General features: G+C 35.8%; 48 protein-coding genes, 3 pseudogenes, 1 riboswitch and 1 other annotated feature. Of the genes and pseudogenes, 34 read left to right on the top strand and 17 right to left on the bottom strand.

Annotation, left to right across the window (positions count from 1 at the left end; all coding sequences use genetic code 11):
* Window positions 1-190 precede the first annotated feature (190 nt).
* Together AMS59_RS21245 and AMS59_RS21240 are read right to left on the bottom strand one after the other, a co-directional pair.
* Window positions 191-472 carry an acylphosphatase gene (locus AMS59_RS21245; RefSeq protein ID WP_053485705.1) on the bottom strand — a complete coding sequence of 94 codons (282 nt, stop codon included), beginning with the start codon at window positions 470-472 and terminating at the stop codon, window positions 191-193.
* 46 nt (window positions 473-518) lie between these two features.
* Window positions 519-2246, bottom strand: coding sequence for a globin-coupled sensor protein (locus AMS59_RS21240; RefSeq protein ID WP_053485704.1), 1728 nt, complete (start codon window positions 2244-2246; stop codon window positions 519-521).
* A 126-nt stretch (window positions 2247-2372) separates the two neighbouring features.
* Between AMS59_RS21240 and AMS59_RS21235 the strand changes: the two genes are divergently transcribed.
* Together AMS59_RS21235 and AMS59_RS21230 are read left to right on the top strand one after the other, a co-directional pair.
* Window positions 2373-2654, top strand: a complete 282-nt coding sequence (locus AMS59_RS21235; protein ID WP_053485703.1) for a DUF1033 family protein — start codon at window positions 2373-2375, stop codon at window positions 2652-2654.
* 223 nt (window positions 2655-2877) lie between these two features.
* Entirely contained in the window at window positions 2878-3078 is a 201-nt protein-coding gene (locus AMS59_RS21230) for a cold-shock protein (protein WP_004230088.1), read from the top strand.
* Window positions 3079-3375: 297 nt separating this feature from the next.
* On the opposite strand, the gene AMS59_RS21225 is transcribed toward AMS59_RS21230, so the two are convergent.
* Together AMS59_RS21225 and AMS59_RS21220 are read right to left on the bottom strand one after the other, a co-directional pair.
* Window positions 3376-4185, bottom strand: a complete 810-nt coding sequence (locus AMS59_RS21225) for a S1C family serine protease (RefSeq protein ID WP_053485702.1) — start codon at window positions 4183-4185, stop codon at window positions 3376-3378.
* 336 nt (window positions 4186-4521) lie between these two features.
* The gene (locus tag AMS59_RS21220; RefSeq protein ID WP_053485701.1) at window positions 4522-5517 is read right to left on the bottom strand and encodes a S66 peptidase family protein; all 996 of its coding nucleotides are present in this window, start codon (window positions 5515-5517) and stop codon (window positions 4522-4524) included.
* 223 nt (window positions 5518-5740) lie between these two features.
* On the opposite strand from AMS59_RS21220, the gene AMS59_RS21215 reads away from it, so the two are divergent.
* The 4 genes from AMS59_RS21215 to AMS59_RS21200 all read left to right on the top strand — a co-directional run bounded on the left by AMS59_RS21215 (window position 5741) and on the right by AMS59_RS21200 (window position 8450).
* A complete protein-coding gene (locus tag AMS59_RS21215) occupies window positions 5741-6199 on the top strand; it encodes a DinB family protein (protein ID WP_053485700.1) in 459 nt (152 codons plus the stop codon).
* 90 nt (window positions 6200-6289) lie between these two features.
* A complete protein-coding gene (locus AMS59_RS21210) occupies window positions 6290-6496 on the top strand; it encodes a hypothetical protein (RefSeq protein ID WP_053485699.1) in 207 nt (68 codons plus the stop codon).
* Between the two features lie 117 nt (window positions 6497-6613).
* The gene (locus AMS59_RS26510; protein ID WP_234007873.1) at window positions 6614-6865 is read left to right on the top strand and encodes a hypothetical protein; all 252 of its coding nucleotides are present in this window, start codon (window positions 6614-6616) and stop codon (window positions 6863-6865) included.
* 451 nt (window positions 6866-7316) lie between these two features.
* A complete protein-coding gene (locus tag AMS59_RS21200) occupies window positions 7317-8450 on the top strand; it encodes a hypothetical protein (protein ID WP_053485698.1) in 1134 nt (377 codons plus the stop codon).
* Between the two features lie 238 nt (window positions 8451-8688).
* On the opposite strand, the gene AMS59_RS21195 is transcribed toward AMS59_RS21200, so the two are convergent.
* The 4 genes and pseudogenes from AMS59_RS21195 to AMS59_RS21180 form a co-directional block, all read right to left on the bottom strand.
* Window positions 8689-10293: an ABC-F family ATP-binding cassette domain-containing protein gene (locus tag AMS59_RS21195; protein ID WP_053485697.1), complete on the bottom strand. Its 1605-nt coding sequence runs from the start codon at window positions 10291-10293 to the stop codon at window positions 8689-8691.
* A 74-nt stretch (window positions 10294-10367) separates the two neighbouring features.
* The gene (locus tag AMS59_RS21190; protein ID WP_053485696.1) at window positions 10368-10991 is read right to left on the bottom strand and encodes a permease prefix domain 1-containing protein; all 624 of its coding nucleotides are present in this window, start codon (window positions 10989-10991) and stop codon (window positions 10368-10370) included.
* Window positions 10978-11373 carry a helix-turn-helix transcriptional regulator gene (locus AMS59_RS21185; protein ID WP_053485695.1) on the bottom strand — a complete coding sequence of 132 codons (396 nt, stop codon included), beginning with the start codon at window positions 11371-11373 and terminating at the stop codon, window positions 10978-10980. Before AMS59_RS21185 ends, AMS59_RS21190 begins: the two co-directional genes overlap by 14 nt.
* A pseudogene (locus tag AMS59_RS21180) lies at window positions 11354-11905 on the bottom strand (sigma-70 family RNA polymerase sigma factor). The gene AMS59_RS21185 and the pseudogene AMS59_RS21180 overlap by 20 nt, the downstream one beginning before the upstream one ends.
* 129 nt (window positions 11906-12034) lie before the next feature.
* Here AMS59_RS21180 and AMS59_RS21175 point away from each other — a divergent pair.
* From AMS59_RS21175 to recQ, 6 genes are all read left to right on the top strand, one after another.
* Complete coding sequence (locus tag AMS59_RS21175; protein WP_053485694.1) at window positions 12035-13135, top strand: hypothetical protein; 1101 nt, start codon at window positions 12035-12037, stop codon at window positions 13133-13135.
* A 79-nt stretch (window positions 13136-13214) separates the two neighbouring features.
* Window positions 13215-13434, top strand: a binding site (T-box leader).
* Window positions 13435-13485: 51 nt separating this feature from the next.
* A complete protein-coding gene (gene argS, locus AMS59_RS21170) occupies window positions 13486-15159 on the top strand; it encodes an arginine--tRNA ligase (protein WP_053485693.1) in 1674 nt (557 codons plus the stop codon).
* Window positions 15160-15319: 160 nt separating this feature from the next.
* On the top strand, window positions 15320-16492 hold the full coding sequence (locus tag AMS59_RS21165) for a CynX/NimT family MFS transporter (protein ID WP_053485692.1): 1173 nt from the start codon (window positions 15320-15322) through the stop codon (window positions 16490-16492).
* A gap of 598 nt (window positions 16493-17090) precedes the next feature.
* Window positions 17091-17666, top strand: a complete 576-nt coding sequence (locus AMS59_RS21160; RefSeq protein WP_053485691.1) for a YdcF family protein — start codon at window positions 17091-17093, stop codon at window positions 17664-17666.
* A gap of 645 nt (window positions 17667-18311) precedes the next feature.
* Window positions 18312-19439 (top strand): hypothetical protein, encoded by a 1128-nt coding sequence (locus AMS59_RS21155; RefSeq protein ID WP_234007872.1) that lies wholly within the window; start codon window positions 18312-18314, stop codon window positions 19437-19439.
* A gap of 8 nt (window positions 19440-19447) precedes the next feature.
* Complete coding sequence (gene recQ, locus AMS59_RS21150; RefSeq protein WP_053485690.1) at window positions 19448-21223, top strand: DNA helicase RecQ; 1776 nt, start codon at window positions 19448-19450, stop codon at window positions 21221-21223.
* Between the two features lie 388 nt (window positions 21224-21611).
* On the opposite strand, the pseudogene AMS59_RS21145 reads toward recQ, so the two are convergent.
* From AMS59_RS21145 to msrA, 3 genes and pseudogenes are all read right to left on the bottom strand, one after another.
* Window positions 21612-21874: pseudogene (locus AMS59_RS21145) on the bottom strand (transposase); the annotation flags it as partial.
* 284 nt (window positions 21875-22158) lie between these two features.
* Window positions 22159-22308: pseudogene (locus tag AMS59_RS21140) on the bottom strand (glyoxalase); the annotation flags it as partial.
* A gap of 707 nt (window positions 22309-23015) precedes the next feature.
* The gene (gene msrA / locus AMS59_RS21135) at window positions 23016-23537 is read right to left on the bottom strand and encodes a peptide-methionine (S)-S-oxide reductase MsrA (RefSeq protein WP_082337622.1); all 522 of its coding nucleotides are present in this window, start codon (window positions 23535-23537) and stop codon (window positions 23016-23018) included.
* A gap of 176 nt (window positions 23538-23713) precedes the next feature.
* Between msrA and AMS59_RS21130 the strand changes: the two genes are divergently transcribed.
* Together AMS59_RS21130 and AMS59_RS21125 are read left to right on the top strand one after the other, a co-directional pair.
* The gene (locus tag AMS59_RS21130; protein WP_053485689.1) at window positions 23714-24664 is read left to right on the top strand and encodes an LCP family protein; all 951 of its coding nucleotides are present in this window, start codon (window positions 23714-23716) and stop codon (window positions 24662-24664) included.
* Between the two features lie 64 nt (window positions 24665-24728).
* Window positions 24729-25928 carry an AI-2E family transporter gene (locus AMS59_RS21125; RefSeq protein WP_053485688.1) on the top strand — a complete coding sequence of 400 codons (1200 nt, stop codon included), beginning with the start codon at window positions 24729-24731 and terminating at the stop codon, window positions 25926-25928.
* A gap of 272 nt (window positions 25929-26200) precedes the next feature.
* On the opposite strand, the gene AMS59_RS21120 is transcribed toward AMS59_RS21125, so the two are convergent.
* Window positions 26201-26452, bottom strand: a complete 252-nt coding sequence (locus AMS59_RS21120; RefSeq protein WP_053485687.1) for a hypothetical protein — start codon at window positions 26450-26452, stop codon at window positions 26201-26203.
* Between the two features lie 166 nt (window positions 26453-26618).
* Between AMS59_RS21120 and AMS59_RS26755 the strand changes: the two genes are divergently transcribed.
* From AMS59_RS26755 to AMS59_RS21115, 3 genes are all read left to right on the top strand, one after another.
* Window positions 26619-26753: a hypothetical protein gene (locus AMS59_RS26755; protein ID WP_255350024.1), complete on the top strand. Its 135-nt coding sequence runs from the start codon at window positions 26619-26621 to the stop codon at window positions 26751-26753.
* A gap of 22 nt (window positions 26754-26775) precedes the next feature.
* The gene (locus AMS59_RS25585; RefSeq protein WP_156304733.1) at window positions 26776-27000 is read left to right on the top strand and encodes a hypothetical protein; all 225 of its coding nucleotides are present in this window, start codon (window positions 26776-26778) and stop codon (window positions 26998-27000) included.
* Between the two features lie 210 nt (window positions 27001-27210).
* Window positions 27211-27630 carry an NUDIX hydrolase gene (locus AMS59_RS21115; protein WP_053485686.1) on the top strand — a complete coding sequence of 140 codons (420 nt, stop codon included), beginning with the start codon at window positions 27211-27213 and terminating at the stop codon, window positions 27628-27630.
* Window positions 27631-27662: 32 nt separating this feature from the next.
* On the opposite strand, the gene AMS59_RS21110 is transcribed toward AMS59_RS21115, so the two are convergent.
* The gene (locus tag AMS59_RS21110; protein WP_053485685.1) at window positions 27663-28838 is read right to left on the bottom strand and encodes an aminotransferase class I/II-fold pyridoxal phosphate-dependent enzyme; all 1176 of its coding nucleotides are present in this window, start codon (window positions 28836-28838) and stop codon (window positions 27663-27665) included.
* A 221-nt stretch (window positions 28839-29059) separates the two neighbouring features.
* Between AMS59_RS21110 and AMS59_RS21105 the strand changes: the two genes are divergently transcribed.
* Window positions 29060-29875, top strand: coding sequence for a hypothetical protein (locus AMS59_RS21105; RefSeq protein WP_053485684.1), 816 nt, complete (start codon window positions 29060-29062; stop codon window positions 29873-29875).
* 49 nt (window positions 29876-29924) lie between these two features.
* Here the strand turns inward: AMS59_RS21105 and AMS59_RS21100 are convergent, their stop codons facing one another.
* Window positions 29925-30719, bottom strand: coding sequence for an enoyl-CoA hydratase/isomerase family protein (locus tag AMS59_RS21100; RefSeq protein WP_053485683.1), 795 nt, complete (start codon window positions 30717-30719; stop codon window positions 29925-29927).
* A gap of 368 nt (window positions 30720-31087) precedes the next feature.
* Here AMS59_RS21100 and AMS59_RS21095 point away from each other — a divergent pair, with 368 nt between their 5' ends.
* The 8 genes from AMS59_RS21095 (at window position 31088) to queC (ending at window position 40930) form a co-directional block, all read left to right on the top strand.
* Window positions 31088-31963, top strand: a complete 876-nt coding sequence (locus AMS59_RS21095) for a site-specific integrase (protein WP_053485682.1) — start codon at window positions 31088-31090, stop codon at window positions 31961-31963.
* Between the two features lie 70 nt (window positions 31964-32033).
* Window positions 32034-32738, top strand: coding sequence for an alpha/beta fold hydrolase (locus AMS59_RS21090; RefSeq protein ID WP_053485681.1), 705 nt, complete (start codon window positions 32034-32036; stop codon window positions 32736-32738).
* A 901-nt stretch (window positions 32739-33639) separates the two neighbouring features.
* Window positions 33640-34815, top strand: coding sequence for a methionine adenosyltransferase (metK, locus tag AMS59_RS21085; protein WP_053485680.1), 1176 nt, complete (start codon window positions 33640-33642; stop codon window positions 34813-34815).
* Window positions 34816-34835: 20 nt separating this feature from the next.
* On the top strand, window positions 34836-36311 hold the full coding sequence (locus AMS59_RS21080) for an aminotransferase class I/II-fold pyridoxal phosphate-dependent enzyme (RefSeq protein WP_234007871.1): 1476 nt from the start codon (window positions 34836-34838) through the stop codon (window positions 36309-36311).
* Window positions 36308-36742, top strand: coding sequence for an adenosylmethionine decarboxylase (speD, locus tag AMS59_RS21075; protein WP_082337620.1), 435 nt, complete (start codon window positions 36308-36310; stop codon window positions 36740-36742). Before AMS59_RS21080 ends, speD begins: the two co-directional genes overlap by 4 nt.
* Window positions 36742-37596, top strand: coding sequence for a polyamine aminopropyltransferase (speE, locus tag AMS59_RS21070; RefSeq protein ID WP_053485678.1), 855 nt, complete (start codon window positions 36742-36744; stop codon window positions 37594-37596). Before speD ends, speE begins: the two co-directional genes overlap by 1 nt.
* A gap of 297 nt (window positions 37597-37893) precedes the next feature.
* Window positions 37894-39768 (top strand): leucine-rich repeat domain-containing protein, encoded by a 1875-nt coding sequence (locus AMS59_RS21065; RefSeq protein WP_053485677.1) that lies wholly within the window; start codon window positions 37894-37896, stop codon window positions 39766-39768.
* A gap of 194 nt (window positions 39769-39962) precedes the next feature.
* Window positions 39963-40009: riboswitch (PreQ1 riboswitch) on the top strand.
* A gap of 267 nt (window positions 40010-40276) precedes the next feature.
* On the top strand, window positions 40277-40930 hold the full coding sequence (gene queC / locus AMS59_RS21060) for a 7-cyano-7-deazaguanine synthase QueC (RefSeq protein ID WP_053485676.1): 654 nt from the start codon (window positions 40277-40279) through the stop codon (window positions 40928-40930).
* Between the two features lie 114 nt (window positions 40931-41044).
* Here the strand turns inward: queC and AMS59_RS21055 are convergent, their stop codons facing one another.
* From AMS59_RS21055 to AMS59_RS21045, 3 genes are all read right to left on the bottom strand, one after another.
* A complete protein-coding gene (locus AMS59_RS21055; protein ID WP_053485675.1) occupies window positions 41045-41899 on the bottom strand; it encodes a transglutaminase family protein in 855 nt (284 codons plus the stop codon).
* A 61-nt stretch (window positions 41900-41960) separates the two neighbouring features.
* Window positions 41961-42926 (bottom strand): alpha-E domain-containing protein, encoded by a 966-nt coding sequence (locus AMS59_RS21050; RefSeq protein ID WP_082337637.1) that lies wholly within the window; start codon window positions 42924-42926, stop codon window positions 41961-41963.
* The gene (locus tag AMS59_RS21045) at window positions 42880-44370 is read right to left on the bottom strand and encodes a circularly permuted type 2 ATP-grasp protein (RefSeq protein WP_053485673.1); all 1491 of its coding nucleotides are present in this window, start codon (window positions 44368-44370) and stop codon (window positions 42880-42882) included. Before AMS59_RS21045 ends, AMS59_RS21050 begins: the two co-directional genes overlap by 47 nt.
* Window positions 44371-44448: 78 nt before the next feature.
* Here AMS59_RS21045 and AMS59_RS21040 point away from each other — a divergent pair, with 78 nt between their 5' ends.
* The 8 genes from AMS59_RS21040 (at window position 44449) to AMS59_RS21005 (ending at window position 51690) form a co-directional block, all read left to right on the top strand.
* Window positions 44449-44862, top strand: a complete 414-nt coding sequence (locus AMS59_RS21040) for a hypothetical protein (protein WP_053485672.1) — start codon at window positions 44449-44451, stop codon at window positions 44860-44862.
* Between the two features lie 362 nt (window positions 44863-45224).
* Window positions 45225-46187 (top strand): tyrosine recombinase XerC, encoded by a 963-nt coding sequence (locus AMS59_RS21035; RefSeq protein ID WP_053485671.1) that lies wholly within the window; start codon window positions 45225-45227, stop codon window positions 46185-46187.
* Window positions 46188-46290: 103 nt separating this feature from the next.
* The gene (locus AMS59_RS21030; protein WP_053485670.1) at window positions 46291-46791 is read left to right on the top strand and encodes a DinB family protein; all 501 of its coding nucleotides are present in this window, start codon (window positions 46291-46293) and stop codon (window positions 46789-46791) included.
* Between the two features lie 53 nt (window positions 46792-46844).
* Entirely contained in the window at window positions 46845-47438 is a 594-nt protein-coding gene (locus AMS59_RS21025) for a histidine phosphatase family protein (protein ID WP_369814344.1), read from the top strand.
* A gap of 36 nt (window positions 47439-47474) precedes the next feature.
* On the top strand, window positions 47475-47879 hold the full coding sequence (locus AMS59_RS21020; protein ID WP_053485669.1) for an NUDIX hydrolase: 405 nt from the start codon (window positions 47475-47477) through the stop codon (window positions 47877-47879).
* A gap of 636 nt (window positions 47880-48515) precedes the next feature.
* A complete protein-coding gene (locus AMS59_RS21015) occupies window positions 48516-49340 on the top strand; it encodes a DUF4037 domain-containing protein (RefSeq protein WP_053485668.1) in 825 nt (274 codons plus the stop codon).
* A 402-nt stretch (window positions 49341-49742) separates the two neighbouring features.
* A complete protein-coding gene (locus AMS59_RS21010) occupies window positions 49743-50300 on the top strand; it encodes an RNA polymerase sigma factor (protein WP_053485667.1) in 558 nt (185 codons plus the stop codon).
* A complete protein-coding gene (locus AMS59_RS21005) occupies window positions 50266-51690 on the top strand; it encodes an anti-sigma factor (RefSeq protein WP_053485666.1) in 1425 nt (474 codons plus the stop codon). The genes AMS59_RS21010 and AMS59_RS21005 overlap by 35 nt, the downstream gene beginning before the upstream one ends.
* Window positions 51691-51814: the final 124 nt, after the last annotated feature.

Genomic DNA, 51814 nt, shown 5'->3' with positions numbered 1-51814 from the left:
AGACCGTTTTTTCCTTCGTTTACGTTTAGAAACAGGTCGTTGATTTTGTCACCCACGACTTTTGGTGATGAGCCAAATGAATAAAAAGTAATGAATTATTTTCTATTAAACTAACAATACTTTTGGGGAATTTACCCCAATCCTACTCAATACACCTTGATATTTCAGCACTAAAAAAAGAGGAGCCAGACTAAACAATGTCTGACTCCATGCGTGCATAACCTTTTAAATCATCAAAAAGCTCTAATGTAAATGAATTGGAATCTGCTTGAGGGCTAACACCCTTTTGAACAAATACTAAAAATTCATCTATCGCTTTTTTTGAACCTTCTACTTCAACCTCAATTTGATCTTGATCATTTAGTTTACAGAATCCTTTTAATCCTAGCTCAATCGCTTTTTGTTTAATGAAAAAACGGTAGCCAGTTCCATAAACATCTCCGAAAAATTTAATTAGCGCTCGCTTGTTCAAGCTAACACCTCCTAGTTGTTAAAGAGCGGAGAGCCCTCCATTATGCTTAGTGCATTACACGTTCTTTTTCTAAATATGTAATTAGATTATTGATATAGTAGAGAACCTGCTTCGAAGCTTGATCTACTTCTTTTAAATGAACTTCAGCCTGTTGAACATTCCCAACCTTAAAAGCCTCAGCTGCAATCTTCGCCGATTCATGAACACGTAAATGATAGGCGTCTAATTCACGATACTCCTGCAAGTGTCCGAAACGTTCTACAGTGCGAGCAGCTGTATACCATTTACCGAGACGACAATCTGTATGCGAAGAAACATCACTTGGCTCGACATTTTCAAGTCCAAGGAACATATTATAAATGCGCCATTTCCATAAAATATGATCGGCTTTTGATAATTGTAAAAGTGCTATAGATGATAGCTGAACATTATTATTGGAAATAATATCATTGCGGAAACGATTAATTTCTTTCCCTAATGAGTGTATATCACTAGAGGTGTTATGGCTATATTCACGAATATCATCTTGAAGGTTAGAAATTTCAATCATTCTTGCTGATACTTCATCGATAGCTGCTGCCTGTTCCTGTGAGATTGCAGCTGTATTTGTAACATCCAGATTAATACCTTCAATGGCACTTACTATCGCATTTAACAATGGTAACGATTCTTTAGCTTCCACTGTTGCTTCTTTAATAATCTCTGTCGTTTCAGTAATTGAGTTTGACACATCATTTGAATAGCTCTTTAAATGCTGTACATTTGTGGATACTTCACTAAGCGCTGAGACCGTTCCTTCAGCAAGCTTTCGAACTTCCTGTGCAACTACGGCGAAGCCTTTACCATGTTCACCTGCACGTGCAGCCTCAATAGATGCGTTCAACGCAAGTAAATTCGTTTGATCGGCAATTTGGTTTATTAACGTTACAACATTTTCGATATCATTTACCCGTTTTTGTAATTCTGCAAAGGACTCAACAATCGATGTAAATGTCTCTCCTGTTTTAAAGATTTCAGAAAGGGCATGCTCAATTGCATTTCTTCCTTGTACAGCGTGATCAACAGATTCAGTTGTTTTTTCAGAGATACGGGAAGACATTCGAGCAACCTCATTAATAGAAGCGGCAATTTCTTCAGTTGCTGCGGTAGAGGATTGGATTTCTTCGTTTTGTTTATCTAAGCTAAATACTAAATCTTTCATGTACATGATTTTTGCGTTGACATCCATTAGAGAGGAAATTTCAGCGACTACATTTTCAATAGTACGTTCTGTTAATACTTCGATGAGTAATTCCTGGTCAACATTAACTGCAGATTGGAAAGATTTCATATATTCAAATGCTTTTTTAGGTTTTAAACCAAAATTATGTAAAATATATGTAGTAATATAAAATGCAAATTGATTGAAGACGACGATTAACTTACCTGGCTCATATTGATTCTTTCTGAATAAATTGAAAAATTTAACGGTTTCATCCACATATTCATCATCACGAGTAGCTAAGAAAAATTGAGTTAAGTATCGATTAATATTTTCTTCACTAATTGTTAGCTGAGAGGAGAGAGAGATTTCACTTAAATAGCTATTAAATATAGCGTTCATTGAAGGCGTGATATCTTTTAATTTATTGTAGAGAGTTTTTAAATTCTCTTCATCTTGAGCATTAAAATGGTTAAATGCTAGTGTTTTATTAAAACGGCCAGTTGCATTTAAATTTGTACCACGCTTTAATAATTCTTCGAGTTCGGCCTTAGGTCGAATGCTTGAAAACATAAAAAATACCTCCCAAAAATAATGAATAATAAGGCAATAATAGCATATTCCGGAGTGTTTTAATAGACATTTCAAATGTCTTTGCTAAAATGAAAATATCTTATTACAGCAGGGAATGTGGCAAATATGTATACAATCATTTACATGAAAGCTGATTATGAGCCTTGGTGGAAGTTTGAAGGCTGGGAGGCTTTTATTCAAACAAATGAAACATTTGAAACGGAGGAGCAATTTGAGGCAGCATTACAAAGAAAACTGCAGCACTTCCGAATAACATATGACAATGAGGTAACGAAAGAAGGGAGATTTTGGGCTTTCTGGTCAGAGGATGAAAGTGTTTTTTGTGAAGCCTGTGATGATGATGTACAAATATATCACGGTATTATCGTTTTGAAATCCGAGAAATAGAAAAAATATTTAGAAATTAACAAAAAAAACATTTTCTTTATTTGACAAAATTATGAATGACGGTTATACTTAGTTTAACAATTTAATTGCTTCACCGGAAACATGAATTCACATATTACAAAAAGTGATCGCGTTAGTTCGGTACTCTTTGTAATATGTGAATTTTTTCATTCGCTGAAGAAATTACATATTGTTCACTTTTATTTTTTGGAGGTTTTCTTAAATGAAACAAGGTACAGTAAAATGGTTTAACTCAGAAAAAGGTTTTGGATTCATCGAAGTTGAAGGTGAAAACGACGTATTCGTACACTTCTCAGCTATCCAAGGCGAAGGTTTCAAAACACTTGACGAAGGTCAAAAAGTGGAATTCGAAGTTGTAGATGGCAACCGCGGACCACAAGCTGCTAACGTAACTAAACTTTAATTCTCAGTAATTAAAATTACTTCCGTTAAATTAAGGCATCCTATTGATATAGGATGTCTTTTTTTGCTTTCTTCGAACATTTGAGAGTTACAAAATATGAACGCTAGTGAACTAGTTATACGAAAGTGTTTACATACTGCCGTTAATCTCAATGCTCTTCGAAAAAACTTAGAAAAGTGAAAGAGGAGAAGGCGGGCAGTTTTCTCATTTTGTTCTCTATAAATAAATAATTTTATTATGTAAACAAAATAAATTGCTTGTCTCGTTAATTTAGAGAACAAGCAACCTTTCGGGGAATTATTTACTTAGTATACGCTGTAGTACTTGAACAGGTATAAACAAACCGACACGACCATAAGGATCTTTTTTCGCCGTTGCAAAGACGATTCCGATAACTTCACCAGCAGCATTAATGACAGGACTGCCACTATTTCCCCGATAAACAGGAGCTTTCATCATCATAACAGGTTCCTGCCAATCCTCAATGTATGTTGATTCCAGTAAAGTGCCTTCATTTGCAATGCCCGTAAAAGCTAGGGGATTACCAATGAAATAGACATGCTCATTTTTGCTATAGGTAGGATTCTCAGCAAGTGAGAGGGAAGGTAATTTGTCACCCGTTACTTGTAATAAAGCTAAATCTACGTCTGGGAAACTTTGCAGTAACTTCGCACCCATTAAACCTTCCTCAGGGAAAATGACGACTAATGATTGAGCATTTTCAACTACGTGTGCATTGGTTACGATAAGTCCATCCGAAGAAATCGAAAAACCAGTGCCTTTACTAGAACCTGTAGAGATCTCTACAACAGCTTTTTTATAGGTTCTTATATCTTCTTGCACGGATAGCCGAGCAGACACCTTCAAAAATTCAAGAGCTGGAATGGAGTATATTTGAAAGATAAGTGCAAATGTATTCAAAAACAACACAAATGCCATACTCCAGACAATCCATTTGACAATCGGTTTTTGTTTTTTAGGCTTTTTTCCTTGCTGACGTTCTTCTTGTTCTAGTGCTAACGCCTTTTGCTGTTCAGCGAGGACAAGCTCAATCAATTCTTCTTCTGTCAATTCCTCATCTGTTGTTGGCCTATGTATATCATTCATAAAACCCCTCCTTACCTAAAAATGAAAAGCGCCCAAGCAGGACGCCTGTGAAGTAATTCATATTCAATTTTTTTGTAGGGTAGAGGTAATGACAAACGATTCTTATTAGTTGTCACCATTGTGTCTGCTACACAAAATATATCGTTGCCGTCATTATACCCTCTGAGCGTGAATGTTAAATATCATCATAATAGACAGATGCTCCAGTAGTGATAGAAGTCGAATCGATTGAATTGTTCAAGCATTAAGCAATTTCCTACTTTATATTAGGGCTCATTCACAGATTCCATCAGTATTTTCCTTCATTATACGCGAAGTCTATAGGTTATACGAATGTTATGAAAACCAGTTTTCTAGAAAGGTAATCTCTTTACTAGTTGCATTGACGCGTACACGTAAACCGATCGGCATGGCATGAAGGGGGTGAGTGTGACAACAATCAACATCCGCGATAATAGGTATAGTACGTCCATCTAGCTGCTCTAGCAATACATCATATGGCTGTCTCCCGGTTCCCAAATCATCATACTGTTCATGTTTACCTAAAATAATTGCTGAAACTTTGTCGAAAATGCCATGTAGTTTTAGCATGGCAAAATTTTTCTCAACAACAGCAATTGTTTTAGAAGTATCCTCAAGAAGTAAAATATCACCCTCATGAATGTGAGGGAAGTAAGGTGTTCCAATGAAACCGTACATCGTATTTATATTTCCACCAATTAAACGACCTTCAGCAATGCCAGGTTGAACGGTAATCCATGCATTGTGATGCTGAGTTTTCTCCTTCGTCTTTTCTAACCAGTTTAGACGATCATCAGTCCAAATAGGTGGGATTGGCATGTTATAGGGAAATGATAATGACTGTAAAAACAAATCTTTAAAATATTGCTCTGTATAATGGACAAAAGGTGGGAATTCACCAAATGTAGAAGCAACAGAAGGTCCATAAAAGACAGGAATACTAGTCTTTGCATACATTGCGAGAAGTATAGCGGTAACATCAGACAAACCTATAAGTATTTTGGGATTCTGCTTAAACGCTTCGTAGTCTAGATAGGGAAGCATACTATTGGCGTTAGTACCACCCATAGTTGGTAAAATCATTTTGATGAGGGGATCACGAAGTAGGGCATTAAGCTCTTCTGCTCGTTCTTTCGGTGTACCGGAGCGATAAAAATCTGCTTTTCCAGTTAAAGAGCCTTCTTGTATAGTAAAGCCGAGTGCTTGTAGACGCTCCTTACCTCGTTCATAGCGTGCTTTTGCAATAGTTGTAGCTGGTTTGGAGGGCGAATAAATGCCAATGGTATCGCCTTTTTTTAATGGGGAAAACATAAAATACCTCTTTCAATTTAAGATAAAAGCTATTATACATGATTTTACAATTTAAAGAGTCGTATACTTGTTTTGACGAAAGAGATGTAAGAAGTAACTGAAATGAATAGTTATAATAGAATACAAAATAATTATATTATGTAAACTTGATGTTAGAAACTTGTAAGAAAGTTTAGAATTTAATATGATTGAAATGAATTTACGAAAAATGGGGGGCATTTATATGTATCGACAAGTAGATGATTTTTTTAATGAGTGGTCAGCATCAGCACAAGGTACTCTTCAAGTATTAAAAGCTATAACAGATGACAAGCTAGAGCAAAGCATCGTGGAAGGTCATAGCTCACTAGGTTGGTTAGGTTGGCATTTAGTTGGAGCTGCTGGTTATTTCAGTTATTTAGCAGGTTTAAAAGTGCCAATGATTCGACAAGAATCTACAGCTGCTGAAATTGTAGCTGCTTACGAAAATGTAGCAAGTAGTGTGAAAGAGGAAGCGGCAAAGCTATCAAATGAAGACTTGCTGGAGGAAGTAAAAGGCTTCACTGGACCAATAGCTAGAGGTGCAATATTACGTGTAATGGTCGACCATCAAACACATCATCGTGGACAAATGACGGTGCTCCTACGTCAAGCAGGTTTACCAGTACCAGGTGTATTGGGGCCAACAAAAGAAATGCAATAATTTTAGTGCAACAGATAAACTGTTATCTGTTTACACCAATCTTACTTGGATAATATAGTTCCTCATCATTTAAGGAGTACATATTTAGCAATGAATAGAATTGCTATAAAAGGTGGCTCCTTTATTGGGATAGTAGCTATATACCTTGCAAGTATTCTTCCAAATCATTGTGTAAGTTTATTTGTTTGGTTGCCTGGTATTGTTGCGCTATGGATATTCTATTTGATTTTGCTGGCAATCTCTGAAAGAAAAAGGTTAAACACCATATTTTTAGATGAGCACAAAGATGAAGTATGAACTACACTGGTGGAAGAACGTGAGATATACTCCAACAACATTTTCAAACAACGTTCAATTAATTACTGGGTGGCCGATTTACGTATATCTACTATTTGTAAAAATAGGAGGGGTATTATGGTAACGGTTGAAAAAATTAAACCAGTAATGACTTATAAACTTAGACATAAAATCTTACGTCCTAACATGACAGTTGAAGACTGTGTATATACTACGGATCATAAAGAAGGTGCATTTCATATTGGTGCGTTTTACCAGGGGGAATTGATTAGTATAGCAACTTTTTGTATCGAGAAAAATCCTAATTTTAGCATTGAAAATCAATATCGTTTACGAGGAATAGGACGCTTCAAGAATTTCGAATGTTAGGAGCCGGAAGACAGATTATTGACTATACAATAAATGTATTAACAGAACAAAATATCGATTTTTTATGGTGCAAAGCAAGAACTTCAGTACAACAGTAAATTAGGTTTTAACATTAATGGCGAAGTATATGATTATCCCCCAATCGGTCCACATATTATAATGTATAAAAAACTAACATAAGCTGAAATTTGGTGTTAATTAGGAATTATAGATTATCTATTTTTATGGAGATGAAAAGTCAGTTTACACAATCTTTTCGGGCGTAAACTGACTTTTTTTATTGATTCTGATTGAAATTAGATTCTTCTTAATTAGGGGAAATAAGTTGTATAGATTAAAAAAATAACTGAAAATAACTGAGTACCATATCAAAATAAAATGTAGTATTTTGATGGTTATTGGCATGTGATAATGCAATTCTAAAATAACTTCGCAAAGGATGAAGTACATAATGTATAGATTTATTTGTATTTGCAGGAAAACAGTGGGTGTCAATATTATCATTTTTTTATCGTTGATATTAGTTTTGTTTGGATGTCAAAAGAAAGAAGACGACAGCACGCTTATTAATAAAAACGAAGAGAACAGTACACCTATTAACAAAAATGAAGAGAATAGTACACCTATTAATGATAATGAAGAACTCATTGTTTCTGTATTTGATAAGGAAGGCAAAAGTAGCGTAGTGGAGATAAATGCTGAAAAAAATGTAGTAAACGAATTAGTTAATAATGAAGAGGTTTGGTTACATGCATCACTTTCAGACAATAAACAATATCTTGCCTATACAAGTGCAAAAGGTGAAGGACCTTGGGAGATTTATTTATTAGACAGAAACGATAAAAAAACTTATCAAGTTACAAATGATACTTTAGGACAACTTATTCCTAGATTTGGTGATAACATCACCATCTACAGTGAAATACTAGGGGCAACATTCCCTGTTTCCAAGATTTCGAAAATAGATGTGAAAAAGAAGAATTCTATTGTATTTGATACAAAACAACCTGACCGTGCTGTAGAAATGTATGATACTTCTAAAGACAAAATTATTGGTGCATTTGTCTCTGAGGAAGAGAATACAGCAAGAAGGAAGGCTGCAAATGATGCTGGTGTACCTTTAGGGCAAATTGTCTATTCAATATATGAAATGAATTTAGATGGCTCTGACATGAATTTGGTAGCGAATATAAAAGCCGTCAATATCGATTCGATGGCATATGGACCTAATGGGAATACTGTTATTCTTGGAGGGGCAAATATAAATGAAGATGAAGGAAGCGGCATTTATCAGTTATCTCTTACAGACAAAACATTAACTACCATATTAACAGATCAAATGATTAATAAAAGTAAGAATCCCTTATTATCAGAGATTGGTCAAAGAAGGCTAGCGGTATTGTCAAAAAATGAGCGATTTATTTATTTTTCGGGTATACCTAAAAATGCAGAAGATGTTAGTTTTGACGGTATAATTTCTAAAATACAGTGTATCTATAAGTATGACTTGGATAATAAAGAAATAACAAAAGTATATGAGTATAAAAAACCAGCTTTTATTACGGATTTGACGGTTACGTATTAGAGCATTTTTGTTGATACAAGGTGATGAAGGTATGAAGAAATTAGTGAATTATTTTCTCATCATCTTTACTGGATTTTTTTGTTATCAATAAAATAATTGGATGGAATCCTAATATTGAAAGATCCTCGGTTTACTATTTTAAACAAACTCATTTCAAGTATTTGGTTAATAATAAATAAAGTATACAAAAAAATACTCTCCCAAACGTAATGGGAGAGTATTTTTATATAGGAATGGATTAGTTTAAGCCTTGGCTATCTTTCCACTCTAGGAATTCATCATAAGTTAATAGTTTATCTAAAATTGTGCCGTCTTCACGGATTTCGATGACACGGTTCGCAATTGTTTGGATGAACTGATGGTCATGAGATGTGAAGAGCATCGCACCTTTGAAGCGCATAAGTCCTTCGTTTAGTGCTTGAATAGATTCAAGGTCAAGGTGGTTCGTTGGTTCATCTAGTAAAACAACGTTTGCAGTTGCAAGCATCATTTTAGATAGCATACAACGAACTTTTTCGCCCCCTGATAAAACTGAAGGAGATTTTTTCACTTCTTCACCAGAGAATAGCATACGACCTAAGAAGCCACGTAAGAAGCTTTCTGTTTCATCATCAGGAGAATATTGGCGTAACCATTCCACTAATGATTTCTCTGAACCTTCGAAGTATTTATCGTGATCATTTTCAAAGTAGCTTTGAGATGTTGTTACGCCCCATTTGAATGTACCAGCATCTGCTTTTCTTTCGTCCATTAAAATATCAAGAAGAGCTGTTTTTGCCATTGGATTACCAAGTAAAATAATTTTATCTTCTTTGTTCATTGAAAAGCGAATATCTTTAAATAGTGTTTCGCCTTCATTGCTTGCTGTAAGGCCTTCCACTGTTAACACATCATTACCGATTTCGCGTCCAGTTTGGAAGTTGATGAATGGATATTTTCGGCTAGAAGGTTTAATGTCGTCAAGCTCGATTTTATCCAACATTTTCTTACGAGAAGTCGCTTGGCTTGATTTTGAAGCGTTCGCAGAGAAACGAGCAACGAATGCTTGTAGCTCTTTAATCTTTTCTTCTTTTTTCTTGTTTTGGTCTGCCATCATTTTTTGTGCTAATTGGCTAGACTCATACCAGAAGTCATAGTTACCAACATATAATTGGATTTTAGAGAAATCAAGGTCAGCAATATGTGTACATACTTTGTTTAAGAAGTGACGGTCATGGGATACAACAATAACTGTATTTTCAAAGTTAATTAAGAATTCTTCTAACCATTGGATTGCTTTTAAGTCAAGGTGGTTGGTAGGCTCATCTAGTAATAGAACGTCTGGTTTACCAAACAGAGCTTGTGCTAATAATACTTTGACTTTGTCAGAACCTTCAAGGTCAGCCATTAGCATATAGTGAAGCTCGTCGCCAATCCCTAACCCGTTTAATAATGTTGCTGCTTCTGAGTCAGCTTCCCAACCATTTAGGTCAGCGAATTCACCCTCTAATTCAGCAGCACGCATGCCATCCTCATCAGAAAAGTCTTCTTTTGCATAGATAGCGTCTTTTTCAGCTTTTACTTCCCAAAGACGTTTGTTACCCATAACAACTGTATCTAATACATTGAATTCATCGTATTCAAAGTGGTTTTGTTTAAGGACTGATAAACGTTCGTCCTTACCCATTGATACGTGACCTTCTTGTGCTTCAATTTCACCAGAAAGAATTTTTAAAAATGTTGATTTACCAGCACCATTTGCCCCGATTAAACCGTAGCAATTCCCCGGTGTGAATTTTATATTTACGTCTTCAAATAGTTTACGATCGCCATAGCGAAGACCTACATTACTTACTTGAATCATGCAAGTTCCTCCTTTTTTCACAATGGCACTAGTATATCATGAAATATGTACCATAGTCTATAAACATTATTAAATCAACGTTTAGGGTTCAGGGTTGTCAGATGTTTGAGTGGAATAGGAGAGTGGGGATTCACACAATGCGGAATACGTTTCAATAACAAAGTACTTAAACAACTTAAAGGTAGGTACAGGTAAGTGAATAAAATTGTTTTATCCAAAAAGATCACTCCATTGATTGTTTCATTACCATTTAAAATTATAAGAAATAAAATACATGCAACTACATACATATGGGTGGAATAGCGCTCTAGCTTGCGAAAATCTAGTCGCATTAAGAAGATTGTCACAGCAATGCCACCAATAACAATAACAACATTACGCATGATAAAATCGCGTAACGAGAGCTCAGCTGGCAGAAGAGGTAAGAAGCTACACATTGCTGCCAGCATAAATGGAATAACGAGCAGCCAATCTATTTTCGGCAGATGAATCTGATTGAGTGAGACGCCGAGATTTGTAGCATTGCCCATTTCACGTACAGCCTGTTGTTCCGCATCTGCATCGCTATGGCCCTTTTCCTGCCAAGCCAGCTTCGACTTCACTAAGTGATAGGTCAACTCCTTTTCAACAGCATCATGTGCCTCCTTATTCCGAATATGTCCCTTTACATGTTGAGTAAATTCTTTAATCGTTCGCATAGCGTACCTCCTTCAGTAAATGCTCAAAAGTAGGGAGTTTGTCCGTTTCTTTGTTAAGCTTTGTTAGCAGCTTAACGCCCTTATTTGAAAGAACATAACGCTTCTCGTTCTCATGCCACTCACTTACGATGAGTTGTTGCTGTTCGAGGCGATGCAGCGTAGCATAGATGATTCCTTCATTTGAATGAACTATATCTTTGTTTTTTGTATAAAGAAGTTGCGTAATCTCATAACCTGAGCGCATCGTTTGTAGCATCGGTAACAGCACGTGATCCGAAAGTTCCTCATGAATGCATTTGCGCACTGCTTCCTTATGCGTCTCTGTAAACTGCATCTTTTTAAATTGATTTTTCATAGCATGTTTAAAACGTGTTTCCGTCAAATGGATTCCCTCCTAACGCTTTTTGTAATAAAGAACGTGCCTTACGAAGTCTTGTTTTCACCGTATTGTTGTTCAATGATAAAAGGCTGGCGATCTCCTGGATCGAATAGTCCTCAAAATAATAAAAATAAATAACTTCACGATACTTCACGGGGAGTGCCATTACTAAGTCAAACAACGCCTCATCCTCACTATTTTTCACAACTTGCTCAAGCAAATCACCCGTTTCCAATGCTTCCGCTAACATATTTGTTTCAGTAACATCGACGTTTTTCTTGTACCAGCTCTTTATATAATCCTTTGAATGATTAATAGCAATACGCCATAACCAAGTTTTTAAGCTGGCATGCCCCTGATATGTTGAGAGAGCCTTATAGCACTAGATAAAAATCTCTTGCGTCAAATCTTCAGCAAGAGCAGTATCATGTACATATGTATAAACAAGCTGCAAAATCGCTTGACCATAATCGGTCATTAGCTCCTCAATCACCTGATCTCGTGATAAGCCGCTTGCTGTTATTGTTTCCTCCATATCGTCCCTCCTCGTGTTCATTTATTAGACGATTGCCAAATAATACTGGTTTTACTTTTATTATATAAAAATCGTGCTATATGAGTTGTGAGTACTCGTAAGCTAAATAATCTATAGGAAGAGTTCTAGATGGTAAGCGTGAGGGGTACTTTAAATAGTAGAGTGAAATGGCAAAACTTTATAGTAGAAAGGGAAGGGGTCTTGAAGAAATTTACATTTATTTTGATAATTATCGTAATTATTTGCATTGTTTTTAGTAAAAAAATATTTTCAATTGATGATCATAACGCCTCTGAATCTAAGCTTTATATCAATGTGTTTGATCCTAAAAGTTTGAAGTTTACATTCTATCATTTTGACCAGATTCAAAATAAAAGTAAATTACTATTTAGTAAAGAAACAGCGGATTATACTGCTTTCGCTTTTTCTGAACGAACTAATAAATTGTATTTTGCTGATGGTATATCAGATCATACAATACAATTATTTGAAAATGACCTAAACACGAATCAAATAAATCAGTTAACCACTATATTTAATAACGTTGATTTGATCCAAATAGACAAAGAGAAAAAAATCATCTTTATGAGAGTATTATTAAGAGATGCATTTAGAAATTTTCATATAGCTACGTATAATCTTGAAACACAGAAAATAAAAATATGGGAAGAAGAAAACAACGATAGAAGTGTTTTAGATTTTAATTATAACCCGAATAATAATCAATTAATTGTAGTCTCTTTCTCCGAGAACGAACATCAGAAGAAACTCACAGAGGCTAATAAAAATCAAACGAAATTACAACCGACCAAACACAGTCTAGATATTTATGATATTGAAGGACAAAAAAAGAAGCATATAGCCGATGTAGAGAGATTTATTAGTGGCGCATCATTGGCACCTGATGCTAGCTCTGTAATAATCAGCTATGATGAAGCCGTAGACAGTCCTATTTCGCATGTTGTAGAAATAGATAACCAGTCAAAAAAGGTAAAGCCTTTACTAAATAGTACTGGTATTTATTCAAATATTCGCTCCGTTAAATTCGATGAAAAAAAAGAAGGGTTTTATTTCTTATCTAGTTTTATTGATGAAAAAAAGGGTTATAGTATTTTGAAAATACCTAAAGAGAGCGTACTCTCATACTTTGACATCAAGAAAAATAAGGTGCGAAATGTATGGAGGGCTGAAAAAAGTGTTATTGTTAATTATTCAGCAGAACATTTTTAATGTAAATTTACTTCTTAATAATTCTGAAAAGACTGTTGACTTAAAATGGTATCTCATGTAGAATATTTTGAAATTACAGTTAAATTCAACGAAAAAGAGAGTAGTTTATGGAGTTACTGGAAAGCGAATTAGGGATGGTGTGAGCCTAATGCAGCAGCCATAAATGAAACGCACTTTGGAGAAGGTTCTCGAATTAGTAGTAGAGAATATCGGGGAGTCACCTCGTTAACAATGGAAAGTGGTCATATTATATGGCAACTAGAGTGGTACCACGGGATAACTATGCTCTCGTCTCTATTTTTAGAGACGGGAGCTTTTTTTATTTTCACATATATGAGAGGAGAATGAGCATGGATATACAAATCGCGAAAAGCATTGCTGTAGCATTAAATAACGAGTTGACAGTCAGTGACATTCAAAATTTACTAGAAAAACCGAGAAATTCGGACTTAGGGGATGTGGCATTTCCGTGCTTTACACTCGCAAAAAAATTAAGAATATCCCCTCACACAATCGCTGTCGATATCCAAAACAAATTAAACTGTGACTTCATACAAGAAGTTCAAGTAGTAGGTGGGTATGTCAATATATTTTACCATCAGCCAACGATTACACATCAAGTGCTCAGCCAAATAGTAAAAGAGAAAAATTTATACGGGACTCATCAGGCATCGAAAGGGAATGTAGTGTTGGATTTTTCTTCACCTAATATAGCGAAGCCTTTTTCCATGGGTCATTTACGTTCTACAGTAATCGGCAATGCTTTGGCCAACATTGCCGAGAAAAACGGCTATCAAGCAATTCGCATTAATCATTTAGGTGACTGGGGCACACAGTTTGGTAAGTTAATCGTTGCCTATCGAAAATGGGGAGATCAAAAAACGATTGAAGCTGCTCCAATAGAGGAACTGTTAAAAATTTATGTGAAATTCCATGAAGAAGCGGAGCAGGATGAAACACTCAATGAACAGGCACGTACCGCTTTTAAAGCATTAGAAGATGGAGATGAAGAGGCGTTAGCTTTATGGCAATGGTTTAGAGATGCATCACTCGAAGAATTCAAGACCATTTATCAACTGCTCGGGATAAACTTTGATTCATTTGCTGGGGAAGCGTTCTACAATGACAAAATGGCTGCTGTTGTTCAAGAGTTGGAAGAAAAAGAGCTGCTTGTGCAATCTGAAGGTGCTAATGTAGTTGAAATAGCCAATATGCCACCATGCTTAATTACGAAAACAGACGGTGCTACGCTTTATGCTACACGTGATTTAGCAGCTGCTTTTTATCGTAAGCAACAATACGACCCTAAAAAAATATTTTATGTTGTAGGGCATGAACAGTCTCTTCATTTTACACAACTATTTAACGTTATTGAGAAGATGGGGTACGATTGGGCAAAAGACTTACAGCATGTGCCTTTTGGAATGATTCTAAAAGAGGGTAAAAAAATGTCGACGCGTAAAGGAAAGATCGTTTTATTAGCAGATGTGCTAACGGAAGCAATTGCTACGGCAAAGCGAAATATCGAGGAAAAAAATCCAAATCTAGTGGATAAAGAGAACGTCGCACATCAGGTTGGGGTAGGAGCGGTTATTTTTAATGATTTGAAAACTGATCGTCTACATGATATTGAGTTTTCCATTGAGCATATGATGCATTTCGAGGGTGAAACAGGGCCATATATTCAATATACGTATGCACGTATTTCATCTCTTTTGGAAAGAGCAAATGAACATAGTGACGAAGTATCGCTTGAAACATTAGGAGAGGAAGCATGGCCGGTCGTTTTATTACTGGAACAGTTTCCGAAAGTAATTGACAACGCTTTTGAGCAAACAGATCCATCGCAAATTGCTAAATATGCCTTACAATTAGCGCGTCTATTTAACAAATATTATGCGCATAATAAAGTATTGGTCGATGACAGTCAAAGAACATCACGTTTAGCGTTTTGTTATTGTGTGGCCATTGTGTTAAAAGAATCGCTAACATTATTGGGCATTGCAGCGCCTAAAAATATGTAAGAGCACATTTATCTACGCCTCTTCATTATTAATTGCCATTAAATTGACCGATACTAGAAAAAATGGTAAAAGGAAATAGTGAGAATTCAGAGGTCTGACAATAATGTTAGATTTCAGTTAATTTTTAACTGTATTAATAGAGAGAAGGTTTTTAGAAAGTATGGAGAAAAAGCAATGGCGTGTTTCCATGGTACTTGTGGTTGTTAGTATTTTCTTCGTTGCGCTCAATATGCGCCCAGCAGTCACAGGAATAGGGCCACTATTTAATGTACTTTTGGAATCACTCCAAATATCAAATACAAAAATGAGCTTTTTAACGTCTATTCCGGTGTTTTGTATGGGACTCTTTGCACCATTCGCAGTACCTTTACAAAGGAAACTCGGAACAAAAACAGCTATTACGCTCTTAATAATAATCCTGGCATTAGCAAATGGGCTACGCTTTTTAAAAGAAAGTTATGTATTACTTGTAGTCACAAGCTTTGCTGCAGGATTTGCCATTGCACTTATTGGACCCATATTAAATGCCTATATAAAGAAAAAATTCCCGACCCGTTTTACTACCGTAGTAGGTCTTTACTCATTTGGAATAGGAACAGGGGCAACATTGAGTGCGGCACTAACATTACCATTTTATAATCATTTTCATGAGAGCTGGACGATGGCGCTTGGAAGTTGGGCAATACTTGCTATCATTGCTCTTTGTATATGGATACTAGCTATACGAAATCAAGAGCTACCAGAGACAGGTGTATTGACAGAACATGCAGCACGAAATCCTTGGAAAAATGCCCGTGCTTGGACCATTTTAATTTACTTTGGCATACAAACATCTTTGTTCTTCTCAATAATGTCCTGGCTAGTACCGATAGTTCAGGCTAAGGGCTTTACCCTTGTCGCTGCAAGCTCTATGCTAACATTTTTGTCTATTGTACAAATGATTGGAAATATTTCTGTTCCTATACTAATGGAAAAATGGCCGAATCGAATCGGTTGGCTCTTTTCTTTAGGGGTTATAGGCTTGATTGGCTTTGTGTTGCTATGGTTAGGCTCAGGATCTTTGTTATGGATTGCAGTATTCATAATTGGTATCGTATTAAGTGGCTTATTTCCAATTGGTTTATTGTTACCATTGGATGAGGCAAGAAATGATGAAGAGGCAAATAGCTGGTCATCTATGGTGCTTTCAGGTGGTTTTGTAATAAGCTCTATTATCCCTATACTTATCGGTTATTGCTATGATGTGACAGGTAACCATACATTTACCTATATGATTTTTATACTATTAATGATTGGCATTATAGCTACTACAATAAAGCTAAAGAAAAAGTAATGATGAGACATGCGCGATTTTATGTGCATGTCTTTTTTTTAGCTACGAATATAAGACACGAGAAAAGTCGATTTTACCTTAAGCAATTTCTTCAGTATATTGCTTGATAAATATACTACCTAAAATAGTGCCCCAAGATTTCTGTTAGGTTAGGACTAATTGTGCTAAAATTCTATTGTTCTGAAAAAAATGAGGGAAGATAATATTTGAAGAACATTTATCTAATCACAAGCCCAAAAATCTAATTATAAGGAGAAAAAATAGGAAAATTATTTTATGGTATGTCGTTCTATCACTGTTTACATTAGTAGGATGCAGCGAAAATGCTGGAGATTCAAAAAAATGAAAACCTCGTTGAAGAAAAGAGAGATATTCAGAATACTAAGAGGTCAATGGTCAATCTAGCAATAATGACATTGAAAATCAGTTGTTTCAAGTTGGAGAGCCTGTAAAACTCTGTTCGATTTGTTTAGCAACAATCTTTAAAAAAAAGCCATTTTTTAAATACTCTACATTTCATATTGAAATTTGTTACCGATAATTTATATAATGTCAATCATTACAGTTATAATGGTAATGTCTTATTAAGGAGGTTACTATGAAGAAGATATTCAAACTAATCATTACATTGCTCGCGGCAGTACTTGTTTTTTTCCTTGGCCTACACTTACTTATCGTGTCTCAAGGCAAAGATACCGCAAAAGAAAATGCAGATTACCTCATTGTATTAGGTACACGTTTAGATGGAGATAAACCTTCTAGTCTGCTGTACGAGCGCATAACGACCGCAGCTGCATACTTAAAAGAAAATCCAAATACAATTGCAATCGCTTCTGGTGGCCAGGGACAGGATGAAATTGTGTCTGAAGCTTCTGTAATTAAAAAATCATTAATGCAATTAGGTATTGATGAACAACGAATCATCACCGAATCCAATTCTACCCGTACCCTCGAAAACTTTCAGTATTCATTGGATTACATAGACAAAGATTCCACAGTTGTAGTTGTGACAAACCGATTCCATTTATATCGAGCCGAATCCATTGCTAAAGATTTAGGACTTAACGTTACCGGTTTACCAGCTGCAACACCATCCGAATTTCGTATTAAGTACTACTTCAGAGAATATTTAGCTATCGTGAAGTATTATTTAGAAAAAATACATATCATCTAAGATCACAGAGGAGTTACAACAAGAGAAGGACACTGACAATCACACAAACACAAACCATTCAAAATTTTTTCTACCAAAAACCTTATTTATTTCGGACACTCTTTAAGAGAGTACCTATACAAAAACAGGCGGTCTAGCCGAAATAGTCGTTTTTGTAAACAAATACAGTCAAATCGTAAACGTCGTCAACTATTGCTATACGGAAGACATGCCATTAACCGTCTTAATTTACAAAATATCAAGATAAAAAAACAGAGTTCATTTACAATCTTCTTGTAAATAAACTCTGTTTGATTTGTTTAGCAACAATCTTTGAGAAAATAGCCTTTTTTTAATAACATTTTAACCGCGAATAATAAGTCAATTTTCATAGCAAAGCTAAAAAAGAGACGTTTTTTATAGGTATAACGGATCGAATAAAAGGTGAGAGCACTATTTTTATAACACCCATCAATTAATAATATTATTATGTAAACTTGAAACGTATAAAAACCTTGTTTATGATAGAAAGGAAATAGATGTTTAACCTCTTTCAGCAAATTGTGTAGCGAAGGCAAAGCGTCAGCTTCAGAAGTCTTTACTCTAAGGTGACGAGATTCGCTGAAAGAAGTTAAAGCCTCCGGACACAATTATTCCGAGGCATAATTGATAGAAAGTTTTGGTGAACGTATGCGGAAAAAGATGCTCATTCTTGGAGCGACAGCTTTATTATTAACAGGCTGTGGAAATGAAACATTGGCAGAGGTGTTTCATACTAAAAAGACCGATGTGACAACGGAGAAGGCTGTGACGAAGCAGCAAGAAAAAATTGTACCGGAAGTAAAAGTAATTGGTGAGAACGGAATCGGTGCAGGGATCATTGTTAAAAAAGAGGACGCTAAGCTCTATATTGTGACAAATGGTGCGCTCGTATCTTCAAAGCCAACTGCGCTCGTGCAATTTAATAATGATAAACTTAAGGAAGCCGATGTGCACTATATATCTACAGCTTATAATATGGCCATTTTAGAAGTACCATATAACGCATCGGTAAAGGTGCCGAACGTCTATAACGGTGAATTAAATCAGTTAGCTGTTTATGTTGATAGCTTACCGCACATCATTAAAAAATATAGTGACAGAGTAGCAGCTTATTACATAGATGCAGATCAAAATACACTTATCGGGAGCCCCGTTCTAGAAGCTGAGAATGGTGAACTTGTGGGCATCTATTTTAAACGAAAGCAAAATGGTGTATCACAGCCATTTATATTGCCTTTTAAAGATATTGCACAGTTATTAGATGAATGGATCGAGGGTACTATGAAGACAAGTGATCGACTAGCACAATCGAAAAACTTATCCCATTATATAGAACAGGGCGATAAAGAAGCAGTCCAGCAAGCTATCGATCAATACGGAAAGAACATTTTTGCTTATAATGTCGATGAGATAAAGCTGTTTTTAGATACGTTTTATAAACATTTAAAAGCGGCTGTTGACATTCATGACGCTAGTATCATGAAGCCTTTTGTAGGTACAGACGATTTACAAAGCACACTGGATAATATGGTAGCGAATTATGCATCCAAACAAGCGAAAATACGTTTTTACAATACGACAATTAAAAACATCAGCATGGAAGGACAAAATATTGTAGTTCATGCTATAACAGAATATGTACTAACAAATTCTGCTGGTCAAGAGGCACTAGCGAACTCTATGATGGTATATGAAATAAATAAAAATAAACAGGGCGAGTATAAACTTATTCGTCTAACAACTGAGGAGTGAAAAGTTGGATGGAGCAAGCAAGACAAATGCTACAACATCATTTTGGCTATGATTCATTTCGCAATGGACAGGCACCAATTATTGAACAAACATTACGAGGTCAATCAAGTCTTTGTGTGATGCCAACTGGTGGAGGTAAATCCATTTGCTATCAAATTCCAGCACTCATGCTAGATGGCCTCACAGTCGTCATATCTCCTTTAATTTCTCTTATGCAAGATCAGGTAGAAGCATTACGAGCCGCAAATATTCCGGCCGCATATATTAATAGTACCTTGACCGTGCAAGAAGTGAATGAAACGATGCAGCTTGCGAGTGCAGGTTATTTAAAGCTTCTTTATATAGCTCCTGAGCGATTAGAGAGTGCAACATTTTTACAGGTACTATCAAATTTATCTGTACCGTTACTTGCTGTAGATGAAGCACACTGTATTTCTCAGTGGGGGCATGATTTTAGACCAAGTTACCGAGCAATCCAAAAATTATTTACATTGTGGCCACAAAAGCCAACAGTCTTAGCACTGACTGCTACAGCTACACCAGCTGTTTGTGATGATATTAGACAATTATTAGGAATTGACGAGCACTCAACGGTGATTACTGGCTTTTCGCGCGATAATTTAGCTTTCTCGGTGTTAATTGGTGAGAACAAAGAGCGTTATATTAAAAATTATTTAGTGAAAAACAAAAATGAAGCGGGTATTATTTATGCAGCGACACGAAAGGCTGTAGACGCTATCTATGAGCTTTTAAGTCGCTCGGGCGAAGCTGTAGCAAAATATCATGCGGGATTGTCTGAGGACATACGTATGTCGGAGCAGGAGCGCTTTTTAAAAGACGAGGCGCGCATTATGGTTGCTACCAATGCATTTGGAATGGGTATTGATAAGAGTAATGTACGCTTTGTCATCCATTATCAAATGCCGCGCAATATGGAAAGTTATTATCAGGAAGCGGGACGTGCAGGGCGTGACGGCTTGCCAAGTGCTTGTATCTTGCTGTATGCATCAGGTGATGTTCAAACACAGCGCTTTTTAATTGAACAAACACAGGATGAAACACGAATTGCACAGGAATTAGCGAAGCTGCAAACGATGGTTGATTATTGTCATACGGAAGGCTGTTTACAAAATGCCATCTTAACGTATTTTGACGACGAAGCAGGGACGCCTTGTAGCCGTTGTAGTAATTGTAATGATGGACGGGAAGTTAAAGATGTGACAGTAGATGCACAAAAGGTGTTAGCCTGTGTCGTAAGGATGGGGCAAAAATTTGGCAAGACAATGGTAGCCCAAGTGTTAATTGGCTCCAAAAACCAAAAGGTCTCAGAATTTGGCTTTGCAAGGCTGTCTACCTATGGCATTTTAAAAGGACAATATTCCTCAAAGGATGTCTCAAACTTTATTGAGTTTTTAATTGCTGAAGGCTTACTCGCTGTTAAACATGGTACGTTTCCGACTATATATGTACCCGAGGAAGGTAAAGAAGTTCTAATGGGGAATCGACAGGTCATGCGAAAAGAAGCTGTGACTGTGCGTAAGCTTGTAGATAATGATCCGCTATTTGAGCATTTACGATTATTGCGTAAAGAGATTGCAGATGAGGAAAAGGTACCACCATTTGTGGTGTTCTCTGATAAAACATTACGTGATTTATGTGACAAAAAACCGACGGAGCTAGAAGACTTACGACATGTTAGTGGGATTGGTGAAGTAAAATTCGAAAAATACGGCAAGCGTTTCTTCGATGCTCTTCAGTCTTTTTTGAAAACAACAACAAACTAAAGGAAAAGGGAAGTGCTTAATTCAAATGAATTAGGCACTTCCTTTTTATTCGCAAAGTATTACAATCCACTATTTATCTCAAAGTTCGATCAGTCTGCCTCCAGGATCTTTAATCCAAATAAACTTCCCAAATTCACGAGGGCACTGAAAAAGTCCATATCTTCTCACATTGCGAGGTATTCAACGATTAAATCGTTGAATACCTCGCTTTTTTCATTTTAACTCTACTGTTGTTTTCCGAAGCATTCCGCTCGCTTTCCGCGGGCGAGCGCCGAGCCTCCTCCTACGCTTCACTTCGTGCGGGGTCTCGTCTGTCTCGCTTTCCCGCAGGAGTCGAGCGATGCTTCTCCAATCAACGCAATGTATCATACTATTATTTTAGTCATGCTTCAATGTCCGGATCTTCTGACGCCATATCCAAGAAATATTTGAATGACATATCATACTTTGAACGCTCTACAAGGTCGACGTCTGATACATCAAAAATCGCTTTTAATAATAAGTACTTAAACATGCGAATTGGAGGAATGGCATTGCGTCCATTAAATCAACAAGTTCATTGATTTGGCGAAGCATATTATCTTTTGGTACAACAATATCGTAAATCGCCATATATGGACTTAAATTAAGGGTTTCTTGATTTGAAATCATCGGGGGCACCACCTGCACATTAATTCTTTATTATAAAGGAAAAGTTCGCTTACAAAATTTCGTCGGCTTCGTCTTCAAGACGTAAGCTTATTAGACATGCTCATTGGGAAAACGGTTGCATCGACTGCGGGTGTATTTGGCATGGGAATTCAAGGTGCTACAACGATATTCGCTGTCAATTTGAAACGGATATTAAAGTTACTAAACGAAAATGAATAAGGACTAGAGACAGAAATAAGGAATATAGACAGAAATAAGGCACTTCCTGTTCAAAACTGAACATTTCAGTGCCCTCCAAATTCACTAATCTCTTTTTCTTTTTCAAGAGGTACACCAATATGTTCAAGATGCTTAATCGTCTCGTTTATGTCATGTACTTGAAAATTTAACATCAATGGTTGTTCTGTTGGTAAATAACTGTCATCTTCGGTGAAGCTCATATAAGAACTAAAGAGGTGGTTTTTATCAAACTTTTTTACAAAGCTACAGAAACAAAACAAAACAAATAACCCGGGAATAATATCCCGGGCTTGATCCTCACTTACTTATAGTGCTCCATGACACACTGCCTCGCTTCCGCATTGATCTTAAATTTTTAAGACAACTGTGCTTTAGCTTCATTCAGCTTTGATGGTCCTTCTGAGTTACCGGTCAGCCCCACTCATCGGGTTAACCCTCCTTGTCATTGGATTTGAAGTGAAATCTTTAATAGTATAGACCGTTTATTATTTTTAATACACGTTAAAGATTAAAAACGAAAGAAGTGATTTTTTTTATTAAATTTTATGCAAACGATTAATCTTTTTTCAAAGCAACAGTATCAAAACAAAAAAATAACCCGGGAATAATATCCCGGGCTTGATCCTCACTTACTTATAGTGCTCCATGACACACTGCCTCGCTTCCGCATTGATCTTAAATTTTAAGACAACTGTGCTTTAGCTTCATTCAGCTTTGATGGTCCTTCTGAGTTACCGGTCAGCCCCACTCATCGGGTTAACCCTCCTTGTCATTGGATTTGAAGTGAAATCTTTAATAGTATAGACCGTACATTATTTTTTATACACGTTATTAAAAGAAGTGAAAAAATCCATTTCGAAAACGCTTAAAAATAGGTGAGTCGTCAATCAAAATGGAGTTGTTATTTCTCCCAATGCTTATCGATGAACTGATCTCGACCAGAAAGCGCTCTGTCCTGCTGATAATGCTCCGACTCTTTTTTATAATAGTCTTGATGATAATCTTCTGCAGGGTAGAAGTGCTTGGCATCGCGAATTGTGGTTACAATAGGTTTAACAAAGCGACCACTTTTTGCCAGCTTTTCCTTGGATGCTTCTGCAATACGCTTTTGCTCTTCTGAATAAGTAAAGATTGCCGTCGAGTAAGATTCACCACGGTCATGGAATTGCCCATAAGCATCCGTTGGGTCGATTTGCATCCAGTAGATATCTAGGAGTTGCTCATAACTAAAAATGCTAGGGTCGAATTCAATTTCGACTACTTCTAAATGGCCAGAAGTTCCTTTTTTGACATCCTCATAAGTAGGGTTGTCTATATGGCCACCCATGTAACCCGAAGTGACCTTATGTATTCCGTCCCATTCAACAAATGGCTTTACCATACACCAAAAACAACCGCCAGCAAACGTAGCTTTCTCGATCATGTTTATCATCCTTTCTTGCGTGAAAATATTATAGCATTATTTTGTTCATTACTGGCAAATAGGGTGTAAAATAACCTATAAATAGTTGTTGTTAGGATTGGGAAAATAAGATAAAATGAACCTTTCTTTATATGGAATCGTTACATTAACTATAAAAAATAGAGGAGTTAACAGTTATGGAAGAGCAAGATTATTCAAGACGCTCACAACGTCCAAAAAAACGTCGCTTGCGTAAAGGGAGAACATTGTTCACATTGTTATTACTTTGTGTCATTGTGATTGTAGGTTATTCCGTTATGCAATATCGAAGTGGGCTAAAATTGGCAAGTGATACAAAAGTAGCCCAAGAGGATTTCACCGGTGATCCAGTAAAAGGTGATGTTGAAAACTATTTATTATTAGGAATCGATACTCGTGGTGAAGAAAAATCACGTACAGATACAATGATGGTATTATCTTGGAATAAGAAAACAAATGATGTCAAGCTCGTGTCTTTAATGCGAGATATTTATGCGGATATTCCAGGTTATAGATCTTATAAACTTAATACGGCTTACTATTTAGACGGTGTTCAATTATTAAAGGATACGATTGGTAATATGTTTGGCCTGCCGATTAATCATTATGCAATTATCGATTTCAAAAATTTTGAATCACTTGTAGATATAATTGCGCCAAATGGCGTTGAAATGGATATAGATAAGGATATGTCCGAAAAAATTGGCGTTTCATTAAAACAAGGCGTGCATAACTTAAACGGTAAAGAATTACTTGGCTTTGCCCGTTTCCGTCACGATGAAAAAGGGGATTTTGGTCGAGTAGAACGTCAGCAAAAAGTTATCGAAGCCTTAAAGAATGAAATTTTATCGCCTCAAAATATGTTGAACTTACCAAAATTCGTAGGTGCAGCACAAGGTTATATAACAACGGACTATTCATCAGCAGGGGAGATTCAACAAGTGCTGAAAATGGTGTCGAAGGGTAAAGTCAAAATAGAAAAAGCAACTATTCCAATTGAAGGTAGTTATAGTTTCAAAAACATTAGTGGTGTCGGGGATTCAATTATTATTAATGTAGAGAAAAATAAAGAATTTTTACGTAATTTTTTAGGCATTTCCCTAGAGTGATTTTTCGCAAAATCCAACATTATCCTGTACTATGTGAGTATAGGATTTGTATTGGGGTGAGTAGATGGAAAAAGAAAGACCAAGAGAGCGTTCGAATTTCTTTTCGACGAAGTTTATTCGCTTTTTAGGTGGTAAAAACTTATTTTTTACACTGATTATTTTATTATTGCTAGCATGCGTTATTTTTATGTTCCAAAAAGTTTCCTTTATATTTACCCCGCTGAAAGTTTTATTTGAGGTAGTTATTCTACCAGGGGTACTTGCCAGTATTGGGTATTATTTATTACGTCCAATAGTAGGGCTATTCGAAAGATGGCGTATCCCAAGAGTTTGGGGTATCTTTCTTCTATATATCATTCTGATTGGCATAATAACGTTATTAGTAGTACTTGTCTATCCGTTTTTGCGAGACCAGTTTACTAATTTAGTTCAGGAATTCCCAGGGTACTTTATGGCGTTCACGCAAAATATTGCTGATTATTTTAATAATTCACGTATCAACGAGTACCTAGATAAAATTAATTTAAACTATGATTCAATGGTGACGAATTTTACTACGGATACGATAGAGACGGTAAAAAATACAGCTGCTAATATAGCGCAAGGCGTGGCATCTGGTATTACTGGCTTCGTTTCAACGTTAACAGGAATTGTTTTATCATTAGTTACGGTGCCATTTATTTTATTTTATTTACTTAAAGATGGCGAAAAACTTCCGAGCTTTATTTTAAAAATGTGCCCGCCACGTATGCGCAAAGAAGTACACGAAATTTTCCATGACATGGACAAGCAAATTAGTTCCTATATTCAAGGACAAATTTTAGTATCAATGTGCATAGGTGCAATGGTGACAATCGGCTTTTTAATTATCGGTATGAAATATGCCTTATTGCTTGGATTCCTTGCTATGATTACGAGTGTGGTTCCATACTTAGGGCCAGTGATCGCCATTACGCCAGCGGTCATTATCGCTCTTGTTACATCGCCATTCATGCTTTTTAAGCTAGCCATTGTTTGGACGGTTGTACAACTAATTGAAGGGAAATTCATTTCTCCTCAAATTATGGGTAAATCACTGAGTATCCATCCAATTACAATTATTTTCGTCTTATTAACGGCTGGTTCTTTATTTGGCGTACCAGGTGTCATTTTAGGGATTCCAGGCTATGCCATCGTTAAAGTGCTTGTAACACATTTATTCAAGCTATTTAAACAGCGTTATAATCGTTACGAGGATGAGATCCATCAAAAATATGATGTGTAAGAAGAGACAGCTACTGCGAACGTGCAGTAGCTGTTTTTTATATGAATCTTTCAAACAGAGAATGAGCTAGATTTCAGCATCGGTATTTTAGGTGGGGCAGAACAGTACAAAATGCTTGAAGTATGGAGCAGTTACAGCGACAAAAGGTTCAAATAAAACTAGATTGTCCAAACTAAATTAAAATATGAACATGATCAAAAGAGGTTGTTCAATGGTCGCATAAGAACTGACCATTGGACAACCTCTTTGTTATTTGTAATATTGTATATTTTTTAGTTGTCTTCTCTAGTTATTGTTTTGAATGTATGGATTACGTTTCCTCGATTATCGTATAGTATAGCTGTACCATCAGTTGCATTGTATTTTTCCATCCATTCATTAACCATACGTTCTAGATATGCTTCTAATTCTTGCGATGTTATCTTATTACTTGATACTTCTGTGTTAGTTTCTTTCGCTAAAATTGAGTTAGGCATTAAAAGAACGCAGCTACCAAGTAGAATTGCAGTCAATAATTTTTTCATTTATAGATAACCCTCCATAATGGATTTTTTCACTAAAAAGTATATAGGTACAAGTTATGTTATAGAAAAGGGATTTATTACGTCTCCATCCAAATTAAATCTGTTGCAAAATAGGAGCGTGAAGGTATTTACGGATATTTGTAGAAAATTGAACGGGAGGTGTTTTATGAAAAAGGTGTTATTAAATTGGTATACTAATTTTCCTTGGTTGGAGCATATTCGTTTTTCACAACAAACGCCATCTTCCTCCACTTCCTATAGAAAATATAAGCAAAAAAGCAGTAATAGAAAAAATAAATGATTCTGAGAAACAACTTGTTAAATTGTCGAACGAAAACGGTCATCAATGGTATGTAATAAATGAACGAAATACATCCGTGGCTGATAAAATGATCAAGGAAATGGTTGATCAAAAAGGTTGGATTTTTAAACAAAAGGATAGTAATGGATTCTTCTTTGAAAGACATGGAGAAAATTTGATTGTAGCGACACAAAAGTGGACTGGGGATTATGTGTTTGTGAAAATTCCAGCCAACTTTAATGAATAAGAACGTACGTATTAAAGGAGGATTTTATGGGATATATAAAAGATTTGCGTAAAGTAGTTGGAACCAGACCATTAACTTCTTTCAGCGGGTGTCCAGACATCCGCTAAAAGAAGTTAAAGCCTCCGGCGGATGTCACGGAATCGGAAAGGAGTGCTTTGTGCAAGCACAAAGCCGATTCCAGACGCAATTATGCCATGGCATAATTGATTTATGTGTGGTGCTTGTGTATTGGTCATTAATAATCGTCGACAGGTTTTAATGCAGCTTCGGAAAGATAACGGGTGTTGGGGGTTAATTGGAGGATCAATGGAGCTAGGTGAAACATTAGAGCAAGTTGCCCATCGAGAATTATTTGAGGAAACAGGGCTTTCGGCTAAAAACCTAAAATTAATCAATACGTATTCTGGACAAGATTTTTATTATCAATATCCGCATGGTGATGAAGTTTATAACGTTGTTACAGCATTTGAATGCAAAGAATATAGTGGCCGCCTCATTCATGATGAGGAGGAGGCGACAATGTTACAATTTTTCCCTTTAGGTGATTTACCCAAAAATATTAGTCCACCTGATAGACCGATACTTGAGGATTACATAGGTAGCAATAGCAAAAACCCTTCCAACCATTAAAGTTAGAAGGGCTTTTCATGTTGTTTATATGATTATCTTTGTGGTGTCACTTGCACTTGTGCTAAACGATCAACAGCTTCTTGCAACAATTCTTTCGGTTGTACTAATGCTAAACGTAAATAGCCTTGTCCAGCCGAGCCAAATACTGTACCTGGGACTGTCACGATACCAGCTTGTTCAATTAGTTTGAAGGCTAGCTCAGTGCAGTCAATATCGTACGGATATTTTGCCCAGACGAACATGCCACCGTCAGAAGGAGCTGCATCCCATCCTAAGGCACGTAAACCGTTCATTAATGTTTTATGGCGTTCTGAGAAGGTTGCACGTAGGCTTGCTGTAATTTCTTCTGCGTTATCAAGTGCTACGACCGCTGCATCTTGAATTGGCTCGAAAATACCGAAATCTAAATTTGATTTTAACTGTTTTAAGATTGAAATCATCTCAGCATTCCCCGCGATATAAGCGATACGTGTACCAGCAAGGCTAAAGCTTTTCGATAATGAGTTAATTTCCATCCCAACTTCTTTTGCGCCAGGAGTGGCTAGGAAGCTAATTGGGCCATCACCAGTAAAGTAGAACTCAGAGTATGCCGCATCATGTAGTACGATTATATTGTATTTTTTCGCAAAGGCAATGACTTTTTCAAAATAGGCGATTGAAGGCATTGCAGGCACAGGATTACCTGGTAAGTTTAAAATTAGTAGTTTTGCTTTTTGCGCGATCTCTTCAGGAACAGCATCTAAGTCTGGTAAATAATCGTTGTCAGCTGTTTGAGGCATATAGTAAGGTGTTGCGCCAGCTAGATGAATCCCTGCATCGTAGGCAACGTAAGCTGGGTTAGTGGATAATACGATATCTCCTGGGTCACAAAAGGCGATTGGTAAATGTACTAAGCCCTCTTGAGAGCCAATTGTTTGAATGATTTCAGAAGCGGGATCTAAATCAACATTGCTACGACGTTTATAATAGCGACTAACAGCTTCGTAAAAACGTTGAGTACCTGTTAATGTATACCCGTAAGATTCTGCTAAACCAGCTCTATACGATAAATGTTCGCGAATTTTAGCGTCAGGGGGTAGGTCTGGACTACCTAAGCTTAAGTCAATCATTTTCATACCTTTCGCTTCCTGTTGCTTAGCATGATTTTTTAAATCTCCGAAAATTGCTGTTGTAAATAAAGACATTTTTTTAGATGGTACGATTTTCAAACTAGTACACTCCTTATAGTTGTATAACAGAATAGTAGTTCACATTTTATCATACTAAAGCACATAAAGGGAAAGTTATTCTGAAAAAAGAATATATTTCAATAATGGAGAAGATGTATGTATAGGCTAGCAAGAATCATCTAACTAATGCTGGAAATAATATTTTTGACGGAAAAAATGGAACGTTTCTGCTATCATGAAATGGAAAGGAGCTGTTAGTCATGAATGTTTATTCTTTAAGTGGTCCAAGTGGAACAGGGAAAAGTACAAGCGCACTAGTTTTCGCCCATAAAATTGGGGTAGAGGCTCTTATTGATGATGGTCTTCTCATTATTAAAGGTGTGAAAGTAGCAGGTATCTCCGCAAAATTTGAGAAAAATACGATTACAGCCGTTCGTCGAGCCATTTTTACAGATGATACCCACCGTGAGGAAGTAAAAAAAGCACTTGATACATATAAAGTACAATCGATTTTACTGATCGGCACGTCCGATAAAATGACAAAGACGATAGCTCGACAGCTTGAGCTTGGTCCTTTCGATAAATGTTACTATGTTGAGGATGTCCGTTCCCAAAAAGAAATTGCTAAAGCTCGTTTTATTCGACAGACACAGGGGAAGCATGTTATGCCAATACCGTACCGTCAAGTAGAGCAAAACTTTTTTAAACGGCTCGTTCAAAAAGGGATAGAGATTTTCTCTTCAAAACGTGAAAAAATAGGGGAGACGACGATTGTTCGACCTGATTTTCAACAGGAATATATCGATATTGGCAGGCATGTTTATGTGCAGCTACTAACGTATTGCTGTTTAAATGAAGACATCGTACACAAAGTCGAGCACGTTCAATTCGTATTAGGTGATCTAGCACAAGCAACGATTACATTACAGCTAAAGCTACCCATTCATTATTCCTTACCAGATCGATTGTATGCATTACAAAAAACGATACAAAAGGAATTTCAACAGCATTTTGGTTATGAATTAGATGCGATTCATCTTCACATTAAATCGGTAGTGTTAAAGAGAAAATCTTAAAAAACAGGTACTCCATTCGCGAGTTAGGGGCGAGCAGAGTACCTGTTTGTTATTTTGATTGACGCTTAAATTGTGGCTGACGTTTTTCTACAAAGGCACTGCAGCCCTCTGTAAAATCCTTTCCGACAAACGGTGTTGAACCTTGCCATAAAGTTGGTACACTGTCTACGCATTCTTGCACAGATTTCTTCACAGCTAGTAAAGATTCAGGTGACATTCCTGCAACTAACTTACCCATACGAATCATGTATTTATTTAAGTCTTTTTCAGTGACTAAATAGTTAAGCATACCAAGCTTAAAAGCCTCTTCAGCTTTAAACATACGCCCGGTAAATACTAAATCCTTCGTTGTTGAAGGGCCAACAAGTTGAACTAAACGTTGAGCAAACTTGTTATTTAAAGTGATGCCTAATTTACCGACAGGGATCCCGAGCTTTGCTTTTTCAGAGCCGATACGGATATCACAAGCTAATGCAAGCTCTAAACCAGCACCCATTGCAGGACCATTAATAACGCCAATCGTTGGAATCGGTAAACGTTCAATTGTAGAAATCGTTTTTTCCATATGTACAAATGCTTCTTCGGCTTTTTCAAGTGAAATGGCGTTGAATTCTTTTATATCAGAGCCGGCCGTAAAGTTTTCACCAGAGCCACGTAATATCAATACTTTATTTTTCGGATTATCTAATACTTGTAAGGCAATTTTAGCTAATTGATCCCACATATTTGCTGTTAGCGCATTTTTAGCTTGTGGGCGATGGATCGTAATAATCGCTAGCCCAGCAGTTTCTTGATAAATAATTTTTGCGTCCTCTGCTTCAAGTCGAGTTGTTTTTACTTGCATACTTGAAAAGCCCCCTACATTTTATAGTTGATATTCTTATTATATAACACAAACGGTAATAAACACTAAATTATACGAATTTTCATGTAAATTAGACTAGTTATACAAGAATAGGGTCATTTTATAGAAATTGTACTACAACAGAGTGCGGAAAATTACTATTGTAAGAAAATAAAAGATGTGGGACACTGCTATAGGATCATTTGTTTCTTCGATTTGAAAGTAGCATTTGAACACTGGAAGCGAGATTGTGTATGAATACTACAGATTATCCGACAATACGATTTGTAGAATTTAATTATAAACTGACGCACCAAAATATAGTAAACTGAAATTAAAACACGCACAGTTACTAAGGAGGTTACAAGATGGTCACACTAGTGGAGGCATGGAACAGCTATTTTTTACTTTTAAACTCTTTGAGGAAAAGTGCTGCTACGAAAAAGCAGTACAATATCGATGGACAGCAATTTTTAGCGTTTGCTCATGAGAACAACTACTTGTATGTGGATCATCATTTAAAAGAATTGTTATTTGTGTATAGTAATTATTTGAAAGAAACCTACGCGAATATCAACACATTTAATCATAAAATTGCTACATTACGAGGCTTTATAGACTTTGTCTTTTTAAGAGAATGGGTGGAGCCCTTTGACTATGAGGGCATTTTACAGCCAAAAAAGAGACAAAAAGAGGCTCTAACATTACTAACAAAGAAACAATTAATGCAAATTGCAAATGTCTGGCCAACTTATTTTCAATACGCTAAAACTATGGAGCATGCCTGGCTGGCAAGACGGAATGGCTGCATCGTCCAAATACTTATGGAAACGGGATGTAAGCCAGCAGAGCTTGTACGTATGAAATGGTCTCATATTCATTTTGACTCATCGGTAGTTCACATTGCTAATCAAAATGGGCGTAGAGAAATAAAGTTTTCTCCAATATTAATGGACATGCTGGAGCACTATAAAAATGCAACAGAGGAAATACATGAAGAAAAGCTGGGGGAATGGCTTTGGGTAAGTGAGGCTAGTCAATCAAAAGCCATCTCAACAAAAACAATTGAGCGAATTTTCCAAACGATTTCAAAGGATATTGGCACAAATGTGAGAGCCACGGATTTGCGCTACACCGTCATGCAAAAGGCATTTCAAAGTGAAAAAACAATCGAAAATATTCAGGAAAAGATGGGCTATGTACGAAAATGGGTGCTTACTGAAAGACAGGGGCGTTTTGAATAGAAGTTTTCTAACAAAGAGTCGAAGTAGCGTTTTAAGGAGAACCTAGAATAACTGAAATGGGGATATCTAAATGCGTTCTATTGAAAGCTTTACTATTAATGGTGTTAAAATCCAATATATAGAAACAACAAACTGTGATCAAAAATTATTACCTCTTGTATATATCCCTGGTGCTCTAGGGAATGCTGAACAATTTATTGTAGAAATGGAATCTCTTTTCCCTAGACATTGTATCTCTATAAGTTTAAGAGGGCGAGGAAAAAGTGATGCCCCACTAAGTGGTTACACTTTTGAAGAACATATATTGGATATTACTTCAGTTATTAAGGAGAGTAATATTAATGCCTACTGTTTAATGGCATATTCTATGGGTGTTCCCTATGCGATAAAATATGCAGCCATGAATTCTAGCGAAATAAAGGGGCTAATATTATGTGATTATCCTGCAATATATCCTCTAATTCAAGAAACATGGATAGAAGCCGTTGGTAAATTAGTAGAAGAGGGTAGGGATCATGTAGTTAGAGGTATTCAGAGAGATTCAAAAGACATAGTTTTATGGGAAGAATTAAAGGAAATTAATTGTCCTGTCTTAGTTCTTAAGGGTGGTACGAAAGGATCATTACTAAGTACAGATGAGGCAGAAAAATATAAAAGTAACTTGAAAAATGTTGAGCTCATAGAATTTTCAGAGTCGGGCCATGAATTATGGATCCCAGACTATAACAAATTTATAAATACAATAACAGATTATTTAAATAAGATTGATATCTAAATATTATATTAAAGCTCAATTAATTATACTTTGGCATAATTGATTCATTCCAGTATAGTTTTTTCGGCTCTATTGGATTGTTATTAAGAGTGTACAAATTATCTATAACAATGGATAATTTGTGCACTCTTTTAAAATTTAATTGAATACTACATGTTTTAAATCAGGTGTGTAGATTAGGGAAATATAAGGTTGTTATTCAAGGAATTGGCGAGCAGCCGTAGTGGAAATCAACCTAGCAATTTAATAATTATGGTTAAAATTATTTAATGAATACACCTGGTTTGAAATCAAAGAATCGTCATGGTCTTTTTAAAACTGACCGAAAATAATATTCCGAATTATAGAAATTTAAATGATTTCTATAAATAAAAGACTCTAATAATTTCTTTATCTTCTTTGCTAATCTAAAATTTTTTATGTTTACAATATGTTATTTTGACGCTTCTATTAACAAATTAAATAGGAGTTTATACTATTGTAATAATAAAAAAGCTATATATGCATTATTATTCATTTTTATTAATAAAAATAAAGTGTTTACAAAAAGCTTGACTTAGTATTTTTGTTACAAAACGGTAAATGAATTAATTTTCATAGCGATTAATCCTAAAAAAATATTAAAAAATAAATTGACACTCAAATGTTTATGACTTAATATGAGTCTCAGCATAATAATATAGCTCTTATTAATAACCGTTGAGACGAGGGGTCGAAGATACGGTGGCCAAACAATTTAGTTCATCATGAATTAAATCCAGTGGGCCGAACCTGAGCACAAAATTTATCTTTTGTGAACAATAAGAGGAACAGCAGCTGATAGTATTCGAAGCTTTCCTTAAAATTGGGTGAGCTTTTTTTTATGCCCTAAAATCTATAAATTTGTTAGGAGCAGTGAAAATTGTCAGAAAAAATATTATTCACATCGGAGTCTGTATCGGAAGGACATCCAGATAAAATTGCAGACCAAATTTCAGATGCAGTATTAGACGCAGCATTATTACAAGATCCGCTATCTCGTGTGGCATGTGAAGTATTCACAACTACAAACACAGTAATTGTTGGTGGAGAGATCACAACAAAAGCAGAACTAGATATCGAAAAAATTGCCCGTGATACCCTAATCAGCATTGGTTACACAGATGATAAGTTCGGCATTGATGGTCATAACTGCAATGTACAAGTTTTAGTACACACGCAATCTCCTGATATCGCAATGGGTGTTGATTCTTCTAGCGATACAAAAGAAGTTGGTGCAGGTGACCAAGGTATTATGTTCGGCTTTGCGACTAATGAAACTGAGAACTATATGCCTTTAGCCATTGAAATGGCGCATATGCTTGTAAAACGTGCAACTGAGCAACGCAAAAATGGTCAATTTAAATGGGCTCGCCCAGATATGAAATCACAAGTAACAATTGATTATTCAGATAGTATGCAACCTAAAATTGATACTGTTTTAATGTCAATACAACATGATGATGATTTTGACCGAGTAGCATTCATTGATTACGTTACAGAAAACGTAATTAAAGCTGTTGCAAAGCAATTTGGTATGAATGAAGACTTCCGCATTTTAATTAATCCTACTGGTCGTTTCGTTGTAGGCGGACCACACGGAGATGCAGGTTTAACAGGACGTAAGATTATTGTTGATACTTATGGCGGCGCAGCTCGTCATGGTGGTGGCGCATTCTCTGGTAAAGACTGTACAAAAGTTGACCGTTCAGCGGCTTACGCAGCGCGATACGTTGCGAAAAATATTGTTGCAGCAGGCTTGGCAGAAAAATGTGAAATTCAATTATCATATGCAATTGGTGTAAGTGAACCAATTAGTATCGCTTTAGAAACATTTGGTACAGAAAAAGTAGCGAAAGAAGACATTTTAATAGCGATTCGTCAATTATTCGACTTAACACCAACAGGCATTATTAACATGCTAAATCTACGTAAACCGCAATATCAACAAGTTGCAGCTTATGGTCACTTTGGACGTAGTGATGTAAACGTAACTTGGGAAAATACAGACAAAGTTTCAGAATTACAGCAACTCTTAGCAGTTGCTATTGGTCAATAATGCAGTGCGTGCAAGATCGAGTGACTACAGAGAATTTTTTAGTCACTCAAGACCGCATGCCATTATTTGAAGCTTTAGTCAATTATGCAAAACAAGAAGTTACGCCGTTTGATGTACCCGGACATAAAATGGGGCTACAAGAAAACCCATTAAAATGGGCGCTTGGAGAAATGACATTAAGAATGGACGTAAACTCGATGAAGGAACTTGATTTATTAAGTCATCCGGAATCGGTTATTAAAGAAGCTCAGCAATTAGCTGCACAAGCATTTAATGTAGACTACGCTTACTTTTTAGTAAATGGCACTACTGTAGGTATTCTGGCGATGATTTTAGCGACATGTAAACAGGGAGATACATTGATTGTACCTCGTAATTGCCATAAATCAGTTATGAACGGCATTATATTAAGCGGAGCAAAACCAGTATTTATTCAACCTGAAGTTGATCAACATTTTGGTATTGCACACGGAATTTCAGTTGAACATGTAAAATCGGCGCTTGCAGAAAATCCACAAGCGAAAGTTTTACTTGTGACGTATCCAACATATTTTGGTTCGATGAATAAACTGCAAGAAATTTGTCAACTCGCACATGAACAAAATGTAACAGTTATAGTTGATAGTGCACACGGAGCACATTTAACATTTTTACCTGATGCACACGATGCGATTAGTGCAGGTGCAGATGCAGTAACGATGAGTATGCATAAAACTGGGGGTTCATTAACGCAAAGTTCGCTTCTTTTACTACAAGAAAAACGAATCGATTCGAAGCATTTGCAAAAAGTATTAAATATGCTTCAAACGACGAGTGCAAATTATTTATTAATGAGTTCTTTAGATGTAGCAAGAAGGGATTTAGCGCTGTTTGGACAGCAACGTTATAGCAATTTAAAGTCAATTGTTAATGCGGCAATTGAAGAAATTGAACATAATTCACGCTATGAAGTACTACAAGCTGAATACGTACAACAAAATTTCAATCAATCCTATGATTGGACAAAACTTGTTATTCGTGTGAACGATATCGGTTTAACTGGTTTCGAAGTTTACACAATATTGAAACAACAGTATGGAATTCAATTAGAACTTGCTGAAGGATATGTCATAATGGCAGTCATTAGCCATGTTGATACGAATGAAACAATCGGTAAATTAGTACATGCGTTAAAAGATATAGAACTTAATCACGCTAAAAAAGATGCGATTCAGTCAGCTTATGTGACAGCGAATCAAATAAATAGATTAGCAATGACACCGCAACAGGCGTGTCATGCAGAAACAGAAACAATTTTAATTTATGATGCAGTAGGTCGAATTAGTGCAGATTCATTAATGATTTATCCACCGGGAATACCACTAGTGATCCCCGGAGAAGTTATTTCAGAGGAAGTAGTAGAATTATATAACTTCTATTTTCTTAATTTTGGAAATGTTCTGTTCGAAACGAAAGAAGAAAATTATATAACAGTCGTAAGGGAGATAGATAAATGAGCATTGAATTATCAACATTAGGTAGACACGTATTAATCGAATTTTATGGTTGCCCAAGTGAAATTATTGAGCAAAATGCTTTAATCGAGCAGTTTATGAATGAGGCGGCAGACTATTCTGGGGCAACAATTGTAGAATCTTGCTTCCATCATTTCAACCCATATGGTGTTTCAGGTGCAGTAATTATAGCTGAATCACATTTAACGATTCATACTTGGCCAGAATATGGCTTTGCTTCTGTAGATGTTTACACTTGTGGCGACTCAGTAAGTCCTTGGAAAGCAGCTGAATATTTAGAACAAAAACTGCAAGCGAAAAAGACAGAATCATTTGAAGTACCTCGTGGAATGGCAGATAAAATTCGCCAATTTGCAGAACAAGAAATTGATACAATTCTAGTGAAACCAGAAGTATTAGAGGACGTGATTTAATGAAATGGTATACAGAACAATGGAGCGATCACTGTAAATTTTCAATCGGATACAACGAAAAAATTCATAGTGAACAATCGCCGTTCCAAAAAATTGATTTTTATCAAGGTGATGAGTTTGGTACTTTCTTCACTTTAGACGAATTAATGATGGTCAATGAAAAAGATGAGTTCGTTTATCACGATATGATTACGCACCCAGCATTCGCTACCAACCCAGATATAAAAAAAGTATTAATTATCGGTGGTGGTGATGGTGGTACTGCTCGTGAAGTACTACGTTACGAATCAGTAGAAAAAGTAGTAATGGTTGAAATCGATGAGTTAGTATTCCGTTTATGCCAAAAATACCTTCCAATTACAGCTGCTGGTGTCGAAGAAGATCCACGCATGGAAATGATTTTCGATGATGGCTTAGCTTACGTTCAAAACGCAGCTGATCAATCATTCGATTTAATATTAGTAGATTCTACTGATCCAATTTCAGTCGGTGAAGGTTTATTTACAACAGCTTTCTATAAAGAATGTTACCGTATATTAAATGAAAAAGGAATTCTAATTAACCAACACGAATCACCATACTTCGCGGAGTATGCAGAAAACATGCGTAAAGCACATAAAAAAATTAAAGGTATTTTCCCAATCGCAAGCGTCTATCAATTCCATATGCCAACATATCCATCGGGACACTGGCTATTCGGATTTGCTTCAAAAGCATTACATCCAATTAAAGATATTCAAGTAGATGCTTGGGACAAATTTGGTCTAAAAACGAAATATTACAATACAGACTTACACGTTGGTGCATTCGCACTTCCTACATTTGTGAAAGAGGCACTTGATCGTGATGAATAACCAATAAACGTTAGCACTTTTATTGGTTGTGAAAGTGACTTATTCGGATTCCTTTCGACGGAACAACTAGTTTTCGTCCAGGAACTCGCTTTGCAATGCAAGTAGTTCGTCAGAATCGTAAACAGAAGTTTAAACTTATTGTCTAAAAAAGTGAATAAACACAAAAAAGTCGCCTCTTGGGCGACTTTTTTTGTTGTAGGTCTAAAGGTGGAAGATAATTAGTATTTAATAGAAATATTGACATTTATTTTTCTGACAACTAAGCTTAATTGAAAAGAGCTGGGGAGGGGATTGCCAGTGGAATTCATGACATTAAATTGTCCGAATTGTAATGGGAAAATTGAATATAAAGAAGAACAATCATTCAAATGTCCTTTTTGTGAAACTGAAATAATGTTGAAAGAGAATAAAGTTTATTATGTTGATCAGACGATTAATAATTATTACGGTACAACTTCTGCTAATAAAGCTACACGTCCAAAAACGAATTTAAAAGCGCTTTTCATGCTACCGATTGTCATCCTTTGTGTATTCCTTGGCTATTTTCTTTTGAGCGGCAATCAAACAGAATATGGTAACCATGAGGACCTACCTGTTCGGAAAATGCCTGAAAGCGAAGTTCTTTTATTCTTTTTAAAAGATATTTTTGATAAAGGTGAAGCAATGCCAACTAAAGAAGAAATCGCAAGTATCCGCTATTTAAAGGCATACTATTCTGAAGATCAATGGCATTTTGATTACAGTCTTGACGATCCGTTTACAAATAAGCAAGCCAAAATTTCTAACTATATTATGATGGATAAGTTATTAAATACACAAAAAATCGAACAAAAAGATTTTGAAGCCTTTTCTGGTCTGACGGTATTGAATTTGATGGGTGATTATGAAATATCACAAAGTGAAAAAGTAAGCTTCCGACATCTGAAAGGTTTAAAAAGCTATACAGGTAGCTTTAATGAATCATTTAGTAAAATTGCTGACTATTTTAGCGATAAGTCTAATGTTGTAGAGCTCTCTATCCAAATTCGAAGTAATGATGAACTTGCTTTATTATTAGAGTTTCCTAATCTTCAATCACTTGAAATTTCGTATCACACCGAGACGGTTACAGATTTCCCTCTTCTGAATAAACTGCCATTAAAATCATTGTCTTTAAGATCTGCCAATGATTTGAAGTGGTTATCTTCATTAACTAATTTAGAGTCTTTAACAATAGATTTGAGTGAAGCGACAGATTTTAGCTCGTTCTATTCACTGAATCAATTACAAGAATTGAAGCTTACAGCGGTAAAAAATTTAAAAACGCTTGATTTTATTCAAAACATGCCCAACCTGCAATCACTTGATCTTGAAAATATGGATATTACGAATCTAGAGCGCCTTAGAAATAAGTCTTCATTGACAAAGCTGCGTTTAGCTTCTCTTTATAAATTAGAATTGCTTGATATTGTGACCAGCCTGACTTCACTGACCGATTTATCGATAAATGGTTATAGTGGAAAAGTATCATCGATTGTAGCACCCCATTTAAAAAAAGCGGAATTAGAAAGTACTTTCCTACCCAAGTTAGAGGCACCTGCTTTAAAAGAGTTAACTGTTGATATAAGTAGGGGGCAGTCGTATTTGAATGGAGCACAATTACTGAAATACCCACAGCTAGAACTACTTACAGCAGTGGAGTCTGGCGATTTTATAGGCATCCGTTCTTTAAATCGTCTGCCAAATCTGCAAACAATAAATTTAAATGAAACAACTTTTTATGAAGAGACGAGTGAATTATTCAATTTACAGCATGTAAAAACGTTAAATTGTAATGAGTGTAAGTTTCAAATTAATAGTCAAAATTCATTTAACAACAACATACTGGAAAATTTAACTTTGAATAATGTATCCCTCAGAATAGGTAATGGTGACTGGGTGCATGAAGTTGATAAGGTTATGCCTTACTTTGCTGGCTTTTCAGCTCTGCGTTCATTCACTATACAAAATAGTTCATTACAATCGTTAAATTTTATGGAAAATTGGCAACAAATCGAGGTGCTTCATTTGGAAAATAACGCTATTTCGAATGTAGAGCCTTTGGTGAATTTGCCCAATTTGAAAAAGCTATATATTTTAGGAAATCAGGTGCAAAATAAATCAGTTCTAGACAATGGAATAGTGATTTATTGAGGTAATGTGACTATATATATCCTCAAAATATTAATGAATCTAATCTCAGCAAAATGTTTAGTATGCTAAAATATAGGGCAATATAACAATCATTTTTTCCAGAGAAGCATTCATGGGAAGATTTTATAAAAAATCAATTTGACGTTTTATACTATTTTATGTATTATATTGATGAAAAGAATGCCCGGACTAGAACGGGAGAGGTTCATAGCAAATACCCTCTATAAAAAACTATGGAAACATGACAATATGCCATGTCCATATCGGACGTGGCTTTTTTTTATGTTTTTACTTATGTTTTAATAGAATGATTGGTAATGCCTCTCTTGAAAAGTGTTGGGAAACATTTGGCAAGGAGGTTTTTTTATGTTTGGCCAAAGCCGTGAAGAAGGTTGAAGGATTTAATATTATTGGGTAACCAAGGTACACAATATTCGTTTAAAAACTAAGAAAAAAATAGCGCTTTTTCTTAGAGTGCTGTTTTTTCGATATAAGGGAGTTTTTATAGATGAAGCAGGAAAAAGCAATTGTTGTATTTAGTGGAGGTCAGGACAGTACAACCTGTTTGTTCTGGGCAAAAGAACGTTTTGAAGAGGTTGAGGCAGTAACTTTTGATTATGGTCAAAGGCATCGTCTTGAAATTGAATGTGCGAAGGAGATAGCAGTTGAGCTCGGTGTTAAGCATCACATTCTTGATATGTCACTCCTGAATCAGCTTGCTCCGAATGCGTTGACACGACAAGACATAAAGGTAGAAGACGGAGATAATGGTGAGCTTCCATCGACTTTTGTACCTGGCCGAAATCTTCTCTTTCTTTCATTTGCGGGCGTTTTAGCGAGCCAAGTAGGAGCTAAGCATATTGTAACTGGCGTTTGTGAAACGGATTTTAGCGGATATCCAGATTGCCGAGATGTTTTTATTAAATCCTTGAATGTAACGTTAAATTTATCGATGGATGATTCCTTTGTGATTGATACACCATTGATGTGGTTAAATAAGGCACAGACATGGGAGCTTGCTGATCAATTTAGGGCACTTGAATTTGTTCGGGAAAGAACGTTGACTTGCTATAACGGTATAATAGCTGATGGCTGTGGGGAATGCCCAGCATGTAAACTGCGAAAAAAAGGGCTTGATGAGTATTTGAGTTACAAGAATTAGAATTCTTTTGGTAAATTCGTTAAGATCCGAAAACAATAGATCTTAATAAAACCCCTGATTCTTCTGCTTAGCGTAGAAAAATCAGGGGTTATATTTAAAACATTGCAAGCTTTATTACAAATGACTTAATGCTTTGACACTCACTTTGACTTTTAAATCATGCTTTCCACCGGAATAAACACCTTCAACAGGGCTTATATCGGAATAATCACGGCCAATGCATAAAATAATGTGATTTTCTAATACTTCTACATTATTAGTTGGATCAAGACCAATCCAGCCGATTCCTGGTATCATGACTTCTACCCAAGCGTGGGTTGCAATATCACCGACCAAGGCAGAGTTTTCGTCGACATATAAATAACCGCTAACATAACGCGCTGGAATTCCTTTAGCTCTTAGCACCGCAAGCATGGCATGTGTGAAATCCTGACAAACACCTCGCTTTTGGGCGAATGCTTCACTTGCCGTTGTCGTAACATTGGTTGCACCAGGAACATATTCAAAAGTCGAGTATAAATATTGCATTAAATTTAATGAAAATAGTACAGGATTTTCAGCATGACCAATTGCATGATAAACTTCCTCTAACTGATTTTCTGTCATATACGTAAAGTGTGTAGACTTTAAATAGGGCAAATAATGCTCATAAAACAGTTGCGAGTGAAAAATTGTCTGCATCTCTGGTGAATATTGAATGCGATGAATAAATGGTGCACGTTGAATGCTGACAATTGAGGTCGTTTCAATTTCTAGCTCTTGGTGCTGCTCAGGTATATAAAAAGTGCCAACCGTATTGCCCCAAATATCTGTATGCTCACGCGTTAAAGACGACGGAGTAATGGCAATTTGATAGGATAATAAGCGCTGACGCTCATCGCCCCTTGGCTTTAAGCGGATTGTATTTAAGCTTTGATCGACTTCAGACTCATATTGAAAAATATTAGTATGTTGAATTTCAAATTTCATTGTGTCCGCTTCCTTTGGATTACTGACTTGCTTGTTGAAAGGGAGCTGTAGTTGATTCCTTTCAAGGTTGTACGCTGGGTTCATATAAATGATAAATTGTAGCAAATGTATGGCCAAAATCAATACATTGACACAATCTTTCCTCCATTAACAGAATAGTTTCCTCTAAGGTAATATTCCATAAGTCTACATTCATCATGGCAAATAATAAACTCTTTAATGGGGTATGAAGCTCTAAAAATCTTGCTGAAAGAGGATCGTTTTCTAAACAACTAAATGCTTCTTCTAATTTTTGTAAGCAAAACATCACCGAACGAGGGAAATGCTTATCATGTAATAAATATTGAATAGCGCAAAGTAAATTGGTTTGGCGATGCTTTTGCAAATAAGACTCCGTTGCCCCTGATAAATCGAGTAAAAATGATCCGTCCGCTTCTATTAAGGAGATGGCTATTTCCTTATGTTGCTCCAGTATAATTAAAGTCATACGAATTGTCTTTTCTGCACGTTCTAACCATTTTCCAACTTGTATGAAATAAAAGGGTAAATCTCGATCCATCGAGCCTTCGATAAGCCCTGTAACCGTCAAAGAAGTCTGTCGAATATTTTGCAAAAAAGAGTTAAGTACGATTAGTGGAATTGGTCTTTCACGTCCCAAAATTTCTTGCTGTAAGGATAAATAAAAGGCATTTTGCAATTCCCAAAGCTCAATCGGGATGCTATCTCGAGTTACACGAGCGTTTTCTCGAACCGCACGTAAAGTAGCATGAAGAGCGTTACTATTATTATTAGAAAAGAGTAGATATTCGATAAGTGGATTGACACGAATCGACTCATAAAAGATCAAGTACTCTTCCTTCGAGGCACAAATATCCAACACCGCTTCCCAATGATCAATGTATTCATTTTCTTTCCCAGATTGCTCCAACATATTCAACAGCTGTACTTGTAATATATGTGCATTCGTTTGTGATCGTTCACTATATCGTGCCATCCAGTATAGTGCATCGGCTACTCGACTTAGCATACTGCAATTCCTCCTTTAATATCCACGTATCTTTTGCTCCTCCACCCTGAGAAGAATTCACGACTAAAGATCCTTCTTTTAATGCTACACGTGATAAACCTCCTGGAAGCACATAAATATCCTCGCCCTTCATCACATAAACACGTAAATCGACATGACAAGGATAGAATCTCCCATCCTGGAAAGCTGGTGCTCTAGACAGACTAATCGTTGGTTGTGCAATGTATTGAGACGAGTTTTCCGTAATTTTTTCTTTGAAAATAGCTATTTCTTCATCACTCGCATGCGGACCAATTAACATATCATAGCCACCAGAGGCACTAACGTTTTTTATGACAAGTTCTCTCATATGCTCAAGAACCCAAGCTCGCTGTCTATCATCAGCTAGATGATAAGTCTCCACATTACGTAAAATAGGTTCTTCTTTCAAATAGTAGCGAATCATATCCGGTACATAGGCATACATCGCTTTATCATCAGCAACACCGTTACCAACAGCATTTAAAATAGCGATATTTCCAGCCTTATAAGCATCTATAATATGCGGAACTCCAAGTAAAGAATCCTCACGAAACACAACAGGATCTAAGAAATCATCATCAATTCTACGATAAATAATATCAATTTGCTCTAGACCGTAGATTGTCTTCTTGTACACCTTATTGTCTCGGACAACTAAATCACGCCCTTCGACAAGCTGAATATTGAGCTGCTGTGCTAAGAAAACATGATCGTAATATGCCGAATTATACATACCTGCTGTTAAGAGGACAGCTTTAGGCTCTATGTCTGGCTTCATACAAGGTGGCCGGTGAGCAAGGAGTGCTTTCTTCATAAAGGCCATTTGTTTATCAAGAGATTGGATCGTATGTTTAGAGAAAAATTCAGGATACACTTCCTTCATAGCAGATCGATTTTGAAATACATAAGAAATACCTGAAGGATTGCGTAAATTGTCTTCTAACACGTAGTAAACGCCATTTTCGTCACGAATCAAATCGATACCCGCTAAAAAAATATGATTATCGATAGGTACTTTTACACCAAGCATTTCTTTATAATAATACGGATTGTTGAAAATGAGCTGTTTTGGAATAAGCCCATCCTTAACAATAGATTGTTCATGGTAGACATCTTGTAAAAAGCAATTTAAGGCTTTCACACGCTGCTTCATACCAGCTTCAATTACTTCCCACTGTTCATGTGGAATAATAATAGGTATAAAATCAAAGGGCATTGTCCGTTCTGTTCCACCTTGTGCGCCATATACGGTAAATGTAATGCCTTGTTTAAGGAATCTTGCGTGTGCTTGCTGATATTTTTCTTCTAATTGCTCCTTTGTGAAAGCATTGAGCTTATGGTGGAAAGACCGATAATGAGGCTTCGGTTGATTGCCATCGAACATTTCATCAAAAAACAAACCAGATTCATAGAACTTCATCATATGGATCGCCCTTTCGAATTTAAGTAGTAGAGAAAACGTGTTACACTTAAAATGAATACATAAAAGGAGCTAGAAAAAATGACAATCATTAATTTAATGCAAGCATATGAGCTAGACAAGCTTTCAAAATTAGATTTTACGGATGAGGAGATTGTACACACATTGCAAACAGGGGATCTATCCGTTTGGCAGGAAAAAGTACCAAACTATGAATTTTCCGAAACAATGGCACTTTATCAAGAAGGGGAACAATTTTTCTTAGACGCTCTGCATGGTAACTACCGCATCAAATATGTAACTTTGCCAGGTATTCAACGTTTACTATATATTCGTTTCCAATTAGAAGAAGGTAAAGATTATCAATTATTAGAAACAGGAATCCAGCATCTAACTTGTAATGACGAAACGATCGAGAAGCTTCAACTTATGCTATCAACGAACTGGTCTCTAGCAAAACAAGTAGATGGGACGTATAGTATTTTTGTAAAGTAAGCGAATCTCACCTTGGCATATTTACACCGGAATCGACAAAAACCAAATAATCCCATGCGCGTTGTGAGAAGAATCGACACGTATAGTTACCCAGTTATTCTTTTTTCAAATCGTCTCACAGCATTTAGTGCACTAGAGTTAAATATTCATTTTTTTTGCTTTTTATGCCTAAAAAATGAAACTTTCATAAAAACTTTTAAAAAAGGTGATTTTCTTTCTAAAAGAGAATCATCTTTTTTATCGCTCGCAAAAGAACATATGTTCTAATCTATAAAAAAGGGGATTTTTTTCACAATAAAGTTCCCAAATTTATATTTGGGAACGTTTTTTCGTGGTAAAATAGTGAAAATAGAGGTGATTTTATGGAAAAGACGAAGCTTCCTAAAATAATGAGAGATTTCCTTGTTTATTTAACGACGATTAAAGGGAAGTCTCATCGCACAAGAAAAGAATATGAATATGATTTGACATTATTCTTCCGATTCTACATAGCAGTGCAGAATGATCATGATAGTTCAAATTTAACGAAAATAGATATTTCTACTATTACAATAGAAGACATCCGAGAGATGACACTGGAGGATCTTTATTTATTTATGGAATATTGCGAGGTGCAGCGAGGAAATTCTGCATCTGCGAGAGCACGTAAGGTGGCAACGTTAAAATCATTTTTTAAATACCTTCGAGGGAAACGCCGACTTCTTGAGGAAAATCCCGCAGATGAATTAGAAACCCCTAAGATTGGACGAAAAAAACCTATCTATATGAATCTTGAAGAAGCCACGCAATTTATCGATGGCATCCAGCCAAATCGTGCTTCACCAAGGAATTATTGTATGATGATGTTTTTCTTAAATTTAGGGATACGTGTTACAGAGCTTTGTCAGCTAAATAAGTCATCTATACAAGGACGCTACTTAACGGTTGTTGGTAAAGGGAATAAGGAACGGACAGTTTATTTAAATGATAGCTGCATCCAGGCACTGGCAGACTATGAAAATAGCAGAAAGACAGCATACAAGGGTGAAGGAGAGGAGCCTCTTTTCATCTCACAAAAGGGAACACGCTTTACCCGTCAAACCGTCGCGAAAATCGTCAAACAAATTAATCAGCAATCAGGACTTCAAAAAGAACGACTGACGCCACATAAATTACGTCATACATCCGCAACAATGATGTATAAATCAGGCGCAGATATTCGAAGTCTTCAGCATATCCTTGGTCATTCAAGTGTAGCAACGACGCAAATCTATACACATATTGAAGATGAAGAGCTGCAACATGTACTCGAAAAAAATCCATTCAATATTGTTCGAGCAAGATAATTTCCAAAATATTAAAGGAAAACCACTTCATCTAAAGAATACTTTACATTATGGAACATATACAGAATAGGAATCAAAAATCGTTTGGTAAGGGGAGTAGCTTATGAATCAAATAATTAACGACCATCTATGTGAAACAAGAAATAACTTAGTAGAGGAGATCAAATTATTAAGTGATAGTCAATTCAACGCTAAGCCTGATGCTAACAGTTGGAGTATAGCCCAGGTTTGCCATCACTTAATTTTAACCGATGTGTCTTTTGTAAAACTGATTGCGTGGGCATTAAAAAAAGAAGATAGTAAGCAAGCGGAACGTAAAAATATTCATCTTATCGCAGATAGAACAAAGAAAGTCCCAGCACCAGAATTTGTTGTTCCAGCTGAAGACTTTTTTACAGTTCAGCAAATTATTGAGTTGCTTGACGATTCGAGAGGTAAATTTACAGCTTTCCTTGATACAATTGAAGATCCATCCATATTAGCAGAAAAATCCTTTAAACATCCTTTTCTTGGCGATTTACCCCTCGATCAATGGGTAGAACTAGTTTCTATTCATGAACAACGACATATTGAACAAATCAAAGAAATCAAAGCATTGATGTAGTTTGTAAAATCGATTTGACATTTTAAAATAAAGTTGAATATCAAATAATAATAATGAAAATTGGTGATTTAGTGGAATTAATATTTATTCGTCACGGTCAAGGAGAACACACAATGGATTTACCAAGTAGTTTACAAGTAAAAGACCCTTCCTTAACAGCTAAAGGGGTTAAGCAAGTAAAACTATTAAGAAATGAATTTCCTTTGACTAACAATGATGTTATATTTATTAGCCCTACCAGAAGAACGCTGCAAACAGCATTCATTTTAAGTGAAAATATTGATTGCCTTAAAATTGTAAGTCCATTCGTTTCGCCAAGAGTGTTTCCTATTTTTTTAAATAAAAAAACATTGCCTTGCGATGAAATAATGGATTTCGAAAGAATTAAAAGAGAGTACCCGGCCTTCGAGGTCGATTTAAATGTACCAAATGAATTATGGAATTCTGGCATAAATATTATACCAGAAAATAATTTTATAAAACTTGCTGAAGAGTTTATTGCAAACTGCAAGTTGTTACAAAAAGAAAAGATTTTTATAGTTTCCCACGATGGCACCATTACTTCTTATCGTCAATGGCTTTCTGGTCAAACTTTATCCAGAAAAGACTTTCCGTATGAAACAGGATGGTTTCGAGTTAGTTGTTGAGAATCTACTATAAGAAATAGTATAAGGTGTGGTTATATGAGTAAATTTACCATTACATCGGGAGCTGTCGTACTAAATAAACATAAGAAGATTTTGTTAAAGTTGGATCCAAATCGAGGATGGGAACTGCCAGGCGGAATTGTAGAAGAAAATGAATCTGTTCAAAATGCTGTAATTAGAGAGGTCAAAGAAGAAACTGGAATAGACATTGACATTATTGGTTTTTGCGGCGTTTCGCAGGAAATAAGTAATAATATATGTAACATGTGGTGGTGGGGAACGCCTGTCACCGAAAAACTACAAACCAGTATAGAAAGTTTGGAAGTCGGATTTTTTAATATTGAAGAGGCATTAAAAATGATAAATAATAAAAATTATCAAGAGGAACTTTTAATATGTTTAGATAAAGAAAAGCATCCATTTTTTATTACGTTTAATTAAGGGATGTTTTGTTGAAACATAAATCTGTTGAGAAGAATCCATTTTAATCAATCTTTATTCCTACAATTAAGCAAAGATAAGAACTAATGAACTTCCTGGAGACACAGTACAAAGAATGAAAAAAAGAAAAGCGCGACATTATATTAAAGAAATTATTAGAGACATTAACAATTCAATTGCATCAGAAATAATCTGGAACATTTTTATATTTATCCCTAGAATGATAATACGATTATTGAAAAATATATGGTGAAAGGTCTAATTTCTCGATATTAATATTGAGAAATTGGGCTTTTTAAACTTTTTTCAGCGGATGTCCAAACACCCGTCGAAATAGAGGTACTCAGTCTAAGAACGCCACGTCCTGTGGCATGACCGAAATGACCGACATCGTGATGGCCCTCGTGTTGTTGTTGCTGTTGTTGCTGCCGCTTTCGCACAATAAACAATTGCAGGCATAAGCATCAAGCCGATTCTGGACACAATTATGCCGAGGCATAATTGATAGTATTTTTCTTGAAGTTGTTGTTCAGGTAAATAAAGAAAGAACATTAAGTTATTTAGGGAACAAGTACTTTAGTTTTATATGATTAATGCTTGATGAATTAGTTTTTACAATTATATAGGAGGATGCAAATGTTCTTATTACAGAAATCAAAAGATATGGCAGAGGTTTATATGCAAAACCCGAAAATCGAAGCTATAATACTGGCAGGATCGGTATCAAGAAACTTACAGGATGAAAATTCAGACATTGAATTGCACATTTTGTGGTCAACACCGCCAGAAGAGGAAGATCGAAAGTTCCCTATTAAAAAAATTGACGGAACCATTTTGGCGTATCATCCTTATGAGGAGGAAGCGTGGTCTGAATCCTATCTAATGAAAGAAGGAATTAAATTAGAAATAAGCAATTTTTTATCCTCAACAGTTGAACGTTTTATCTCAAATGTGGTGGAGAAGTACGAAACTGACTATGACAAACAATGTATTGTAGCTTCAATTTATGATGGAGTGAGTTTATATGGAAATGAAAAAATTAGAGAGTTGAAAAATAGAGTTGTAGAATATCCTTTAGAGCTTTCTAAACATATGATTTCCGAAAATCTTTGGTTAGGAAATCGATGGAATAACCGAAAAGCCCTATTAAAACGAAAAGATTGGCTTATGCTTTATGATGTAATTTGTGAAGTACAAAAGAAGTTACTTGGTGTTTTGTTCGGTATGAATAAAATGTATGTGCATCATCCTGCATTTAAGTGGATGCAATATAGTATTGAACAAATGAGAATCAAACCTAAAAATCTCTATGATCGAATGACCAATATTTTGTTAAGAAACCCAGAACAAGGTCTGTATGAATTGGAAGTATTAATTGAAGAAGTACTAATACTGGCTGAAAATTACTTCCCAGAATTGAATATAAGTGAACAAATGAAGCAAATAGGATTTGTGAAGTAATGGATTATAAAATTAATGAGTAAAGAGCACCATCAACAAATACAAAATCTGTAGAAGGTGTTTTAAAAAGTAACGAAAGTTTTGAAAAGGTATTTAAAAGATTTCCCAAAGGAGCTTCTTTGTAGAAGAGGAAGAGCCTCCGGTAGACATAAAACTAAAGGTAGCGTTACTTCCCGAAAGACTTTAATATTCTATAATGACCAGAGCCATTGTTTTGATCAATCTTTTTTCAAAACAATGGCTTTTGTTGTGTCGTAAAATTAAGACTTAACTAAAAACAGTGTCATTTTGCAAATAAATTTCATCATCTACTGGGCTTTTGACGATTGGTTTTCTAATAGTTGGGAAAAGTGTCACAAAGTTTAGCGCCTATTCGTTATATAGAGTGAGAGGAGGAATTACATGAAAGTTACAAACAAGGATTATGAAAAGATGGAAGAACTATACGAGTTGTATGAACAAAAAGTTTATTATATGGCCTATTCTATTTTACATAATATTCAACAGGCTGAAGATATAGTTCAAGAGACATTTATTACTCTCTACCGTAATCTGGAAAAGATCTGCAGTTTGAACACTCAAGAGCTTAAACGCTACATATTGAGAATTGCGAAAAACAAAACGATTGATAGTTATCGAAAAAATAAACGACATAAATTATTTTTGGAAGAATATCAAAGAGAGTCACCGGAAGTAGTAGATGAAAATATTGAAGAGTGGGAACAACGTTTAATGTCTGAGCTTCAAATTGATACATTGCTAACAGAGTTAAATGACTCTTACAGACAGGTTTTTAAGTACAAAGTTTTCTATAACTTATCTTATCAGGAAATTTCAGAGGTAATGGGCATCACTGAAGTCAATGTCCGTAAGCAATTTGAACGTGCTCGAAAACGAGTACAGAAAATTATAGGAGGTATAGAAAATGACGAATTCAAAGAACTCCAAAAATATGTATGACCTTGCTGAAAAAATCGCTTTAGATGATTTTGATAAACTAGATGAACAACACAAATTTTCAGATACCTACACGCACAAAAAGAAATTGTTTATGGAGGAAATTAAGATGAAAAGTAAACAGCCACAGCAGAAACGTAAAAAGAATCGCATTTTAATCGCCGCTGCATGCTTAATGATTGGCATACCAACAACAGCTTTTGGCGCAGTGAAGGTCTATGATATGATTGTCCAAAAACAAAATTATGAAGTAAATGTCTCAGTGTCAAATAATGCCTCAAAAAAGAATAACAATTGGTATAAATTAAAAGTAAATTATTTACCAGAAAATATGGTAGAAATCGAAAACGCTCCTATGGAATATTCATTTAAAGATAACTACGGAAAGGGTGGGTTTTCATTCTATCTTTGGAGAGTAGGCAAAGATTCCAATTTTCAAACTCTGTACTCAAAAAGCTATGAAGAAAAAGAGATAAATGGTAAGAAAGCAGTGATTGTTAATAAAGACACTGGAAACAAAAGTTTAGCGTTTGACAGACAAGTCTATCTTTTATTTGAAGAAGAGGGAATTATGGTGGAAGGTACTATTGGAATCGATGTAAGTGAAGAACTGATGATGAAGGTCATGGAGAACATTTCGCTTGAGCCCACATCAAAAGAGATGGCATCATTTATAGCAGATGATTCTCTCTATAGTGAAGAGACTGAACCAACAGAATTTAGCGTTATTCCTTTGAAAAAAGACAGCAAACAACTATTTAGTATAGGTGAAAAGGTTCCAGTAACCATAGATCAAATAAGCAGATTAGACAACCTTGAATTTGTTATAGAAAAAGTTGAAGTCTTTGATTCAATCAAAGATTTTAAACAAGATAACTTTAATGAATTTGGCCTAGGAAGCTTAAGCAAGTATAAGGCTTTAGATCAGAAAAAGAAATTGATGCCATATAGACGAGATGTATATAAAGTTGGAAACGGTAGTGATTCAGTTTACGAACTAGTAGAGTCACAATTAGTTAATCCTAAATTTGTCTACCTGACAACAACAGTTAAAAATATTGGTAAACAGTCAATAGAAGAAATCTGTATGAATCCAACCATACAAGTGCTTAAATTTAAAAATAATGGATGGAACTATGCTAGAGAAAATGGGATTGACGAAAAAAGTCTTATGACGGGTGAGGTTGATTATCTAGCACCTCATGGAAAGGGAAAAGCTTTTTACTATATTGACAATATCCTACCCGGACAAACGATGAAAATTAACTTAGGTTATTTTGTAGACGAGGATAAACTGGATTCAATCTTCCTAGATGCTTTCCGTTACGGTGGATCTGGTACTACTGACGACATGAATGCGAAGGATCGTTTGTGGATTGATATTCGTGGATAGAAAAGAAGATAGGGACATAGATAAAAAAGTTGCTTATATCTAGCAGCTTTTTCTGTGAAAATAATTAATCCCTTGACCTTAGAATATTTTTAAAAATAAATGGTGATTCTGTATGTAGTTTAAA

The organism is Lysinibacillus sp. FJAT-14745 (genome assembly GCF_001275675.1).
In the GTDB taxonomy this organism is placed as follows: Bacteria; Bacillota; Bacilli; order Bacillales_A; family Planococcaceae; genus Lysinibacillus.
This window is presented reverse-complemented; position numbering and strand designations above follow the sequence as displayed.

Bases quoted from the DNA above. Each gene is read 5' to 3' on its own strand.
- AMS59_RS21240 (WP_053485704.1), bottom strand. From the start codon at position 2,246: ATGTTTTCAAGCATTCGACCTAAGGCCGAACTCGAAGAATTATTAAAG.
- AMS59_RS21235 (WP_053485703.1), top strand. From the start codon at position 2,373: ATGTATACAATCATTTACATGAAAGCTGATTATGAGCCTTGGTGGAAG.
- AMS59_RS21230 (WP_004230088.1), top strand. From the start codon at position 2,878: ATGAAACAAGGTACAGTAAAATGGTTTAACTCAGAAAAAGGTTTTGGA.
- AMS59_RS21225 (WP_053485702.1), bottom strand. From the start codon at position 4,185: ATGAATGATATACATAGGCCAACAACAGATGAGGAATTGACAGAAGAA.
- AMS59_RS21220 (WP_053485701.1), bottom strand. From the start codon at position 5,517: ATGTTTTCCCCATTAAAAAAAGGCGATACCATTGGCATTTATTCGCCC.
- AMS59_RS21215 (WP_053485700.1), top strand. From the start codon at position 5,741: ATGTATCGACAAGTAGATGATTTTTTTAATGAGTGGTCAGCATCAGCA.
- AMS59_RS21210 (WP_053485699.1), top strand. From the start codon at position 6,290: ATGAATAGAATTGCTATAAAAGGTGGCTCCTTTATTGGGATAGTAGCT.
- AMS59_RS26510 (WP_234007873.1), top strand. From the start codon at position 6,614: ATGGTAACGGTTGAAAAAATTAAACCAGTAATGACTTATAAACTTAGA.
- AMS59_RS21200 (WP_053485698.1), top strand. From the start codon at position 7,317: ATGTATAGATTTATTTGTATTTGCAGGAAAACAGTGGGTGTCAATATT.
- AMS59_RS21195 (WP_053485697.1), bottom strand. From the start codon at position 10,293: ATGATTCAAGTAAGTAATGTAGGTCTTCGCTATGGCGATCGTAAACTA.
- AMS59_RS21190 (WP_053485696.1), bottom strand. From the start codon at position 10,991: ATGCGAACGATTAAAGAATTTACTCAACATGTAAAGGGACATATTCGG.
- AMS59_RS21175 (WP_053485694.1), top strand. From the start codon at position 12,035: ATGGTAAGCGTGAGGGGTACTTTAAATAGTAGAGTGAAATGGCAAAAC.
- argS (WP_053485693.1), top strand. From the start codon at position 13,486: ATGGATATACAAATCGCGAAAAGCATTGCTGTAGCATTAAATAACGAG.
- AMS59_RS21165 (WP_053485692.1), top strand. From the start codon at position 15,320: ATGGAGAAAAAGCAATGGCGTGTTTCCATGGTACTTGTGGTTGTTAGT.
- AMS59_RS21160 (WP_053485691.1), top strand. From the start codon at position 17,091: ATGAAGAAGATATTCAAACTAATCATTACATTGCTCGCGGCAGTACTT.
- recQ (WP_053485690.1), top strand. From the start codon at position 19,448: ATGGAGCAAGCAAGACAAATGCTACAACATCATTTTGGCTATGATTCA.
- msrA (WP_082337622.1), bottom strand. From the start codon at position 23,537: ATGATCGAGAAAGCTACGTTTGCTGGCGGTTGTTTTTGGTGTATGGTA.
- AMS59_RS21130 (WP_053485689.1), top strand. From the start codon at position 23,714: ATGGAAGAGCAAGATTATTCAAGACGCTCACAACGTCCAAAAAAACGT.
- AMS59_RS21125 (WP_053485688.1), top strand. From the start codon at position 24,729: ATGGAAAAAGAAAGACCAAGAGAGCGTTCGAATTTCTTTTCGACGAAG.
- AMS59_RS21120 (WP_053485687.1), bottom strand. From the start codon at position 26,452: ATGAAAAAATTATTGACTGCAATTCTACTTGGTAGCTGCGTTCTTTTA.
- AMS59_RS26755 (WP_255350024.1), top strand. From the start codon at position 26,619: ATGAAAAAGGTGTTATTAAATTGGTATACTAATTTTCCTTGGTTGGAG.
- AMS59_RS21115 (WP_053485686.1), top strand. From the start codon at position 27,211: ATGTGTGGTGCTTGTGTATTGGTCATTAATAATCGTCGACAGGTTTTA.
- AMS59_RS21105 (WP_053485684.1), top strand. From the start codon at position 29,060: ATGAATGTTTATTCTTTAAGTGGTCCAAGTGGAACAGGGAAAAGTACA.
- AMS59_RS21100 (WP_053485683.1), bottom strand. From the start codon at position 30,719: ATGCAAGTAAAAACAACTCGACTTGAAGCAGAGGACGCAAAAATTATT.
- AMS59_RS21095 (WP_053485682.1), top strand. From the start codon at position 31,088: ATGGTCACACTAGTGGAGGCATGGAACAGCTATTTTTTACTTTTAAAC.
- AMS59_RS21090 (WP_053485681.1), top strand. From the start codon at position 32,034: ATGCGTTCTATTGAAAGCTTTACTATTAATGGTGTTAAAATCCAATAT.
- speD (WP_082337620.1), top strand. From the start codon at position 36,308: ATGAGCATTGAATTATCAACATTAGGTAGACACGTATTAATCGAATTT.
- speE (WP_053485678.1), top strand. From the start codon at position 36,742: ATGAAATGGTATACAGAACAATGGAGCGATCACTGTAAATTTTCAATC.
- queC (WP_053485676.1), top strand. From the start codon at position 40,277: ATGAAGCAGGAAAAAGCAATTGTTGTATTTAGTGGAGGTCAGGACAGT.
- AMS59_RS21055 (WP_053485675.1), bottom strand. From the start codon at position 41,899: ATGAAATTTGAAATTCAACATACTAATATTTTTCAATATGAGTCTGAA.
- AMS59_RS21050 (WP_082337637.1), bottom strand. From the start codon at position 42,926: ATGCTAAGTCGAGTAGCCGATGCACTATACTGGATGGCACGATATAGT.
- AMS59_RS21045 (WP_053485673.1), bottom strand. From the start codon at position 44,370: ATGATGAAGTTCTATGAATCTGGTTTGTTTTTTGATGAAATGTTCGAT.
- AMS59_RS21040 (WP_053485672.1), top strand. From the start codon at position 44,449: ATGACAATCATTAATTTAATGCAAGCATATGAGCTAGACAAGCTTTCA.
- AMS59_RS21035 (WP_053485671.1), top strand. From the start codon at position 45,225: ATGGAAAAGACGAAGCTTCCTAAAATAATGAGAGATTTCCTTGTTTAT.
- AMS59_RS21030 (WP_053485670.1), top strand. From the start codon at position 46,291: ATGAATCAAATAATTAACGACCATCTATGTGAAACAAGAAATAACTTA.
- AMS59_RS21025 (WP_369814344.1), top strand. From the start codon at position 46,845: ATGAAAATTGGTGATTTAGTGGAATTAATATTTATTCGTCACGGTCAA.
- AMS59_RS21020 (WP_053485669.1), top strand. From the start codon at position 47,475: ATGAGTAAATTTACCATTACATCGGGAGCTGTCGTACTAAATAAACAT.
- AMS59_RS21015 (WP_053485668.1), top strand. From the start codon at position 48,516: ATGTTCTTATTACAGAAATCAAAAGATATGGCAGAGGTTTATATGCAA.
- AMS59_RS21010 (WP_053485667.1), top strand. From the start codon at position 49,743: ATGAAAGTTACAAACAAGGATTATGAAAAGATGGAAGAACTATACGAG.
- AMS59_RS21005 (WP_053485666.1), top strand. From the start codon at position 50,266: ATGACGAATTCAAAGAACTCCAAAAATATGTATGACCTTGCTGAAAAA.